47 protein-coding genes, 1 tRNA gene, 1 pseudogene and 2 CRISPR repeat arrays (2 of these 51 cut by a window edge) are annotated in these 56,756 nt (G+C 72.6%); of the genes and pseudogenes, 23 read left to right on the top strand and 26 right to left on the bottom strand.

The window, feature by feature from the left end; translation table 11 throughout:
* A protein-coding gene (locus tag ACWEQO_RS19275; protein ID WP_452984495.1) for an IS200/IS605 family accessory protein TnpB-related protein crosses the window boundary here: on the top strand, positions 1-1,133 show its 3' portion. 508 nt of this gene lie to the left of the window's left edge; 1,133 of the gene's 1,641 nt are visible here — the last part of the coding sequence; the start codon falls outside the window, past its left edge; it ends in the stop codon at positions 1,131-1,133.
* 88 nt (positions 1,134-1,221) lie between these two features.
* On the opposite strand, the gene ACWEQO_RS19280 is transcribed toward ACWEQO_RS19275, so the two are convergent.
* Positions 1,222-1,461, bottom strand: coding sequence for a heavy-metal-associated domain-containing protein (locus ACWEQO_RS19280; RefSeq protein WP_452984497.1), 240 nt, complete (start codon positions 1,459-1,461; stop codon positions 1,222-1,224).
* Between the two features lie 261 nt (positions 1,462-1,722).
* On the opposite strand from ACWEQO_RS19280, the gene ACWEQO_RS19285 reads away from it, so the two are divergent.
* Complete coding sequence (locus ACWEQO_RS19285) at positions 1,723-2,766, top strand: zinc-dependent alcohol dehydrogenase family protein (RefSeq protein ID WP_452984499.1); 1,044 nt, start codon at positions 1,723-1,725, stop codon at positions 2,764-2,766.
* A gap of 60 nt (positions 2,767-2,826) precedes the next feature.
* Here the strand turns inward: ACWEQO_RS19285 and ACWEQO_RS19290 are convergent, their stop codons facing one another.
* Positions 2,827-3,024, bottom strand: coding sequence for a helix-turn-helix transcriptional regulator (locus tag ACWEQO_RS19290; protein WP_202277257.1), 198 nt, complete (start codon positions 3,022-3,024; stop codon positions 2,827-2,829).
* Between the two features lie 453 nt (positions 3,025-3,477).
* Between ACWEQO_RS19290 and iolC the strand changes: the two genes are divergently transcribed.
* From iolC to mmsA, 3 genes and pseudogenes are all read left to right on the top strand, one after another.
* Positions 3,478-4,428: a 5-dehydro-2-deoxygluconokinase gene (gene iolC / locus ACWEQO_RS19295; protein WP_452984502.1), complete on the top strand. Its 951-nt coding sequence runs from the start codon at positions 3,478-3,480 to the stop codon at positions 4,426-4,428.
* A gap of 53 nt (positions 4,429-4,481) precedes the next feature.
* Positions 4,482-4,615: pseudogene (locus ACWEQO_RS19300) on the top strand (5-deoxy-glucuronate isomerase); the annotation flags it as partial.
* A 129-nt stretch (positions 4,616-4,744) separates the two neighbouring features.
* Complete coding sequence (mmsA, locus tag ACWEQO_RS19305; RefSeq protein ID WP_361449579.1) at positions 4,745-6,247, top strand: CoA-acylating methylmalonate-semialdehyde dehydrogenase; 1,503 nt, start codon at positions 4,745-4,747, stop codon at positions 6,245-6,247.
* Positions 6,248-6,537: 290 nt separating this feature from the next.
* Here mmsA and ACWEQO_RS19310 read toward each other — a convergent pair whose 3' ends face one another.
* Together ACWEQO_RS19310 and ACWEQO_RS19315 are read right to left on the bottom strand one after the other, a co-directional pair.
* Complete coding sequence (locus ACWEQO_RS19310) at positions 6,538-6,747, bottom strand: hypothetical protein (RefSeq protein WP_361449582.1); 210 nt, start codon at positions 6,745-6,747, stop codon at positions 6,538-6,540.
* Positions 6,744-6,977: a hypothetical protein gene (locus ACWEQO_RS19315; protein WP_361449585.1), complete on the bottom strand. Its 234-nt coding sequence runs from the start codon at positions 6,975-6,977 to the stop codon at positions 6,744-6,746. Before ACWEQO_RS19315 ends, ACWEQO_RS19310 begins: the two co-directional genes overlap by 4 nt.
* Before the next feature lie 129 nt (positions 6,978-7,106).
* Between ACWEQO_RS19315 and ACWEQO_RS19320 the strand changes: the two genes are divergently transcribed.
* Positions 7,107-7,937 (top strand): helix-turn-helix domain-containing protein, encoded by an 831-nt coding sequence (locus tag ACWEQO_RS19320; protein ID WP_452984505.1) that lies wholly within the window; start codon positions 7,107-7,109, stop codon positions 7,935-7,937.
* Positions 7,934-8,149: a DUF397 domain-containing protein gene (locus tag ACWEQO_RS19325; RefSeq protein ID WP_452984507.1), complete on the top strand. Its 216-nt coding sequence runs from the start codon at positions 7,934-7,936 to the stop codon at positions 8,147-8,149. The genes ACWEQO_RS19320 and ACWEQO_RS19325 overlap by 4 nt, the downstream gene beginning before the upstream one ends.
* Positions 8,150-8,193: 44 nt before the next feature.
* A CRISPR array of direct repeats spans positions 8,194-9,191; the repeat unit is 37 nt; unit sequence GTTGCGATCCTCGGCCACCCCGGAGGGTGACCGCCAC.
* A gap of 189 nt (positions 9,192-9,380) precedes the next feature.
* On the opposite strand, the gene cas2 is transcribed toward ACWEQO_RS19325, so the two are convergent.
* The 7 genes from cas2 to ACWEQO_RS19360 form a co-directional block, all read right to left on the bottom strand.
* Positions 9,381-9,671, bottom strand: a complete 291-nt coding sequence (gene cas2, locus ACWEQO_RS19330; protein ID WP_452984509.1) for a CRISPR-associated endonuclease Cas2 — start codon at positions 9,669-9,671, stop codon at positions 9,381-9,383.
* Positions 9,671-10,705 (bottom strand): type I-C CRISPR-associated endonuclease Cas1c, encoded by a 1,035-nt coding sequence (cas1c, locus tag ACWEQO_RS19335; RefSeq protein ID WP_452984511.1) that lies wholly within the window; start codon positions 10,703-10,705, stop codon positions 9,671-9,673. Before cas1c ends, cas2 begins: the two co-directional genes overlap by 1 nt.
* Positions 10,702-11,370, bottom strand: a complete 669-nt coding sequence (cas4, locus tag ACWEQO_RS19340; RefSeq protein ID WP_452984513.1) for a CRISPR-associated protein Cas4 — start codon at positions 11,368-11,370, stop codon at positions 10,702-10,704. Before cas4 ends, cas1c begins: the two co-directional genes overlap by 4 nt.
* Positions 11,367-12,236: a type I-C CRISPR-associated protein Cas7/Csd2 gene (gene cas7c, locus ACWEQO_RS19345; protein WP_452984515.1), complete on the bottom strand. Its 870-nt coding sequence runs from the start codon at positions 12,234-12,236 to the stop codon at positions 11,367-11,369. The genes cas4 and cas7c overlap by 4 nt, the downstream gene beginning before the upstream one ends.
* 116 nt (positions 12,237-12,352) lie before the next feature.
* Positions 12,353-14,140, bottom strand: coding sequence for a type I-C CRISPR-associated protein Cas8c/Csd1 (gene cas8c / locus ACWEQO_RS19350; protein WP_452984517.1), 1,788 nt, complete (start codon positions 14,138-14,140; stop codon positions 12,353-12,355).
* A gap of 7 nt (positions 14,141-14,147) precedes the next feature.
* Positions 14,148-14,900, bottom strand: coding sequence for a type I-C CRISPR-associated protein Cas5c (gene cas5c, locus ACWEQO_RS19355; RefSeq protein WP_452984519.1), 753 nt, complete (start codon positions 14,898-14,900; stop codon positions 14,148-14,150).
* A 687-nt stretch (positions 14,901-15,587) separates the two neighbouring features.
* On the bottom strand, positions 15,588-17,957 hold the full coding sequence (locus ACWEQO_RS19360) for a CRISPR-associated endonuclease Cas3'' (RefSeq protein ID WP_452984521.1): 2,370 nt from the start codon (positions 17,955-17,957) through the stop codon (positions 15,588-15,590).
* A gap of 198 nt (positions 17,958-18,155) precedes the next feature.
* Positions 18,156-18,866: direct repeats of the CRISPR family, unit length 37 nt; unit sequence GTGGCGGTCACCCTCCGGGGTGGCCGAGGATCGCAAC.
* 893 nt (positions 18,867-19,759) lie between these two features.
* Here ACWEQO_RS19360 and ACWEQO_RS19365 point away from each other — a divergent pair.
* From ACWEQO_RS19365 to ACWEQO_RS19375, 3 genes are all read left to right on the top strand, one after another.
* Positions 19,760-22,438 carry an alpha/beta fold hydrolase gene (locus tag ACWEQO_RS19365; protein ID WP_452984523.1) on the top strand — a complete coding sequence of 893 codons (2,679 nt, stop codon included), beginning with the start codon at positions 19,760-19,762 and terminating at the stop codon, positions 22,436-22,438.
* The gene (locus ACWEQO_RS19370; protein WP_452984525.1) at positions 22,435-23,343 is read left to right on the top strand and encodes an ABC transporter permease; all 909 of its coding nucleotides are present in this window, start codon (positions 22,435-22,437) and stop codon (positions 23,341-23,343) included. The genes ACWEQO_RS19365 and ACWEQO_RS19370 overlap by 4 nt, the downstream gene beginning before the upstream one ends.
* Before the next feature lie 286 nt (positions 23,344-23,629).
* Positions 23,630-24,553 carry a chaplin gene (locus ACWEQO_RS19375; RefSeq protein WP_452984527.1) on the top strand — a complete coding sequence of 308 codons (924 nt, stop codon included), beginning with the start codon at positions 23,630-23,632 and terminating at the stop codon, positions 24,551-24,553.
* A gap of 152 nt (positions 24,554-24,705) precedes the next feature.
* Here the strand turns inward: ACWEQO_RS19375 and ACWEQO_RS19380 are convergent, their stop codons facing one another.
* Positions 24,706-25,971: an NAD(P)-binding domain-containing protein gene (locus ACWEQO_RS19380; protein ID WP_452984605.1), complete on the bottom strand. Its 1,266-nt coding sequence runs from the start codon at positions 25,969-25,971 to the stop codon at positions 24,706-24,708.
* Between the two features lie 2 nt (positions 25,972-25,973).
* A complete protein-coding gene (locus ACWEQO_RS19385) occupies positions 25,974-27,230 on the bottom strand; it encodes a carboxylate--amine ligase (RefSeq protein WP_452984529.1) in 1,257 nt (418 codons plus the stop codon).
* Between the two features lie 200 nt (positions 27,231-27,430).
* On the opposite strand from ACWEQO_RS19385, the gene ACWEQO_RS19390 reads away from it, so the two are divergent.
* Positions 27,431-28,729 carry a glycoside hydrolase family 26 protein gene (locus ACWEQO_RS19390; protein ID WP_452984531.1) on the top strand — a complete coding sequence of 433 codons (1,299 nt, stop codon included), beginning with the start codon at positions 27,431-27,433 and terminating at the stop codon, positions 28,727-28,729.
* A gap of 32 nt (positions 28,730-28,761) precedes the next feature.
* On the opposite strand, the gene ACWEQO_RS19395 is transcribed toward ACWEQO_RS19390, so the two are convergent.
* The 8 genes from ACWEQO_RS19395 to ACWEQO_RS19430 are packed head-to-tail and all read right to left on the bottom strand — an operon-like array spanning position 28,762 to position 38,256.
* Positions 28,762-29,448: a lipopolysaccharide biosynthesis protein gene (locus ACWEQO_RS19395; protein WP_452984533.1), complete on the bottom strand. Its 687-nt coding sequence runs from the start codon at positions 29,446-29,448 to the stop codon at positions 28,762-28,764.
* Positions 29,445-30,608: a glycosyltransferase gene (locus ACWEQO_RS19400; protein ID WP_452984535.1), complete on the bottom strand. Its 1,164-nt coding sequence runs from the start codon at positions 30,606-30,608 to the stop codon at positions 29,445-29,447. The genes ACWEQO_RS19395 and ACWEQO_RS19400 overlap by 4 nt, the downstream gene beginning before the upstream one ends.
* A 1-nt stretch (position 30,609) precedes the next feature.
* Complete coding sequence (locus ACWEQO_RS19405; protein ID WP_452984537.1) at positions 30,610-31,374, bottom strand: polysaccharide deacetylase family protein; 765 nt, start codon at positions 31,372-31,374, stop codon at positions 30,610-30,612.
* On the bottom strand, positions 31,358-33,052 hold the full coding sequence (murJ, locus tag ACWEQO_RS19410) for a murein biosynthesis integral membrane protein MurJ (RefSeq protein WP_452984539.1): 1,695 nt from the start codon (positions 33,050-33,052) through the stop codon (positions 31,358-31,360). Before murJ ends, ACWEQO_RS19405 begins: the two co-directional genes overlap by 17 nt.
* Positions 33,049-34,392, bottom strand: coding sequence for an O-antigen ligase family protein (locus ACWEQO_RS19415; RefSeq protein ID WP_452984541.1), 1,344 nt, complete (start codon positions 34,390-34,392; stop codon positions 33,049-33,051). Before ACWEQO_RS19415 ends, murJ begins: the two co-directional genes overlap by 4 nt.
* 5 nt (positions 34,393-34,397) lie before the next feature.
* Positions 34,398-35,825, bottom strand: a complete 1,428-nt coding sequence (locus ACWEQO_RS19420; RefSeq protein ID WP_452984543.1) for an exopolysaccharide biosynthesis polyprenyl glycosylphosphotransferase — start codon at positions 35,823-35,825, stop codon at positions 34,398-34,400.
* Positions 35,822-37,120 carry a glycosyltransferase gene (locus ACWEQO_RS19425; protein ID WP_452984545.1) on the bottom strand — a complete coding sequence of 433 codons (1,299 nt, stop codon included), beginning with the start codon at positions 37,118-37,120 and terminating at the stop codon, positions 35,822-35,824. The genes ACWEQO_RS19420 and ACWEQO_RS19425 overlap by 4 nt, the downstream gene beginning before the upstream one ends.
* Before the next feature lie 44 nt (positions 37,121-37,164).
* Entirely contained in the window at positions 37,165-38,256 is a 1,092-nt protein-coding gene (locus tag ACWEQO_RS19430; protein ID WP_452984547.1) for a DUF3344 domain-containing protein, read from the bottom strand.
* A gap of 321 nt (positions 38,257-38,577) precedes the next feature.
* On the opposite strand from ACWEQO_RS19430, the gene ACWEQO_RS19435 reads away from it, so the two are divergent.
* Positions 38,578-38,850: a hypothetical protein gene (locus ACWEQO_RS19435; RefSeq protein ID WP_361462802.1), complete on the top strand. Its 273-nt coding sequence runs from the start codon at positions 38,578-38,580 to the stop codon at positions 38,848-38,850.
* A gap of 163 nt (positions 38,851-39,013) precedes the next feature.
* Here ACWEQO_RS19435 and ACWEQO_RS19440 read toward each other — a convergent pair whose 3' ends face one another.
* Positions 39,014-39,259, bottom strand: a complete 246-nt coding sequence (locus ACWEQO_RS19440) for a chaplin (protein WP_452984549.1) — start codon at positions 39,257-39,259, stop codon at positions 39,014-39,016.
* Positions 39,260-39,633: 374 nt separating this feature from the next.
* Here ACWEQO_RS19440 and ACWEQO_RS19445 point away from each other — a divergent pair, with 374 nt between their 5' ends.
* From ACWEQO_RS19445 to ACWEQO_RS19460, 4 genes are all read left to right on the top strand, one after another.
* A complete protein-coding gene (locus ACWEQO_RS19445; RefSeq protein WP_452984551.1) occupies positions 39,634-39,903 on the top strand; it encodes a hypothetical protein in 270 nt (89 codons plus the stop codon).
* Positions 39,904-40,046: 143 nt separating this feature from the next.
* Positions 40,047-40,325 (top strand): hypothetical protein, encoded by a 279-nt coding sequence (locus ACWEQO_RS19450; protein WP_452984553.1) that lies wholly within the window; start codon positions 40,047-40,049, stop codon positions 40,323-40,325.
* A 149-nt stretch (positions 40,326-40,474) separates the two neighbouring features.
* Positions 40,475-40,741: a hypothetical protein gene (locus ACWEQO_RS19455; protein WP_452984555.1), complete on the top strand. Its 267-nt coding sequence runs from the start codon at positions 40,475-40,477 to the stop codon at positions 40,739-40,741.
* 158 nt (positions 40,742-40,899) lie between these two features.
* Complete coding sequence (locus tag ACWEQO_RS19460) at positions 40,900-41,178, top strand: hypothetical protein (protein WP_452984557.1); 279 nt, start codon at positions 40,900-40,902, stop codon at positions 41,176-41,178.
* Between the two features lie 409 nt (positions 41,179-41,587).
* Here ACWEQO_RS19460 and ACWEQO_RS19465 read toward each other — a convergent pair.
* Positions 41,588-41,660, bottom strand: a tRNA-Arg gene (locus ACWEQO_RS19465).
* Between the two features lie 321 nt (positions 41,661-41,981).
* Here ACWEQO_RS19465 and ACWEQO_RS19470 point away from each other — a divergent pair.
* The 7 genes from ACWEQO_RS19470 (at position 41,982) to ACWEQO_RS19500 (ending at position 50,922) form a co-directional block, all read left to right on the top strand.
* Positions 41,982-43,586 carry a dynamin family protein gene (locus ACWEQO_RS19470; RefSeq protein WP_452984559.1) on the top strand — a complete coding sequence of 535 codons (1,605 nt, stop codon included), beginning with the start codon at positions 41,982-41,984 and terminating at the stop codon, positions 43,584-43,586.
* A gap of 3 nt (positions 43,587-43,589) precedes the next feature.
* Positions 43,590-45,506 carry a YfjP family GTPase gene (locus tag ACWEQO_RS19475; RefSeq protein WP_452984560.1) on the top strand — a complete coding sequence of 639 codons (1,917 nt, stop codon included), beginning with the start codon at positions 43,590-43,592 and terminating at the stop codon, positions 45,504-45,506.
* Positions 45,507-45,733: 227 nt separating this feature from the next.
* Positions 45,734-46,261, top strand: a complete 528-nt coding sequence (locus tag ACWEQO_RS19480) for a single-stranded DNA-binding protein (protein WP_452984562.1) — start codon at positions 45,734-45,736, stop codon at positions 46,259-46,261.
* Positions 46,262-46,577: 316 nt separating this feature from the next.
* Entirely contained in the window at positions 46,578-47,993 is a 1,416-nt protein-coding gene (locus tag ACWEQO_RS19485) for a TQXA domain-containing protein (RefSeq protein ID WP_452984564.1), read from the top strand.
* Between the two features lie 125 nt (positions 47,994-48,118).
* Positions 48,119-49,783 carry an energy-dependent translational throttle protein EttA gene (gene ettA / locus ACWEQO_RS19490; protein ID WP_361460933.1) on the top strand — a complete coding sequence of 555 codons (1,665 nt, stop codon included), beginning with the start codon at positions 48,119-48,121 and terminating at the stop codon, positions 49,781-49,783.
* A 6-nt stretch (positions 49,784-49,789) separates the two neighbouring features.
* Complete coding sequence (locus ACWEQO_RS19495) at positions 49,790-50,236, top strand: acyl-CoA thioesterase (protein WP_361460935.1); 447 nt, start codon at positions 49,790-49,792, stop codon at positions 50,234-50,236.
* On the top strand, positions 50,233-50,922 hold the full coding sequence (locus ACWEQO_RS19500) for a hypothetical protein (RefSeq protein WP_452984567.1): 690 nt from the start codon (positions 50,233-50,235) through the stop codon (positions 50,920-50,922). The genes ACWEQO_RS19495 and ACWEQO_RS19500 overlap by 4 nt, the downstream gene beginning before the upstream one ends.
* Before the next feature lie 38 nt (positions 50,923-50,960).
* Here the strand turns inward: ACWEQO_RS19500 and ACWEQO_RS19505 are convergent, their stop codons facing one another.
* From ACWEQO_RS19505 to ACWEQO_RS19515, 3 genes are all read right to left on the bottom strand, one after another.
* Positions 50,961-51,959 (bottom strand): ABC transporter ATP-binding protein, encoded by a 999-nt coding sequence (locus ACWEQO_RS19505; protein ID WP_452984569.1) that lies wholly within the window; start codon positions 51,957-51,959, stop codon positions 50,961-50,963.
* Between the two features lie 64 nt (positions 51,960-52,023).
* Positions 52,024-54,765 (bottom strand): FtsX-like permease family protein, encoded by a 2,742-nt coding sequence (locus tag ACWEQO_RS19510; protein WP_452984571.1) that lies wholly within the window; start codon positions 54,763-54,765, stop codon positions 52,024-52,026.
* A 1-nt stretch (position 54,766) separates the two neighbouring features.
* Positions 54,767-56,756: the 3' portion of an FtsX-like permease family protein gene (locus ACWEQO_RS19515; RefSeq protein WP_452984573.1), read on the bottom strand. The gene runs 1,331 nt beyond the window's last position; the window shows 1,990 of its 3,321 coding nt (coding positions 1,332-3,321); the start codon falls outside the window, past its right edge; its stop codon occupies positions 54,767-54,769.

Genomic DNA, 56,756 nt, shown 5'->3' on the forward strand with positions numbered 1-56,756 from the left:
TCGTGCACGTGGTGCGGGGCGGGAAGCAGCTGGCCCGCAACCGGCACCATCTGGAAGCCGCCCGGCTCACCGCCGGGCAGTGGCGGCAGCGCTGGGAGGCCGAACGCTGGTTCCTGCAGGCAGACGGGGAGTCGGGCAAGCCCTGCGGGAACGAGACCATCCGCGTCAGCCCCGACGGCGGGGCCGGCATCAAGCTGCCTGCCCCGCTGGCGCACCTGGCCAACGCCCCGCACGGCCGGTACGTCCTCACCGGCCGGATCGACTTCCGGCACCGGGGCCAGGAGTGGGCCGACCGCGTGTCCGCGAACCGGGCGGTGGCCTACCGCATCCACTACGACGTGGACCGTGACCGCTGGTACCTCACGGCCTCCTGGACGATCCCCCCGGTCCAGACCGTTCCCCTGGGGCAGGCCCGCTCGGGTGGTCTGATCGGCGTGGACACCAACGCCGACCACCTCGCCGCCTGGCGGCTGGACGAGCACGGCAACCCGATGGGTGAGCCCCGCCGCTTCCGCTACGACCTCGACGGCACTGCCCAGCACCGGGACGCCCAGGTGCGGCACGCCCTCACCCGACTGCTGCACTGGGCTCGACGCGAAGGCGTCGCCATCGCGGTCGAGGACCTGGACTTCGGCGCGGAGAAGACGCGGGAGAAGCACGGCCGCAAAAAGCGGTTCCGCAGGCTCATCAGCGGCATGCCCGTCGCCAGGCTGCGGGCACGGCTGGTGTCGATGGCGGCCGAACTCGGCATCGCCGTCGTCGTCGTCGACCCCGCCTACACCTCCCGCTGGGGAGCCGAGCACTGGCAGAAGCCCCTCACCTCGAAGAACCGCAGGACCACCCGTCACGACGCCGCCGGCGTCGCGATCGGAAGGCGCGCCCTCGGGCACCGTGTCCGGCGACGGACGGCACCGCCCCCACACGACCGGAGTGATCGTGTGGGGCATCGGACCGCCCAGGCCGGACACCGTGCCCGGGGGCGTGAGGGACCCCGCCCCCGCGTTCCCGGACCACGGACACGATCCGTGTCGCCGGACGCGGAGCGAACGCGGGCGACCAGGACACCCAACACCGTTCGGGAGGTCCGCAGTGAGCAGGAATGGGTCCAGGACTCACTCCTGCTCACTGACTAGGAACGGTTCATCAGGTCGAGATCTCAATGAAACGCCCTTCGGCGGCGGGTCGGCCGGTGCGGCGAAGGCCGGCCGGTCCACCGTGTCCTCAGGCCTTGCCGACCAGCTCGAAGCCGGCCTCGTCGACGGCGGCGCGGACGGCCTCCTCGTCGAGCGGGGCCGCGGAGACGACGGTGACCACGCCGGTGGCGGCGACGGCCTTCACCGAGGCGACCCCGGGAAGCCCGGAGATCTCGCCGGAGACGGCGCCCTCGCAGTGGCCGCAGCTCATGCCGCTCACCTTGTAGGTGGCGGTGACGGAGCCCTGGATGTCGGTCTGAGTGGTCATGTCGTTACTCCCTCGTCGAGACGTGCGGGGTGGAGGGGCCTGCGGGGGCCACGTTTTTCAGCTTATACCCCTAGGGGGTATGAATCCAGGACCGCCGGGGCTCCCGGATCAAGGAGCCACCCGCGACAAGGCGGAGGTTCGCGGATAGCGTTCCGCCGCAAACGGTGATCGCCGGGAAGGGGCGGGGGTGCGCCGGGGGGATGCGTACGGCACTCCGCACCGGCCCCCGCGCCGCCGGCGCGGACGGAAGGCGGGCCGGCCATGCGGGCGGTGGTGTTCGAGCGGTACGGGGAACCGGCCGAGGTGCGGGAGGTCGCGGACCCGGAGCCCGCGGAGCACGGGGTCGTGGTGCGGGTCGAGGCCACCGGCCTGTGCCGCAGCGACTGGCACGGCTGGCAGGGCCACGACCCGGACATCACGCTGCCGCACGTGCCGGGCCACGAACTCGCCGGTGTCGTCGAGGCGGTCGGCGCGCGGGTCACCGGCCGACGGGTCGGCGACCGGGTCACCGTCCCCTTCGTCTGCGCCTGCGGGAGCTGCCCGGCCTGCGCGGCCGGGGACCAGCAGGTGTGCGAGCGGCAGACCCAGCCCGGCTTCACCCACTGGGGCTCGTTCGCCCAGTACGTGGCCCTGGACCACGCCGACGTGAACCTGGTCGACGTCCCCGAGGGCATGTCCTTCGCGACGGCCGCCTCCCTGGGCTGCCGTTTCGCCACGGCCTACCGGGCGGTGGTGCAGCAGGGCCGGGTGGCGGCGGGGGAGTTCGTCGCGGTGCACGGCTGCGGCGGGGTGGGCCTGTCCGCCGTGATGATCGCGGCGGCCGCGGGCGCCCGGGTCGTCGCCGTCGACGTGTCCCCCCGGGCTCTGGACCTGGCCCGGAGGTTCGGCGCGGCCCAGTGCGTGGACGGGTCCGGGACACAGGACACCGCGGCCGCGGTCCGCGACCTCACCGGCGGGGGCGCCCACCTCTCCCTGGACGCCCTGGGCTCGCCCGCCACCTGCGCCGCCTCCGTGAACGGCCTGCGCCGTCGGGGCCGCCACGTCCAGGTCGGCCTGCTGCCCTCACCGACGGGCACGACCCCGGTGCCGATGGCCCGCGCCGTCGCCCTGGAGCTCGAACTCCTCGGCAGCCACGGCATGGCCGCACATGCCTACCCCTCGATGCTCGAGCTGGTCCGGGCAGGCGTCCTGCGCCCCGACCTGCTGGTGACACGCACCATCGGCCTGGACGCCGTTCCGTCGGCCCTGGCGGCGATGGGCACGGCACCGGGCGCGGGCGCGACGGTCATCGAGCCCTGGAGGTGAGAACCGCCCGCGTCCGGCCGGGGCCGGACGCGGGCGGTGCCGTACGGATCGGTCGGTCCGTCAGTCCCTGCGGCTCCGGTTGCCGGGCCGGGCCGCCACCCAGCGGCGCACCGTGTCCGCGTACCAGTACGGTTTGCCGCTCTCCACGTGGTCGGGCGGGGGCAGCAGACCGTGCTTGCGGTAGGAGCGTACGGTGTCCGGCTGCACCTTGATGTGCGCCGCGATGTCCTTGTACGACCACAGGCGTCGGTCGGTCATGCGTCGTTCCTCCCCGCGAGCACCACGGAGGCGGCCAGGGGGCGGCCGTCAGGGGGAGCCGGGTGCTGCGCTGGCGATCACCCAGCGTTCTGCCCGGTGAACGACGCGTTACGGAGAGGGTCGGCGGTTGTGCGCGGGACGTGACGGAAGAGTCGCCTGTGCGGGACATCTGTGACAGGGGCGGGGTGTTTGTGACACAAGTGACGCAAAGGCCCTCGCCGGCCCGTCGGCGGGGCGGGTCGATCCGTCCGGGGCGGTCCGACCGGGCCTGCCGGGCCGACCGGACCGTCCGGAACGGCCGGGCCCGAGGAGGTCCTGTCGAGATCTGGTCCGTATGTCTGGACAAAACATTGACAGGGCTTCGCCGCACGACTAGAAACCGGGGGAGAGCCGTACCAAGACGACCCGGGAGCACCGGACACCGCGACACGGCACGAAGGGAACGCGATCGCGATGGCGTACGACCTGATCACCATGGGCCGCATCGGAGTGGACCTCTATCCGCTCCAGACCGGTGTCCCGCTTCCGCAGGTCACCTCCTTCGGCAAGTTCCTCGGCGGCTCGGCGACGAACGTCGCGGTCGCCGCCGCCCGCCTCGGACGGCACACGGCGGTGATCAGCCGCACCGGTGACGACCCCTTCGGCACCTACCTCCACCAGGAGCTGCGCGGCTTCGGCGTGGACGACCGCTGGGTCACCGCGGTCCCCGGGCTGCCCACCCCGGTCACCTTCTGCGAGGTGTTCCCGCCGGACGACTTCCCGCTGTACTTCTACCGCCTGCCCAAGGCCCCCGACCTGGAGATCGACGCCCACGAACTCGACCTGGACGCCATCCGTGACGCGAGCGTCTTCTGGGTCACCGGCACCGGACTGAGCGAGGAGCCCAGCCGCACCGCGACCCTCGGCGCGCTCGCCCACCGGGCCAAGGCCGGCACCACCGTCTTCGACCTGGACTGGCGCCCGATGTTCTGGCCCGACCCCGACCGGGCCCGCCCCTTCTACCAGGAGGCCCTGCGCCACACCACCGTCGCCGTGGGCAACCTGGACGAGGTGGAGGTCGCCACCGGCGTCCGCGAACCCCACGCCGCCGCCCGCGCGCTGCTGGACGCCGGCGTCGAACTCGCCGTGGTCAAGCAGGGACCGAAGGGCGTCCTCGCGGTCAGCGCCACGGGCGAGAGCGCCGAGGTCCCGCCGCTCCCGGTGAACGTCCTCAACGGCCTCGGCGCCGGCGACGCCTTCGGCGGCTCCCTCTGCCACGGCCTGCTCGCCGGCTGGAGCCTGGAGCGGACCATGCGGTACGCCAACGCCGCCGGAGCCATCGTCGCCTCCCGGCTCGAGTGCTCCTCCGCGATGCCCACCGAGGACGAGATCGAGGCGGCGGTCACCGCGGGGGCCGTGCGATGACCGACCTGCACGTCGGCCGGGCGCGTTCCGGCCGCACCCCGGGGCACCGCTGACGGCCCGCCCCGGCACCGATCGCCTCCGGCGCGGGAGGCCGCTTTGCTTTGGCAGGAGCGAAGTGTGCGTGCGATGACTCCCCGCCCGCTACGGCCCCGCGCCGGAGGTCCCCGGCCCCAGTCGTCCACGGGGAGACCGGAACGCCCGACAGTGTGTCGGGCGCGCCACACGCCCGGCCCTGGTGTGATGAATCCAAGGCACGTGAGGTGCAGGAACGGTACGTCCGAACCCGGCGCCGCCCTCTGTGAAGGAGTTCTAGGCCATGACGAAGATCGTCAACCACTGGATCGGCGGCAAGACCGCCGAAGGCACGTCGGGCACGTACGGGCCGGTGACCGACCCGGCGACCGGCGAGGTCACCACGAAGGTCGCGTTCGCCTCCGTGGAGGAGGTGGACGCCGCGGTCGCCGCCGCCCAGGAGGCGTACCTGACCTGGGGGCGGTCCTCCCTGGCCAAGCGGACCTCCGTGCTCTTCGCGTTCCGGGCGCTGCTGGACGCGCACCGCGACGAGATCGCCGAACTGATCACCGCCGAGCACGGCAAGGTGCACTCCGACGCGCTCGGCGAGGTGGCGCGCGGACTGGAGATCGTCGACCTGGCCTGCGGGATCAACGTGCAGCTCAAGGGCGAGCTGTCCACGGAGGTCGCCAGCCGGGTCGATGTCGCCTCGATCCGCCAGCCGCTGGGCGTCGTGGCGGGCATCACCCCGTTCAACTTCCCGGCGATGGTGCCGCTGTGGATGTTCCCGCTGGCCATCGCCTGCGGCAACACCTTCGTGCTGAAGCCGTCCGAGAAGGACCCGTCGGCCGCCGTCCGCCTCGCCGAACTGCTCTCGGAGGCCGGGCTGCCGGACGGCGTCTTCAACGTCGTCCACGGCGACAAGCTCGCCGTCGACCGCCTCCTCGCCCACCCCGACGTCAAGGCCGTCTCCTTCGTCGGCTCCACGCCCATCGCCCGCTACATCCACACCACCGCCTCGGCGAACGGCAAGCGCGTCCAGGCCCTGGGCGGCGCCAAGAACCACATGCTGGTGCTGCCCGACGCCGACCTGGACGCGGCGGCCGACGCCGCCGTCTCCGCCGCCTACGGCTCGGCGGGGGAGCGTTGCATGGCGATCTCCGCGGTCGTCGCCGTCGGCGCGATCGGCGACACCCTGGTGGAGAAGATCCGCGAGCGCGCCGAGAAGATCAAGATCGGTCCCGGCAACGACCCGGCCTCCGAGATGGGCCCGCTGATCACCAAGGCCCACCGCGACAAGGTCGCCTCCTACGTGGCGAACGCGGCGGGCGAGGGCGCCGAGGTCGTCCTGGACGGCACCGGCCACACCGTCGAGGGCCACGAGGGCGGCCACTGGATCGGCATCTCCCTGCTGGACAAGGTGCCCACGTCCGCGAAGGCCTACCAGGACGAGATCTTCGGCCCGGTGCTGTGCGTGCTGCGCACCGAGACCTACGAGGAGGCCCTGGACCTCATCAACTCCTCGCCGTACGGCAACGGCACCGCGATCTTCACCCGGGACGGCGGCGCCGCCCGCCGCTTCCAGCTGGAGGTCGAGGCCGGCATGGTCGGCGTGAACGTCCCGATCCCGGTCCCCGTCGGCTACCACTCCTTCGGCGGCTGGAAGGATTCCCTCTTCGGCGACCACCACATCTACGGCAACGACGGCACGCACTTCTACACCCGCGGCAAGGTCGTCACCACCCGCTGGCCCGACCCCTCCGACGCCCCCTCCGGCATCGACCTGGGCTTCCCCCGCAACCACTGACGGCGCGGACCGTCATCCCGGCCGGCCGGGACCGTACTCACCCCCACGGTCCCGGCCGTCGGCCCGACGCAACCGCTCCGGGGGCGCGGTCCACTCCCGGCCCCCGCCGACGGGACGTACGAACGCGGTCGGGCGCGGACGCTGATCCCCTCGCCAGGGAGGCACGTACGCCGTGACGTCCTGGAGGATCCCCACGCGCCCGGATTCCGGGTCCTCCACCAGGCTGCCGCGCGGGAGGCTTTCCGTTCCCCGAGGCGGTGCGAGCCAGTCCACGTCCGACTGCCGTCCGGTCACCGCAGGCCGTCCCGGTGACTGCTCCAGTGGTTGAGTTCCCGAAGCCGCTCGCTCAGCGGTCGCCCGTCTTCCCGCGGCGCGGACTCCGGCGGCGACTCGTCCCGGCCTTCCTCGGCCTCGCACATCAGGCCGTTCCTCAGGCAGACCAGTAACCGCAGCATCAGGCGCCGCTCCTCAGCCGTGAGCGGCTCCGTCTCCCTGCTCACCGCGCCGTTCCGGCTGCCCGCAGAACGGCCGCGAGCCTGCGAGCGGTCTCCAGGTTGCAGCGCCCGAGGTCGATGAGCGGGACGGCATGGCATGCCGCGACCGTGGGAACGTCCAGCGCCAGCGAGGGCAGTGTGATCCCGACACCGGCCAGCGCCACCCCCAACTCCTCCCGCACGGCCTCCGCCTGCTGAATGCCGTCCATCACCGCTTCGAGTTCCTTGTCCGTCATTTACCTGCTCCGGTTGTCCGTCACGTGTTGCACTCGAAGCATCACGCTGAGCAGATGGCACGGCCAGGGCCGACGCGTTGCCGCTCCGCGAGGCAGCGGACGCGGTACGAGGGACAGGGGAGTTGGCCGATGAACGTACGGCCGGAGCAGCACGACGGCAACGAGGACTCCGCACGGGGCGCGCTCGGCAGCACCCTGCGCTACCTCCGCGAGAAGGCGGGCAAGTCGCTGAGCCAGCTCGCCGAGGACACCAACTACGACAAGAGCTACCTGTACCGGCTGGAGGCCGCCGAACGCATCTCCAAGCGACCGGTGATGGAGGACCTGGACACGTACTACGAGACCGGGGACCTGCTGATTCGGCTGTGGAAGCTGGCGCGGATGGAGGTGTTCAAGGACCAGTACAAGGCGTTCATGCGGCTGGAGGCCACGGCCAACGTGATGCACATGTACACCCCTGGCGTTCCTGGTCTGCTTCAGATGGAGGCGTACGCCAGGGTTGTGCTGTCGCTGTGGCAGGCGCAACCGGATGAAGAGGCATTGGAAGAACAGGTCGTCGCGCGTATCGGGCGTCAGGAGTTGCTTCACCGAAAGCCCAAACCTGTCATCCGAGTGATCATCGATGAAGCGGCACTTCGGCGCACTGTGGCCGACCCCAAGATTTGGGACGACCAGTTGCTCCACCTCGTCTACTCGGCAGCCCAGCCCACGATCACCATCCAGGTACTGCCGTTCAGCGCGGGGGTTCACCCGCTCAACAGGGGCTCACTCCACCTGTTGTGGCAACCTGACGGAACCTCTGTTGCCTACCTGGAAGGCAACACGTCCGGCGAACTGCTCGAAGAGCCTGACGATATCCATAAGTTCCGTTTGGCCTACGATCGGGTGCGAGACGTGGCGTTGACGCCACAGGACTCGGTGATGTTCATCGAGCGCGTCCTGGAGGAGCTCCGATCATGAGCCGTACAACCGATCTTGATGCCGTTGACTGGCGCAAGTCGAGCTACAGCGACGGAGGAGCAGACAACTGCGTCGAGGTTGCCCATGGCTTCCCCGCCGTTGTCCCCGTCCGAGACAGCAAGACCCCGCACGGCCCGGTCCTCCACTTCCCCGCCACCGCCTGGACCGCCTTCCTCAGCACCCTCAAGGGGCCCGGTTCCCCGACTGCCTGATGCATAGCCACTGACTTACGAAACCCCCCCGCGTCGGCAGAGAAGACGCGATCCTCGGCCACCCTGGAGGGTGACCGCCACCTCACCGCCGTCGCCTGGCGCAAGTCGAGCTACAGCGTTGCGATCCTCGGCCACCCCGGAGGGTGACCGCCACGCGGCGCCCAGGGCGACCACTGCGATGGCGACGGCTGGGCCAGGAACGAGTTGCGATCCTCGGCCACCCCGGAGGGTGACCGCCACCCCCGGTGACGTCCGGGCGCTCGCGCTGGCCGGGTAGTTGCGATCCTCAGCCACCCCGGAAGGTGACCGCCACGTACAAGGCCGGCATTCAGGCCGCGCAAGGCCTGGTGTTGCGATCCTCGGCCACCCCGGAAGGTGACCGCCACGGTGAGGCCACCCGTGATGGTGCCGCCGATCTTGTCGTTGCGATCCTCGGCCACCCCGGAAGGTGACCGCCACGCCGGACTCCACGTCGCTGGTGGACAGGTCACCGGAGTTGCGATCCTCGGCCACCCCGGAAGGTGACCGCCACTGGACGGCCTGCCTCAGCAGGTCCAGCAACTCACGGTTGCGATCCTCGGCCACCCCGGAAGGTGACCGCCACCCGGCCGCCTGGTCGGCTGGTCCATCCGGGTGGGCACGTTGCGATCCTCGGCCACCCCGGAAGGTGACCGCCACCGGGAGGCCGGCTCGCGCAGGTCGGGGTCGGTCAGGTGGTTGCGATCCTCGGCCACCCCGGAAGGTGACCGCCACTCTGGATCTCCCGGGCGAACTCCTCTTGGCTGAGGTTGCGATCCTCGGCCACCCCGGAAGGTGACCGCCACCAGCCGGCCGGTGATGACGGTGTTGGAGTTCGGCGGTTGCGATCCTCGGCCACCCCGGAAGGTGACCGCCACTCGACGAAGGCCAGGCCGTCCTCCGCTGGCACGGGATGTTGCGATCCTCGGCCACCCCGGAAGGTGACCGCCACGCGCGGATGTCGTGGGCGATGGCGTCGTCGTGGATGTTGCGATCCTCGGCCACCCCGGAAGGTGACCGCCACGCTGCCTGAGCAGCGGAAACAGCGTACTGCTCGCTGCGGTGTGGGTGAGCAGCGGGTGACGGAGCTGCCCAATGCGGACATTCGACTTCGGTGCGATCCGCGTGTCGTGTGCGTGCTTCCGGTTCCGAAGCGGGCGTGCGGGAGGAAATCGCATCCGTCCGTCGGCCGGGCAGCGGACATCATGGTTCGTCAGAGTATGAGGTCTTCACGGTGGGGCTGGATCTGTGCGATGCCCAGGGTCTGGACGTGGTTGAAACCGTCGGCGGGCAGCCGGTACAGCCGGATGTTGTCGGTGTCGGAGTCGATGATCTGGTCGAGGTCGTGGAGGAGCTTGAGGAGCGTCTTCTCATCGGTGACGATCTCGAAGACGGATTTTTGGACTCGCAGTCCGTGGCCTTCGCAGAGTTTCGCGACGCGGCGAAGGCGGCGTCGGCCGGCTGGGCTGGTGGTGTCGACGTCGTAGGTGAGCAGCAGGTCCATCAGGCAGCTGTCCAGGGGAGGTAGCCGGGGAGTTCGCCTCTCAGGTGGCGGGCGAGGATGCGAGCCTGGACGACTGGGAGGAGGCCGGCGGGTACCTCCCGGCCGGCGATGGGATGCTCCCAGGTCTGGGTCTTCCACTCCTGCCAGGCTCCGATCAGTTCTTTGCGGCCGTCCTCGGTGAGGCTCACGGCGCCGCCGCTGAGATGGTCGAAGTGGCTGGCCCGCAGTTGCCGACGGTTGAACTGGGTGAGGGCGAAGCGGTCGGCGAGGACGGGGCGGAATTCCTCCATCAGGTCCAGGGCGAGGGCCGGTTTGCCGGGGCGGAGGCCGTGGAGGAACCCGAGGTACGGGTCGAGGCCGACCTGTTCGAGGGCTCCGTGCACAAGGCTGCGGAGGAGACCGTAGGTGAAGGAGAGCGCCGCGTTGACGGGGTCGGTGGGCGGACGCCGGTTGCGGTGGGTGAAGGGCGGTAGGTCGGTGGCGGTACTCAGGATGTGAGGGAGGGCAGCGAAGTAGTTGCGGGCTGCCTGGCCTTCTATGCCCATGACGACATCGATGGACTCCGCAGCGCCGAGATTGTCGATAGCCGCGGCGAGATCTTCTGCGGCCTTGCGGACGTGTTCGCGGCGGGCGAGTGCGGCGTCACGGGCGGCTCGGAGCAGGATCCACCGACTGTTGCGGATCTTGCCGGCCACGAGGTTCCGGGCGATGCCGAGGCGTGCGTCGGTGTCGTCATGGCGCTGGTGCTGTGCGTGCCGGAGAAGGACGTTGCCGCGGACGGCGCCGTCGAGGCGGGCCAGGTAGCGGCCGCCTCTACTCATCCAGGTGACGGGCCGCTTGTCCTGCGCGCAGCGGGTGATGAGTTCTGTGGAGAGGTTGATGTGGCCGTAGACGACGATGCCGTCGAGCCGTCGCAGGGGCAGTGTGCGGCGCCCGGGGGTGTCGGGAAGGTGGATGCGGAGGGTGTCCTGTTCCAGCCGCAGGTCGGTGCCCTGGGTCTGGACGTAGAGGGTGTTGAGGAGTTCGGTGGTCACTCGTCGATGTCCTGGGTGTCGTCGAGGAGGTACAGGTCGTGCAGGGCCTGCTGGTAGCGGTGGGTGCCTGCGAGGAGTTTGGGCATGCAGTCGGTGGCCATGGAGCAGCGTCGGCAGCGGCTGTCGGCGACGGGGGGCGGGAGTGTGTGGTTGTGGCTCAGGAGGTTGCGGACGGCGTTCGTCGTATCGAGGACGCGGGTGCGGAGGGCCTCGTTGACGGTGACGGTGTGGCGTCGCCGTTCGGTGCCGGAGTAGATGGCCGCTGTGGTGACCGGTTGCTTGAACATGTACTCGAGGCACATGGCTTGGGCGGCGACCTGGACGTCGGCGGGGCCGCCGGGGTGGTAGCGGCCCGATTTGTGCTCGACGGGGAGGACGGTGCCGTCCGCATGCAGTTCGACGGTGTCGCAGATTCCGGTCAGTCCATGGCCGTCGTGCCAGACGGGCAGGGCATGGAGAGTACGCACGGTGCCGCGGCCGCGGTTGCCGGGGGTGTCGACGCGCTGGTGGAGGAGGGTGCCACGCACAGTGGCCGCGTCGTCGGCGAAAGAGTCCTCGAGGAGGATCAGACCGCACTGGCGCGGACAGTAGGTGTAGTGCTCCAGGGCGGAGAGGGGGACTTGGGCCTGCTCTGCCTCTCCGCCCTGGCGGGATGCGACGGTCATCCGATCAGAGTGGTGAGAGAAATGCCCTCGGGCAGGTCGGCCTCGTGGACGTCCACCTGGTAGTCGCTGAAGGCGCGGGCGGTGGCATCACCGGGTCCCTTGACAGTGACGCGGTCGAGGAGCTGGCGGGCGGGGGCCTTGCCGAACTTGTCGTCGTGGGTGAAGACGTACAGACCTCGAAGGTTCAACTCGCCGCGGGCCGCGGCACGGTCATGGTCGAACATGAGAGTGAAGGCGCGCCAGAACATGGCAAGGTCGTCGCTGGTGACGCCGGTGCGGCCGGCGAGGGGAGCGCTGAAGTGGCCTTCGCCGCGGTAGAGACCGTAGGGGACGATGTGCTTGGAGCCCATCTCGGTGGTCTTCTTCTCGAGGTCCTCGCTCTTGGTGGGGGTGACGCGAGTGATGCCGAACTCGAAGGGGGTGATCGGGTCCACCGAGCGGGAGAAGGTGAGCTGGATCGGGCCGCGAACGCGGCCGGCCTGGCGGTTCTTCTGCCCGGTCGTCATGACGGCGCCGAACATGCGTACGTCGAAGAAGGTCCGGCACATCCACTGCTGTGCGTCGAGCTGGCTGGCCTCGGAGCCGGCGGCGTCGGCCGCGTAGGCGCGTTCGTGCTGGCTGTTGAGGGCGACGCCGGCCTCGACGTAGATGTCGTAGCCGGGCTTGTTCTCCTCCTCGTTGAGGAGGGCGACGGTGTTGCGGATCTTCCTCTTGAGGGCGACGTCGGTGATCAGGCCCTGTCCGGAGACGGGGTCGGTGCGGGGCATTCCGCCGGCGTCCGGGTCACCGTTGGGGTTGCTGTCGCGGGCTTCGAGGAGGAAGACGAAGTCCATCTTGCGGTTCGGGTCGAGGTGCGGGCTGGTCATGGCGTTCTCCCGGGTACGAGCTGAGGTTTTCCGGACCGCGGCCGGTCGCTGGTGCGGTAGGGGCCAGGGCGGAGATGAGTGGGGGCGCGTGAGGCGCAGTGCCTTGGGCGGGGCTGCTACGCGGGCTCGGTAGCAGCCCCGTTGACGGCCTGGTCCTTGTTCTTCTTGTGCGCGGCCTTGGCTGCGAAGTCCGCGGCGCGCTGCTGCTCGTAGCCGAGGACGAACTTGGCCTGCTGCTCGGTGGTGAGGAGCAGGGGGATACCGTCGTGGGGGTCGAAGGCGGCGAACGCCTCGGCCAGCCTCCTGCTGAGCGCGGTGTAGGCGGCCTTGTTGTCGCGGCGCAGCCGCTTGAGGTGGGCGTTGGCAACCAGACGCAGGTTCTTGAACACGGCGGCCGGCGCGGTCATGGCGGTGCCGAAGAACTTGTCGCCGATGGTGGCCTTCACGTCCGGCAGCGCCGCGTACTGGATGGCTTCGAGGACGGCGAAGACGCGCCCGCACAGGTAGCCGGGGTCGAGCTGGGTGGAATCGAGGCGGTCGGCGGGGGCGGTCACCTGGTGGTCCTTCCGGTTCGGGTGGAGCGCGAGCCGTAGCAGGGCGATGCGTGGGGGGTCGACGCGCCGGTCCGCGCGGATGCGCTGCAGGAGGTGGGGCAGGAGGCGGGCGGGTACCGGCCCGCGGGTCAGGGCCGCGTGCAGGAGTTCTTGCTCCAGGCCCTTGGGGGCACTGCCGGAGACGTACTTGTTCGCCTTGGCGTCCCAGCGGCCCGCGGCGAGGGCGAGGCGCCACAGCGGGAAGTAGCGGTAGCTGTGGTTCCAGCCGTCGTAGACGCGGTGGTGGTCGAACCAGGCACCGAGGTGGTTGCGGAGCCGTCCGACCGGAATATCCAGCCAGTCGAGGACGACGGCCCGGGCGTTGTTGAGGCCCAGGGTCAGCGAGTAGTAGGCGTTGGGGTCGATCCGCTCGGCGGTGGCCGGGTCGGGGTGCTCGTGCAGCGAGATGAGGAGCCGGGCCACCGCGGCGTCGGTGGCGGTGTCCAGCGTGCCGAAGAGGTCGTCGACCGGTTCTCGCGTCCACCACACGGTGACCGAGTCGGTGGCGCGTCGGCGGTTCGTGTCGCTGGCGAGCAGCAGGTTCAAGGCGGCCATGGCCCGTCCGCCGCACCGCTCGCACACGGGCGTGTTGACCAGCTGCAGGGCGCCGCCCCGTCCCTGTGCGGAGGCGTTGATGCTGACGAGCTGGGCGTCGCGGCCCCGGCCGGCGGTGGGGATGGCACCCGACTTGATGCTCTCGGGGATGGTGCTGAGCAGTTCGCCGTTCTTGCCGCAGACCAGGCACAGGCCGGCGGCGTTCTTGCTGGACTTGCGGGACCGCACGCCGGCCGCCCACGCCTGACGCACGCTGGGCAGCAGGTGCAGCCAGGTGTTGTCGTGCGCCACCAGGGCGATGTTGTCGGCGGCCGTCATCTCCTGCGGTGCCTCGAGCCCGTGCAGGACACCCGTGGTGACGAACGTCCGCACCGCCTCGGCGTACGGGTCGTCCGGTGCCGCATTCGCCCAGGCCAGCAGGAAATCCGAGTACACGTCGCGGCGGCGCCGACCCTCCTCGACGGCACGCTCGGTCACCGGCTTGCCCGGGGCCTGCTTGGGCAGGGCGAGGACATACTGGGCCGTGTCCACCATCAGATACGGCGGCGGCATCGTCCCGGACCGGTAGGCGTACGGGGCGGTCGTCTCCAGCGGCTTCTCGCCCTTGGCCGGACGCCGGTCCACGAAGACGGCCGCGGTTCCGTCCGCGTTGAGCTGCAGGATCCACTGGATCCGCTTGGGCCGGTAGTACGGCGGCGGCAGCTCGTCGTCCGCCTCGGCTCGCGCCGCGTACTCGGTCAGACGGTGCAGGAGCATCCCGTATTCACCGCCCCGTACCGGAGCCGTCGGCACGCCACGCGGACGAGACCGGCATCGCAACCGCGTTCACGCCCAGCGGGGCGACCGGCACCGACATCACCCCCTGGTGCAGCTGCGCATGGAACCAGCGGTACTGCTCTCCGCCGGAGGCGGGATAGACGATGGAGTGCAGCATGACGCCGAGTTCTTCGTCGCGGTCGATCGGCCGGGCGTCTGTCTGCGGCCCGAAGGAGGCGCTGAACTCCCGGCAGCCGAGATAGGGCTCGGAGAAGCAGGCGCCCTTGTCGACGCGTCGACGGAGCTGATCGCGGTACTTCTGCTCGGGCACGTCCGCGGCGTGCGGAGCACGCAGGATCTGCGCGCGGATCCGGTAGTGCACATCGCGCAGCAGCATGCTGTTGCGCTGATCGCGGTCGTTCTCCACGTCGTAGCGGCGCCCGGGGTCCTTGCGCAGCGCGGCGACCTCCGTGGCGCTGACCACGGACTTCACCTCATTACGCCGGACCTGCGTCCACTCGATCGGCTTCAGCACCTCGATCGCCGTGATGACGTAGGCCATCTCCGGCTTCCAGAAGATCGCCTCCAGCACCCCCACCGCGGCCGACGGCGTCATCACCGGGTACGAGACCCGCTCCACCTTAAGCTCGGGCCGGGTGAAGCAGGCCAGTGGCCCGGACACCTCCACCACCAGATCGGGAAACGTCCATCCCCCATTGCCCCGGCGGTCGACCGAGGCAGGGGCCGCGCGTACGGCCATGCAGAAACCCCCCAAGTTGCTCACTCGACCCCCGAGTCGGTGGAGGAGTCGTAGTGACGGCGAAGAATAAGGACTCACACTGACAACGGCCCCTCACCAGCGGCTTTATCAGCGTCTTTCAACGGAACGCTGCTACCGGCCGGCGCACTGAAGGCAGAGGAGCGCGAGGACCTCCCCGGGCGGGAGGCCTTCCCGCCGGCGCCGCATGCGCCTTCTGGGAGGGCCTCCTGCAGAGGCTGCGTCAGTCGATCACGAGCCAGAGCCTGAGCCTGGGCCTCGTAATCAAAACCAAAACGACGACGAGAATGAAAATCCCAACGGTCAAAGGAGCCGCATCTGTTACTGAATCAATCTGCACTGTTCTAACTCCTCGCCCCTTCATTGACTTCATGTGGTCTAGCTAAGACCTGTTGAAGTGTGACCGTAGGGGACACGGGTGGAGCAGGTGGGCGGTTTCACCGCAGATACCGCCGGGATACGACGAGAGATGTACCTGAAGTAGACGTGGCCCAGAGGCTGATGCCTCTGGGCCACGTGCTCGCTGCTCGGTCAGACCAGCTACACCACCATGAACTCAATGTTGCGATCCTCAGCCCCACCACCGGTCAGGGGACGGGGAGGCTGCCACAGGCTCGTATCGGGCTGCCCGCCTATCGTGGCACTCCGGCAGCCGTCTTCAGGAGAGAGTCACACCATGCCGTACGCGTCGAGGTCCTCTGGCTCGTCGGGGTCGAGACCGCGCCGCTCGTGGTAGGCGCCGTGCCAGAGCAGCAGGTCGCCTGCCACCGGGACTGCCAGCCCGGAGCGCAGCGAGGCGTCGGCTTCCCTCTTCGGCAGGGAGGCCGTGTGCTGTTGGAGACTGCGCAGCACCTCCGGGCCGCATGGCCGGAACGGATCCGTCAGCTGTGCGACGGCCCCCTCGATCTGCTCCCGGTCACTCTCGTTGCGGATGACGATCACCGGGACACTGTGGTGGTCTTCGATCATTTGGAACTCCCGGTCCACCTGCGGGAAGTCAAGGGCGCTCCGCAGCTTCTGGATCTCTGCTCCCAGGCCGGACTCCGGATGCCCGCCCTGCTGGTAGGCGTAGCGTCGCTGGTAGTAGCTGTGTAGCGCGTCCAGATCGTCTGGCTCGGCAAGCGGCTGCGGTCCGAAGAACTGCTCCCCGGCCTGCACCGCGGCCTGGTACTCGGCACTGCGCGGCCGGCCGCCGTCTGCGGGGTCGAAGACGATCACGGTGCCGAAGGCCAGGCGTCCGTCACGGTTGCAGCGGCCGGCCGCCTGCTGCAGGGACTCCGCAGGCGCCCACGCCCGGTACACCCGCGGGAAGTCGACATCGACACCCGCCTCGATCAGACTGGTCGACACCACTTGAACCGGCTCGCCCCGGCGGAGCAGTGCGCGGATCTCTGCGATCACCTCCCTGCGGTGGGCACCGGTCATCCGCGTCGACAGATGCAGCACCAGACCCTCGGCGGATGCGACTTCCAGGTGGCGGTGAAAACGTGCCGCATCCCTGGTGGTCCCGACCACCGTCAGCACCTGCGGGTGTTCTGCCGCCTCCCGCGCGACGCTCTCCAGCGTCACGTCCTGCCCCGTGCGCCACTCGTACTGCACCCGCCGCAAAGACTCGAACAGCGCCGCCGGATCGTCGACGACCGCCTTCCGCTCCAGCCCCTTCCACGCCGACAGCTCCCAGAACGACGGCTGGGTCGCCGAGACCAGCAACACCGTGACCCCGAAGTGATCCACCAGCCCCCGCAAGCCGCTCAGGATCGGCGCGAGAAGACGATCCGGCAGGGCCTGCACCTCATCCAGGACGATCACTGAGCCGGCCAGGTTGTGCAGGCGCCGCATCTGCGACGGCCAGTGGGAGAACAAGGACTCGAACAGCCTGACCGTGGTGGTCACCACGAACGGCGCGTCCCAGTTCTCCGCGGCCAGTTTCGCCGTCCGGGCACGCTGCCGCAGAACGTCACGCTGCTCCTCGGTCAGCTCACCGAGCGCAGTCCCCTCCGGGTCGAGGTCCACCGCACTGTGATGCTCCAGCACCACCGCCGGCTCGCCGCTCACGTCCTCGGGGTCGAGCAGGTCCCGGTACACGGCTGCGTTCTGTTCCGTGATCGAAATGAACGGCACCGCCAGGACGACCCGCCGCATGCCGTGCTCCGCCGCATGCCGCAGCGCGAAGCCGCCCGCGGCCATGGTCTTCGCCCCACCGGTCGGGACCTGGAGCACATACATCCCTGGCTCATCCGTCGCCGCCGCACACGCCTGCTCGTACACGGAATGCCTCAGGGCATCCACCGGGGAAGACTCCCGCCCCGCCAGGTACCGCTTCCTCCGAGCCTCGTAGCGCTCCACCAGAGCCGCCATGTCCACCGGCTCTCCCACCCGCGCCGGCGTACCGCCGAAGTGGGCGGACGTGTCGAGGTAATCCGCGTCCACGACGCAGGAGAACAGCATCCTCACCAGAAGGTCGAGCCCCAGCCGCTGATCCCGCTTCGGCAGGCCGAGCAACCAGCCGGGCGGGGCAATCCGCGACGGGCGGTGGATCTCCGGCACGATCCGCTCGACAGCGCGGATCGCCTCCTCCACCCGCGCGGCCTCCGAGCCACCGGGGCGGCCTTTGTGTAACTCGTCCCGGAGCCGCTCCATGTCCGGAAGCCCGCCATGATGCCCGAACACCACTGCCGCACATGCCAACTGCGTGTACCGCTCCGCCAGCACTGTGCCGGCATGCTTGTGCGGGATCCCCACCTTCCCTTTACCCCCGCGCGCCTCGACAGCCTTGAGCTTGTCCTGCCAAGCGCATGCCCCCTTGCCCACGTCGTGCACCAAGGCCAGATACTCCGCCAACTCACCGGCCCCGAACACCTCCCCGAAGCGCCGCGCCAGCGCAGCCGAGCCACGCAAGTGGTCCTCCAGCGTGTGTCGCACCCCTGAGACAGCACTCAGACTGTGCGCATACAACGCACCCCCTACAGCCACCACTACTCCCTCTCCGCTCCGGACAGCGCCTCCACGCCCCACCGAGGCCAAGACCGTAGCCGCCATGTCTGACGCTGGCCGGACAGAGCACCAAATCGGTAACCTCCAAGTCCTGCCCCCGTCGGCAGCCCCTGCTTCGGAACCGGAAGCACACCCACGACACGCGGATCGCACCGAAGTCGAATGTCTGTATTGGGTAGCTCTGTCATCCGCTGCTCGCCCACACCGCAGCGGGCAGTACGCTGTTTCCGCTGCTCAGGCAGCGTGGCGGTCACCCTCCGGGGTGGCCGAGGATCGCAACCTCGTCCCGGCCCCCGACGCCGACCCGGCCGCCCTTGTGGCGGTCACCCTCCGGGGTGGCCGAGGATCGCAACACCAACCACCTCGCGACCAACCGGGAGGAACAGGCCCGGTGGCGGTCACCCTCCGGGGTGGCCGAGGATCGCAACCAGAGGCGGTCGGAGGCGATGCTGTGTGCCTCGGCGAGGTGGCGGTCACCCTCCGGGGTGGCCGAGGATCGCAACTTCGTGGTCGACGTGACCCGCACGTACTCGATGGTGTGTGGCGGTCACCCTCCGGGGTGGCCGAGGATCGCAACGTCTGGACCTGGACGGTCCAGCGGACGGCTGTCCCCCCGGTGTTCCAGCGTGGCGGTCACCCTCCGGGGTGGCCGAGGATCGCAACCTCATCATCTGCGCCACCGAGGGCACCAGCCTCGGTGTGGCGGTCACCCTTCGGGGTGGCCGAGGAGCGCAACACCCGGGCCTCCGGCCAGGGCGGCAACATGCGCGCAGTGGCGGTCACCCTCCGGGATGGCCGAGGATCGCAACGAAGATCCATGCGTCAACCGTACGGGGTCTCCCCCTGTGGCGGTCACCCTCCGGGGTGGCCGAGGATCGCAACGTCGTCGGCCACATCGGCATGACCCGGGCCCTGCTGTGGCGGTCACCCTCTGGGGTGGCCGAAGATCGCAACGCCAGTGTGCAGCACTCCGGCCGCCCGTCCATCGACTTCGAGGTCGGTCATGTCGTCGCGGTGGTAGTTCGCGACGACGCGGCCTCCAGGAGGGACTCGTCAGTGGCGACGCGAGCGTTGTCGATACGGACCGGGGTGGTGGCGAGCCCGACGAGGAGGGAGGCTTCAAGGCGGCGGCGCCCGTCGACGACGACGTACTGGGCGCCGTCATCGAGGTCGTTGGCACGGTCGTGCCGGTCGCGGAGGTAGGCATCCGTGATGGCGAATGGGGATGGGGATAGGCAGGATGATGCCGACCTCGCGAACCGAATCGGTGGTCTCGTCGAGGTTACGGAGGTGATTACGCGGGTTGTCGGGATTGCCGCTGAGCAGGGTCGCCGCGAGTTCGGTGATGGCGGCGGTTGTGTTCTGGCCCCCATCTTGCTGATCGCGTTCCGCTGGGCGCTGCAGACCGCGCTGAAGGTGGGTGCCGGCCCAGGGTTTCTGCCTTGCTCACCTGCTGGTCCCCCTCGCTACCTGCCTCATGGTCTCCGCCTGGTCGCTGTGAGGGGCGTACGAGAGCAAGGGCGTCTTCTTGCCGACGCCGTCCTTCTGGTTGCCAACGAGCTTTCGCTCGGGCTCGGTTGCCTGGGTGCCGGTCTGCAGGGACGAGGTCCTCCCTGCTGGCGCGGGGGTGTGCGGGGAGTGTTCTGCAACGAGGTCGTCCCGCGCCTGGTCGTCGCCTGCCCCCCCACCGACGCGGGGATGTTCCGCACCCCGATAGCTCCGGCACGCAGCCCAGGTCGGTGTACCGCGTCCGGTGTATGTGGGGGACTCGCGTACGACCGGGGGAGGGGATCGGTATCCACCTGGGGGCAGCCGGAGGGTGCGGCGACCCCCTTTAGGGTTCAGGCATGGACTTCCGAATGACCCAGCTGCGGGCCCGTTTGCGAGGGGGCGGGCGTGGCGGTGGACGGCGGCCGCAGCGGGCGATGGCCGCCGTGGGGGCCGTCGTCGTGCTCGCCGGGGCCGGTACGTGGACCGCCGTCGCCGCCGAGGACGCGGTGCCCGCGGTCAGCCGGACCGACCGGATCGCGAGTACGGCCGACGGGGTGCGCATCGACACCTCGTACTTCACCGCCGGCCCGGCCGGCCGCCGCCCCGCCGTGCTGCTCGGGCACGGCTTCGGCGGCAGCAAGGACGACGTACGGCAGCAGGCCGAGGAGCTCGCGCGCGAGGGGTACGCGGTGCTCACCTGGTCCGCGCGCAGCTTCGGCGAGTCCACCGGGAAGATCGGGCTGAACGACCCGAAGGGCGAGGTCGCCGACGTCTCCCGGCTCATCGACTGGCTCGCGGAGCAGCCCGAGGTGCAGCTGGATGAGGAGGGGGACCCGCGCCTCGGCATGGCCGGCGCCTCCTACGGCGGGGCCATCGCGCTGCTCACCGCCGGGCACGACGACCGGGTGGACGCCCTCGCCCCCGCGATCACCTACTTCGACCTCGCCGAGGCGCTGTTCCCGAACGGCGTGTTCAAGAAGCTGTGGGCGGGCATCTTCGTCAACACCGGCGGCGGCTGCGAGAAGTTCGAACCCGCGCTGTGCCGGATGTACGAGCGGGTCGCCGAGTCCGGCACCCCGGACGCCGAGGCCGTCGCGCTCCTGAAGGAGCGGTCCCCGTCCGCCGTCGCCGACCGCATCGACGTACCGACGCTGCTGATGCAGGGCCAGAACGACTCCCTGTTCCCGCTCGGCCACGCCGACGCCGCCGCGAAGGCGATCCGCGCGAACGGCGCCCCGGTCGACGTCGACTGGATCGCCGGCGGGCACGACGGTGGTGAACCGGAGGCGGACCGCGTCCGCACCCGCACCCGGGCCTGGTTCGACCGGTACCTGAAGGAGGACAAGGGAGCCGACACCGGCCCCGCCTTCCGCGTCACCCGCACCGGCGGCGTCGACTCCACCAACGGGCGGGCCGTGCTGAGCGGCGCGAGCGCGGACCGCTACCCGGGCCTGACCGGCGACGGCAAGGACGTCCCGCTCACCGGAGGCGAGCAGAGCTTCGCCAACCCGGCCGGCGCCAGCCCGCCCGCCGTCTCCGCCCTGCCCGGCCTCGGCGGCGCCGGCGGCCTCTCCCAGCTCTCCTCGCTCGGCGTCGGCGTCTCCCTGGACTTCCCCGGCCAGCACGCCCGCTTCGAGTCGGCCCCGGTCACCGGCGACCTGCGGATCACCGGATCCCCGACGGCCACCGTGCACGTGAAGTCGACCAGCGACGACGCCGTCCTCTTCGGGAAGGTGTACGACGTCGGCCCGGACGGACGGCAGCAGGTGCTGCCCTCCCAGCTGGTCACCCCGGTCCGCGTCGAGGACGCCAAGGCCGGAAAGGACGTGACCGTCACCTTCCCGGCCGTCGACCACGAGATCCGGCAGGGCCACCGCCTGCGCCTGGTCCTCGCCTCCACCGACCTCGGCTTCGCCTCACCCGCCGCCCCGGCGACGTACACCGTCTCCCTCAAGGGCGACCTCACCGTGCCCACCGCGCCCGGGGTGACCACCGCGGCGGCCCCGCTGCCCGCGTGGGTGTGGTGGCTGCCGCTCGCCGGAGCCGTGACCGCCCTCGCCCTGGTGCTCACCGGCCGCCGCCGCACGGCCGCCGCACCCCCCGACCCCGCACTCGCGGACGTACCCCTGCAGATCACGGACCTGAGCAAGCGCTACACCCGCTCCGCCGACCGGTACGCCGTACGGAACCTGTCCTTCCGGGTGGAGAAGGGGCAGGTCCTCGGCCTGCTCGGGCCGAACGGCGCGGGCAAGACCACCACCCTGCGCATGCTGATGGGCCTGATCACCCCCGACGGCGGCGAGATCCGTGTCTTCGGGCACGCCATCCGCCCCGGCGCCCCGGTGCTCTCCCGGGTCGGCGCCTTCGTCGAGGGCGCGGGCTTCCTGCCGCACCTGTCCGGCCGGGAGAACCTGGAGCTGTACTGGCAGGCCACCGGACGCCCGCCCGAGGACGCCCACCTGGACGAGGCCCTGGAGATCGCGGGCCTCGGCGACGCCCTCGCCCGCGCGGTGCGCACCTACTCCCAGGGCATGCGCCAGCGCCTGGCCATCGCCCAGGCCATGCTCGGCCTGCCCGACCTGCTCATCCTGGACGAGCCGACCAACGGGCTGGACCCGCCGCAGATCCGCGAGATGCGCGAGGTGATGATCCGGTACGCGGCCGCCGGCCGCACGGTGATCGTCTCCAGCCATCTGCTGTCGGAGGTGGAGCAGTCCTGCACCCACCTCGTCGTCATGGACCGCGGCAGGCTGGTCCAGGCCGGGCCGGTGCGGGAGATCGTCGGCTCCGGCGACACCCTGCTCGTGGGCACCGGGTCCCCCGTGGACGAGCCGCTCGCCGAGAAGGTGGCCGCCCTGCCGGGCGTCGCCTCGGCGGTCCGCGCCGAGGACGGGCTGCTGGTCCGCCTCGACGCCGACGGCACCGCCGCCCGCCTGGTCGCCGAACTGGTCCGGCTGGACGTGCCGGTGGAGTCGGTGGGCCCGCACCGCCGCCTCGAAGACGCCTTCCTCACGTTGATCGGAGGTTCCGCATGAGCACGCTCACCGAGCGGAACGGGCCCACGGAGCCGGCCGCCTCCACGGAGCCGGCCAGGCCCGTGGAGGTGGCCGACGGCTACCGCGCGGGCCGCACCCTGCCACTGCGGGTCGAGCTGGTCCGGCAGCTGAAGCGCCGCCGCACGCTCGTCATGGGCGCGATCCTCGCCGCCCTGCCGTTCGTCCTGGTCGTCGCCTTCGCGATCGGCGGTGAGCCGGAGGGCCGGGAGGGCCGGATCACCCTGATGGACACGGCCACCGCCTCCGGCGCCAACTTCGCCGCCGTGAACCTGTTCGTCTCGGCGGGCTTCCTGCTGGTCATCCCGGTCGCCCTGTTCTGCGGGGACACGGTCGCCTCGGAGGCCGGCTGGTCCTCGCTGCGCTACCTGCTCGCCGCGCCGGTGCCGCGCATGCGGCTGCTGTGGTCCAAGCTCGTCGTCGGACTGGGGCTCAGCCTCGCCGCGATGGTGCTGCTGCCGGTCGTCGCGCTCGCCGTCGGCACCGCCGCCTACGGCTGGGGCCCGCTGCAGATCCCCACCGGCGGCTCGCTGGACCCCGCGACGGCGGCGCAGCGGCTCGTGGTGGTCGTGGCGTACATCTTCGTGTCCCAGCTGGTCACCGCCGGACTCGCGTTCTGGCTGTCGACGCGCACCGACGCCCCGCTGGGCGCGGTCGGCGGCGCCGTCGGACTGACCATCGTCGGCAACGTCCTCGACGCGGTGACCGCCCTCGGCGACTGGCGGGACTTCCTGCCCGCGCACTGGCAGTTCGCCTGGGCGGACGCCGTCCAGCCGGACCCGGAGTGGTCCGGCATGATCCAGGGCACCGCGGTCTCGGTGACGTACGCGCTGGTGCTGTTCGCGCTGGCCTTCCGCGGTTTCGCCCGCAAGGACGTGGTGTCCTAGCCGAGCGTGCTCCGAGTGGGACGAGTGGGCCAAGCGGGTGAATTCGCGCAACCGATTCCCGTGCGTCGGGTTGATGAGGCAGAAGGGCTTGCGACGCCACGAGAAAGGAAAGCGCTGTGCTGCTCAGTCCGCGGTACACCGGAATCCTCCGCAGGCATCCCCGAGGGTGAGCATGCCGTGGTGTCCAGGTACCAGCCCCCGGCTCCGCCGTGGCCGGTCTCGCGCGGTGATCTCCGTGCCGAGGCCGCCGGCTTTCCCACTTCTTCGAGCAGGAAGACGAACGACATTGCGACAGACCCTGAGCAAGGGAGTGTTCGCGGCGGCCGCCGCCACGGGCATTCTCTCTCTGTACGGCGCCCCCGCCTTCGCCGACGCGCACGCGGAGGGAGCCGCCACGGACTCTCCCGGTGTGCTGTCCGGGAACAGCGTCCAGGCGCCGGTGGAGGTGCCGGTGAACGTGTGCGGCAACACCGTCGGTGTGGTCTCCGTGCTGAACGAGGCCTCCGGCAACATGTGCGCCAACACGTCGCACACGTCCGAGCCCACGTCCGCGACCAAGGCTGAGGACAAGTCCGGGAACCTGTCCTCCGCCGAGCGCTCGTCCGACGGCCACGGCGGTGGCGCGCACGCGGCGGGGGTCGCCAAGGACTCCCCCGGCGTGGCCTCCGGAAACCTCGTCCAGGCGCCGGTGCACGCGCCGGTGAACGTGTGCGGCAACAACGTCGACGTGATCGGCGCGTTCAACGAGGCGTCCGACAACGACTGCCGCAACACCTCGCACGGCGGCCCCGGCAGCGGTGGCGCGCACGCGGACGGGGTCGCCACGGACTCTCCCGGTGTGCTGTCCGGGAACCTCATCCAGGTGCCCCTCGGCCTCCCGCTGAACGTGTGCGGCAACAACGTCAACCTGGTCGGGCTGTTCAACGGGACGTCCGACAACGACTGCCGCAACGAGCAGGGCGGGTCGACCGAGACCGAGACCGAGATCGAGACGGAGACCGAGACGCCTTCGACGCCGCCCACGCGTACGGACACCCGGCCCCCCGCGCAGGCCGTCGACACGCCGCAGGACGTGGCGGAGCCCGGTGCGCCGCCGCACCTGGCCGAGACCGGCAGTGAGGGCATGCTGGCGGCCTCGGCCGCCGGAGCCACCCTGCTGCTGGGCGGGGCGCTGCTGTACCGCCGCGGTCGCGCCGCCCAGCGCGGATAGCGGTTCCCTTCCCCGGTGCCGGGCCCCGTCCGCCCGGCACCCGGGGCCTTCCGGAGTTCCGGGCCGGACACGCCCCCGGACCGGCGCGGGCCACCGTACGAGGTGGCCCGCTCCGGTCCGGGGGTTCAGTGCTGTAGGGGGAGGGTCTCCCGTCAGAGGCTGACCGGTGTCGGCGAGTCGGTCCGGCCGACGGCCGAGGGGACCGGGACCCGTCCCCGTGCGGGGGTGGACCTGAGCCGGCGGCGCACGCCCTGGACGAGTGCCGACGCGGTGTACGTCGCGCCCTGGACGAAGCGCATGGACGGGCCGAAGCCGGACGCCGTCGTCAGCCCCGCGAAGAACAGGCCGGGATGGGAGGACTCGAAGCCCCGGCCGATCGCCGGGGACCCGTCGGGCAGGGCCGCCAGCGTGCCGCGCAGCTCGGCGGAGAGCACGCCGAGCCGGTCGCGGTGCACCCGGAACCCCGTGGCGGCGATGACGTGCTCGGTGCCGAGGGAGCGGGCCTCACCCGTGTGGTTCACCAGGTCCAGCCGCACGCCGCCCGGTACCGCGCAGGCCGCCGTGACCTCGTGGCCCGGCAGCAGCTCCACCGCGCGCTCCACCCGGTCCCGCACCCACCAGGCGCCCGCCGGACCCAGCGCCGTGGCCGCGATCTGCGACCGGGTCTGCTGCGGCAGACGCCGGAAGAGGCCGGGGCGCTCGGAGTAGAACCAGTTCCGCCAGCCGGGGCCGAGACCGCTGTGCGGGGAACGGACCGACTGCCACCAGGGGCGTTCCCAGGCCGGCGGCACGTCGTTCCACCGAACCCGGTCCGCCCGCGCCAGCACCCGTACGCGGGTGCCCTGCTCGGCGAGCAGGGCCGCGGTCTCCAGGGCCGCCTGACCGCCGCCGAGCACCGTGACGTCCTTGTCGCGGAAGGGGTCGAGGTCGCTGTGGTGGCTGCTGTGCGTCACCAGGGAGGGGTGCAGTCCGCGCAGGGCCTGCGGCACCTCGATGAACGGCATCACACCGACCGCCAGCGCCACCGTCCGCGCGTGCAGCGCCTCCCCGTCCTCGGTGACCACCGTGAAGCCGGCGGGGCCGGACGCCACCCGGGCCACCATGCGCTCGTCGACCGCCGGAACGGCATGGCGGGCGAACCACAGGCCGTACTCCGCGAACGCCGTCACCGGGATCGGCTCCGCGTGGCGTGCCGTCAGCCCCTGCTCCGCGCAGTAGGCGGCCAGGGTCCACTCCCCGTCCGGGTCCGAGAGGTTGGACGCCCACGGCTCCGACTTCAGGAACATGCCGCCGGGCATGTTGTCCCGCCAGGACGCCATGGGCCGGCCGAACACGCGCAGGTTCAGCCCGGCGGCCGCGGCGTGGGACGCGATCGACAGACCGTACGGTCCGGCGCCCACCACCAGAAGGTCGTACATCATCAGCTGCTCGCTTTCTCGTTGTCGGTCGGGGAGGGCGAGGCCGCCCGGGGGATCAGGGGTGCTGCCGGCGCCGCCGCAGCGGCGGGGACCAGCCGCTCGCGCAGCCGGCCGGACACATGACGGGCCCACAGGGCCCACATCGCCCGACCGGGCCCGCGGTCGTCCCGGGCGTGCCAGGCGAGTTCGCGTCCGCCCGGCGCCGGGCGCAGCGCGGCGAGCGGCGCGTAGTTCTCCACCACGAACCTCCGCCCGGCCACCGGATCGCCGGCCGGTGGGCGACGTCCCGTCAGGTCCAGGTGGAGGGCGCGTACGACGTCCACTCCGGCGCTGTCCTCGAAGAGCCGGAACTGGGCGCCGGGACGCGGGTTGAAGTCGAGCAGGTGGTAGCGGCCCGTCGCATGGCAGCGGCGGAAGTCGAGGTCGAAGACACCGCGGTAGCCCAGTTCGCCGGTGAGCCGCTCGGCCAGGGCCTGCACCTGGGCGTTGGGCGTCCAGCAGCCCACCGCCGTCAGTCCCGCGCCGCGTGGCCAGGACAGTTGCTTCCGGCCCGGCCCGCCCGCGCGCAGGGCGCCCGAGCGGTCGGCGTAGCCGTGGAAGAACCAGTCCCGGTCCGGCCCCGGCGGCAGATAGGCCTGCAACAGGAGCGGGCTGCCCGCCTCGTCGGTGCGCCGGTACAGCTCCCGGGCCTGCTCCGCGGAGCGCACCAGCCGGGTGCTGCGCAGCCCGCTGCCGGCCGGCAGCAGCCAGGGCCGGCTCCACTTCGCCACCAGGGGCAGCCCGAGCCGCCAGGCGTCCTCACCGGCCCGCCGGGGGCTGTCCGGGACGAGCGTGACCGGGTGCGGGACGTCCGCGGACGCGCACACGGCGGCCAGTTCCGCCTTGTCGGCGACGCGTTCGGGCAGCGTGCCGGGCATCTCGGGCAGCAGGTAGGAGGGGGCCAGGGCGTCCCGCAGACGCCCGGCGGCGATGGCGCTCGCGTCGTCCATCGGGACCAGGACGGCGGGCCGTGCGATCCGGTCGGCCACGCGGCGCAGCACGGCGAGGACGTCCTCCGTGGACGCGCCGGGCGCCGGCGGCGGGTGCAGCCGCCGGACATGACGTGAGCGGCGGACGGGACTTCCGGACTCGTCGGCGACGACATGCACCTCCACTCCCGCCCTGCCGAGCGAACGCACGGCTCCGAGCGTTCCGTGGTGGAAGGGATTCCGGTCGATCCGCAGAATGACGGCGGGGACGCGGGTGTCGAGCAGCGGCACGAACTCTCTCCCTCTTTTCGGGGTCATGTGGGGTCTTTCGGGTTTCTTTTCGAGTGGCTCACCCGCACGGGGGAGCGCGGCACTCGAAAGCCGCGTGGTGGTGGCGTCATGGGTTTTCCTGTGACTGACTTTCGTATGACTGTTCGTCAATAAAGCGTTTGGAAAATGAAGGTCGGACGTGAGTGGAGAAAGGAGCCGGTATGGCCCCACAGCACGAGCGTGTCCGGGTTCGCGGGCTGGTCGTGGGTGCGGTGGCGGTCGCGATGTCGGCCGTTCTGGCGTCCGGTCTCATGGCGGGTGCGGGGGTGGAGGTGGCGGGCGACGACTCCCGCCCCCCGGCACCGGACCCGGCGGCGTCCGCCGCGGTGCCCCCGGTCGCGGTGCCCCCGGTCGAGGTGCCCCCGGTCGAGGTGCCGCCCCGTCCGGTGCCGCGAAAGGAGTTTCCGCCCTTCGGCGTCTTCCTCGCCTCCGACGCCCGGGGTGTGGCCCGTATGGAGCAGTTCAGCCGCTGGCTGGGCGGTGCCGAGCTCCGCGTCGGACACACCTATCTGCCCGGCAACCACTGGAGTGACATCGAGGGCGACGTCGGCTTCCTCGAGGCGTGGGCGCGGTGGCGCAACGAGAAGGACGACCGGATGCTCGTCCTCAACGTGCCCCTGCAGGAGCGCAACGAGGCAGGCGTCTCCGACGAAGAGGTCCGGCAGCTGCTGCGGCGGGGCGCGGCCGGAGAGTTCGACCACCACTTCCGTGCCCTGGCCGAGCGGCTGGTCCGGCTGAAGGTGCCGGACACGGTCCTCGTGCTCGGCTGGGAGATGAACGGCGTCACGTACACCCACCGGTGCGGGCCGGACCCGGAGGCCTGGAAGAAGTACTGGAACAGGATCGTCACCACCGTGCGGGCGGTGCCGGGCCAGAAGTTCCGGTTCGACTTCACACCGAGCCGCGGCCGGGACTCCGTTCCCTGGACGCAGTGCTACCCCGGGGACGCCACGGTCGACATCATCGGCATGGACTCCTACGATCAGCCGGCCGGAATGCCGTTCGGCGAACAGGTGAGAGAGCCGTACGGGCTCCAGGCGCACGTGGATTTCGCGAAAGCCCACGGAAAGCCCGTCTCCTATCCCGAATGGGGGCTTTTCCGCAACGGCGACAATCCCGAGTACATGCGCGGCATGCTCGCCTGGATGGACGAGCACCGGCCGCTGTACAACACGGTGACCGACTACTGCCCGCACGGTGTGTGGCAGTGCGCCGACAACCCGGAATCGTCCCGCGTCTACCGGACGACGCTGTTCGGCCGCACCAGCACGACGACCCCGGTGCCCGTGCCCACACCCGTGCTCCCGTCCATCCCCGCACTTCCGCCCGCACCCGCGCTCCCGCCCATCGCGCCGGAGCCGCCGAAGAGCTGCACGCCGCTGGGCCTGGGTGACCGGGTGGAGCAGTGGCTCGGCGGGAAGCTCTGCCTCCGCCTCGACTGGTGGTCGCGCCTGGGTTAGCGCCACCGCCGACCCGGCCGGGTACACCGTGGTCACCGCTGTTCGCGCGCGTCGGCGGCGGTGGCCGGGCCGGGCACCGAGGCGGCCGGGGTGTCCTCGGCCGTCTCGGAGGTCTCGGCGGTCTCGGCGGTCAGGCCGTTGCGCCGGGGCCGGGCCAGCAGGGCCAGCGAGCCCAGCAGCCCGCCCGCGCTCGCCCCCACCAGTGCGGTCACCGCGGGCGACGCGGACGTCGGCTCGTCCGGCCTCACCGCACGCGAGAACTGCACGAGCCGGACCTGGGTGCTGTCCTTGGTGTGCTCCGCGTGCTGGGTCAGCGCGCGGGAGACCGCGTTGGCCATGTCGACGGCGAGGCCGGGGTGCTCCGAGGTGGCCGAGACGGCGACCATCGGCGCGTCCGGCGAGGTCGCCGTGCGCACGCTCTCCCGCAGGGTCCGCACCGGGACGCCCGCCCACACCTGGGCGTCCCCGAGCACCGCGAGCTGCGTGGTCACCCGCCCGTACGCCTGAGCGAAGCCGCGGGCGGACTCCGGGGTGGACCCCACGGTCGGTACGGCGACGACGTAACTGGTGGCCGTGTAGGTCGTGGGGGTGAGCGCGCCGTACACGCCGCCGGTCAGGCCGCCGACGAGAGTGCCGCCGACCACGAGCACGGACCAGGTCGGCAGCCTCCTGAGACGGTCCGGGAACAGGCGGTGCCGACGGGCCGGAGTGTCGGTCATGACGTGCTGGCTCCGAGAGGTGAGAGGGATGAAGGGGAACGGGAGACGGCTGCCGCGTACACGTCCATGAGGAGGGCCGTGCTGCGGGTGATGCCGTAGCACCGGGCGGCCTCGGGAACCGTGCGCGGCCCGGGGCCCGCCGCGTGGACCTCGGCGATCGCACGCGCGTACTCCCCGGGGCCGCCGAGCACCCGCCGGGCACCGGCGGCGGCCGACGGTGCCGCGTCCTCGATCGCCGGGCAGGAGGCGTAGAGCACGGGCAGACCCGACGCCAGCGCCTCCACGACGGCCAGGCCGAACGACTCCTCCGCGGACGGGGAGGCGAGCAGGTCCATCGCCGACAGGAGCGAGGGCAGGTCGGGGCCCGGCGAGCCGTCCGGGCCGTCCGGGCCGTAGGGGCGTTCGCCGGTGAACAGGACGCGGCCGGCCACACCGGCCTCGCCGGCCGTGCGGCGCAGGAGGTGCTCCTCGGAGCCGCCGCCCACCAGCAGCAGCCAGTGGTCGTCCGGGAGCCGGGCGAGGGCGTGGACGAGGACGTCGAACCGCTTCCCCGGGGCGAGCCGGCCGACGCCGCCGACGACGAACGCGCCCTCCGGCAGACCGAGGCGCCGGCGGGTGTGCGCGCGCCGCTCCGGGTCGAAGCGGAAACGGTCCAGGTCGATGCCGTTCGGGACGACCTCGATACGGGGAGCGGGCACGCCCCACCGCCGCAGCCGGTCGGCCACCGCCGGGGAGACGGCGACCGTCGTCGACCCGAGCCGCTCGCTGCCGAGGTACAGCGCGCGCACCCCCGCCGTCAGCCTGCGGCCCTCCATCTGGGTGTCACCCAGGGAGTGCTCGGTGGCGACGACCGCGCGGACCCCGGCCAGCCGCGCGGCGAGCCGGCCGTAGACGCAGGCCCGGTACAGATGGGTGTGGACCAGGTCGTAGCCGCCGGCGCGGATCAGCCGGACCAGCCGGGGGAGCGCGGTCAGGTCACGGTTGCCGCCCATGCCCAGGTGCACGACGCGGACCCCGTCGGCGGTGAGCCCCTCGGCGACGGCACCCGGGTTGGTGAGCGTCACCACGTCGCAGTCGACGGGCAGGTGACGCAGCAGCAGACGCAGCTGCTGCTCGGCCCCGCCGACCCCGAGACCGGTGATGATGTGCAGGGCCCTCATCTCACAGACCCCCCGCCGGACGCCGGCGCCACCGGTGCAGACGGTGCTTCAGGTACAGGCGCCAGGCCGTGTCGTTCTGGCCGATGTGCACGCGCGGCAGGGCGTGCGGGCCGGTCAGCGCGCCGGGGTCGATGGCGCAGGCGTAGGCGTAACCCGCCTTCCGCACCGCCCGGACGGCGCGGGCGTCGACCGTGCCGTACGGGTAGCAGAAGCCGGCGGGCCGGGTGCCCGTCAGTTCCGCCAGCCGCGTGCGGCTCTCGGTGACCTCGGCCTCGAGGGTGGACTGGTCCGCCCGGGTGAGGTCGACGTGGGTCAGCCCGTGCGAGCCGATCTCCACCCCCTCGGCCGCCGCGTGCCGGATGCCGTCCGCGGTCAGCAGCGGCTTGCGCGGGCCGAGCGGGTCCCAGGCGTTGTCGCCGCCGAGCCGTCCGGGCAGCACGAACAGGGTGGCGCCGCAGTCCCAGCGGCGCAGCAGCGGAAGGGCCTCGGTGACGAAGTCGGTGTACCCGTCGTCGAAGGTGAGCCCGACCAGGCGCCGGCCCTCGCCCCGGGCGCGGGCGGCGAGCAGGTCGGTCACCGACACCCCGCGCAGCCCGCGCCGGCGCAGCCAGGCCAGCTGCTCCTCGAGCCGTTCGGGCGTGACCGTGATGCGGTACGGATCGTCCGAGCAGTCACCCACCGAGTGGTACATCGCCACCCACGGGACGGGGCCCGGGGGCGCGGCGGGAAGCCTGCCGGCGCGGACGGAGTCAACGGAAACGGTCATGAGTGAGCTTTCGGGTGATGGTGCGCACGGAGCGCACCGCGGATGCGGAGCCCTGGACGCCCAGGACCAGGGAGAGCGCGACGAAGGCGACGGTCACGGTGAGCGAGCCCGCCGCGAGGCCCGCCAGGGGGGAGTCGGCCCGGCTCGCGGCGAACGCCCCGGCGACGGTGGCGCCGACCGAGGCGAGCACCGGCCGGCCGAGCGCGGCCAGCACCTGGCGGACCCGGAGGCGGACACCGTCGGCGCCGCCGCGCCGGGACGTGCGCAGACCGGCCAGCATCAGGGCGGCCGTGACGGTGATGCCGACGGCGTTGGCGGCGGCGATCCCCGCCACCCCCCAGGGACGCACGGCGACGGCGCCGATCGACGACGTCGCGACGATGCCCACGCCCATCGCCGCGAGGGGGTACCAGCTGGGCCGGCCCGCCGAGAAGTACGAGCGGATCAGCGTGCCCACCAGGGTCTGCCCCAGCAGACCGAGGGCGTACACCCGCATGACGTCGGAGGTCGCCGCGGTGTCGCTCGCGGTGAACGCGCCGCGCTGGAAGAGCAGCTCGACCATCTGCGGGGCGCAGGCGATCACCGCGCACATGCCCAGCAGCACCACGCAGGAGGACAGCACCAGATCCCGCTCCACGCGGTCGCGGGCCCGTTCGGTGTCACCGTCGGCGAGCGCCCGCGCCACCACGGGGAAGGTGACCGTGCACACCATCAGCGACAGGGTCATCGGGATCTGGGCGACCTTCTGCGCGTAGTTCAGGTGCGAGATGGCCCCGGCCGGCAGGGAGGAGGCGAGGAAGCGTTCGACCAGGACCTGCGACTGGCGGCACAGGGCGAACAGGAGGACGGCGGCGATCAGGGCGAGCCGCACCGGCCGTTCCTCGCCACCGCCCTGCGCCCCGCCCACCGTCGGCGCGCGCGACGCCAGCTGCCGCCACAGCGACGGCAGTTGCACCGCCACCATCAGGCAGCCGCCCACCGCGACCCCGACCGCCGCGGCCCGCACGCCCCACACGCCGCCGAGCAGGAACATCGCGGCGACGATGCCCGTGTTGTAGGCGATGTAGATCGCCCCGGGCGCGAAGAACCGGCGGTGGGCCCGCAGCGCGGCGCTGCAGTACCCGGCGAGCCCGAAGGCCAGCAGGCTGATCGCGGTGAGCCGGGTGCAGTCGACGGCGAGCCGGGGGTCGGGCAGGCCGGGCGCCAGCACCTCGACCAGGAAGGGGGCGGCCCAGGCGACCAGCGCGGCGACCGCGGCGAAGGCGAGGCTCAGACGCGGCAGGGTGGCGGCGACCAGCTCGCGGACCGGATCGCCCGCCACGCCCCGGGCGCGACGGGCCAACGCCATGCTGAACGCCGGGATCAGCGCGATCGCCAGCCCGTCCTCGATCAGCAGGGTGGCGGAGATCTCCGGCACGGTCCACGCCACCAGGAAGGCGTCCGTGTCGCTCCCGGCGCCGAACAGCCGCGCCAGCGACTGGTCGCGCACCAGGCCGAGCAGGGAGCCGCCGATGGACAGCGCCGCCGTGACGAGCGTGGCCCTGGCCAGGAACTTCCGGGAGGCCGAGGGCGACGACGGGTCGGCGCCGTCCCCGCCCGGGGGCGCGGCACGCGCCGCGGGGACGGCCGCGGCCCGGCCGGTCCCGCGTCCGGGGGACTGCGAAGGCACCACCGTCATCGCGCCGCGGCCTCCTCGATGCCCCCCAGCGGGCCGCCCCCCGGCACGAGGCGCCCCCGCTCACCGCCGCCCAGCGCCCACCACGCGGCGAGCCCCAGGGCCAGGGCGGTCAGCACCGTCGAGGGGCCGCCGATGTCTCCGTACACGTAGTCGGTCAGCAGCCAGACCAGCAGCCCGCAGGCGACGAGCCCGCAGTCCGCTCCCGGTCCGCGGCGGCGGACGCGCAGCAGCCCGCGCAGCCCGAGCACGAGCAGCGCCAGCCAGCTCCCGGCGAGGGCGAGCAGCCCGATCAGGCCCTGCTCGCTCAGCACCAGCAGGTACATGCTGTGCGGTGAGAGCAGCGCCTGCTTGTGGTACTCCGATCCCGCGCCCGCGATGTCGCTGCCCGAGGACAGCGCCAGGGTGGCGTGCCCGTCGCGATGCTCGGGAAAACCCTTCAGACCGACACCGGTCAGCGGCTGCTCGCGCCACATGTCGGCGGCGGACGCCCACAGGGCGTACCGGTCCACCACGGACTGGTCGGGGTCGGCGGCGACCTGCGTGATGCTGTCGATCCGTTCGGTCAGCTGCGTCGTGCCGACGCCGAACCCGCCCATCAGGACCACCCCCGCGGCGGCCACGGCCGCGGCCGCCTTCAGCGCGCGCCGCAGCCCGGCCAGGGCCAGCTGCACGGCGCACGCCAGGACGGTCGCGATCCAGGCGCCCCGGCTGAAGGAGAGCGCGAGCGGCAGCAGCAGCGCGAGCGCGCAGCCGGTGGCCGCCGCCCGCTGCCGTACCGGCGCCCGGCCCAGCGCGATCCCCACCGCGCACACCAGACCGAGGGCGACCGCGGCCGCCATGCCCATCACGTCCTGCGCCCCGAAGGTGCCGACCGCGCGGATCGGCTCGCCCTGGTAGGAGGCGCCGGTCCCGGTGACGTACTGGTGCACGCCGACGGCCCCCTGCCACAGCGCGAGCCCCACGAACGACCAGGCCAGCACCCGGAAGTCGGCGCGGCCGCGGAGCAGCGTCAGTACGGCCGCCGGGACGAGCACGAAGACCTGCAGATAGCGCCCGAGGCCGGTGAGCGCCGCCTCGGGCGAGGACGCCCCCATGGCGGCCAGCGCGAGCCCCACGACCGGCAGGCCCAGCACCACCGCCGCGGCGGGCGACAGCGGGCGCCGCCGCTCGCGCAGCAGACGGATCACGCAGTACACCACCAGCAGCCCCGAGACCACGTCGGCGGGCCCCGCCCCCTCGTACGTCAGGGGCAGGGCCAGCAGGGCGAGCACCGCCACCAGGGGCAGGACCGGCGCGAACGCGGTGGCCCGGCGCGGCAGGGGTGCGAGAGCAAGGCTCACGTCGGTCAGCTCCCCGTCGGGCGTACCAGCGACGCCGCGGTGCGCAGCAGGATGCAGACGTCCTGCCACAGCGACCAGTCGTCGATGTAGGCGTTGTCGAACCGGGAGCGGTCCTCGATCGAGGTGTCGCCGCGCAGCCCGTGGACCTGGGCGAGGCCGGTGATCCCGGTCCGCATGCGGTGGCGGGCCGCGTAGCCCTGGTAGGTGTGCGAGAACTGCGCGACGAAGTAGGGGCGTTCGGGACGCGGTCCGACCAGGCTCATGTCGCCCCGGAGCACGTTCCACAGCTGGAGCAGTTCGTCGAGCGAGGTGCGCCGCAGCATCCGGCAGAACCGGCGCATCTCGTGCTCGTCGGCCACGCTCCACCGGGTCGCCGACTCGTGCTCGTCGGCGGGGCGGTAGGTGCGGAACTTCAGCAGGGTGAACGGCTTTCCGTTCCGGCCGATGCGCTCCTGTCGGAACACCACGCCCGGCCCGTCGCTGATCCGCAGCATCGCCGCACAGGCCAGCAGCAGTGGACCGACCAGCATCAGCAGCGTCCCCGACACGAGGATGTCGAGCAGCCGTTTGCCCACGCTGTCGCGGCGCACCGGGGACAGGCCCAGCCGCCGGCAGGCGAACCCGGCCAGCCGCTGCCGCGCCGTGTACGCGGGGGAGTCGGCGTCGAGCTCCCAGATCACACAGCCCGCCTCGGCCAGGGTGCGCAGCAGCGGCCCCTGTTCGGCGCGGACCGAGGGGTGGACGGTCAGCACGGCCCGCACCCCGTTCTGGATGACGGCACGCTCGACCTCCTCACCGGTCCGCAGCACCGGGACGCCCCCGGTGTCGTCCTGCTGCTCGGCGACCACCCCCACCGGCCGTACGCCGCACCGCGGATGGCGCAGCACGGCGGCGGCCACGCGCTGCGCGGTCGCCGCCGGGCCGATGACGAGTGCGGCGCGCGGGTGGCGCAGCAGCGCTGCGCGGCGCCGTCCGTGCACGGCGGCGCGCAGCGCACAGGCCGCCGTCGTCTGCACGGCGAGGCCGGTCAGCACGGTGCCGAGGGACAGCGCGTGCTCCGGCCGGTACGCCGCCCACAGCGCGGCGGGCGCCAGCCAGGCCACGGTGATACGGCCGCACACGGCCGGCAGTTCGTCCAGCAGCCCCGGCACCGGCGGCCGGCCGTCACGCGGGCGCAGCAGCAGCGACGCGGCGACCAGCAGGAGGACGAGCGGGGGGTGACGCTGGGCGCCGGTGAGGAGCAGCGTGCCCAACAGGGCGGCGGCACCGTCCGCGAGCAGCAGCGGGACCGGTGAGGCGGGCCGCGCCGGGGGCCGCCCGGCGGGGAGCCGCACACCGGTGGCGGGACCACGCGGCGGCACGACGGAGACGGTGGAGGACCCGTGTTCCCGCGGTGGTACGTCGGGGGAGGACACGGTACGTTCGGCACTCACGAGCGGATGGGCTCCCTGCTGTGCTTGATGGGCTCGACGCGCTGTGCCGTCCGGTTCGCCCCGGCGCCGCAGCCCGCATCGAGCGGTTCTCCGGGCTCGGGGCCATGGGGATCGCCACGCTCGGCGATCCCGGACCGACGCGTTCTTCTTCTGGCGGGCCATGCGCCGAGCAGGTCGCGGTAGACGTCCGCGACCTGCTCGGCGGTGTGTCGTACGTCGTGGCGGGCCAGTACGTGTTGACGGCCCCGGTCGCCGAGGGACTCGCGCAGCGGCGGGTCGAGCAGCAGCCCGGACAGGGCCTCGGCCAGCGCCACCGGGTCCTCCGGCGGGACCAGGCACCGGGCGGCGAAGGAGGGCGGCAGGCTCTCGCGGGCGCCGTCGACGTCGGTCACCACCACGGGACGCCCGCAGGCCATCGCCTCCAGCGGGGCCAGGGCCATGCCCTCCCAGCGGGACGGCAGGACGACGAGGTCGGCGGCCTGGTACCAGGGCGAGGCGTCGGGCACGGCTCCCGCGAACAGCACGGACCGCGGGGCGGCCGCGCGCAGCCGGTCGCGGTCCGGGCCGTCGCCGACCAGGACCAGCCGGGCGCCCGGCACCCTGCGCACGACGGCGTCCCAGGCCCGCAGCAGGACGTCCTGCCCCTTCTGCCGGCACAGCCGCCCCACGCAGACCGCGAGCGGCGCCGCCGGGTGCAGTCCGGCGAGCGGTGCGAGCCCGGCCCGCACGGTGTCGGCGCCGGCCGGGTGGAAGTGCTCGGGGTCGATGCCGTTGGGGACGACGGTCCACCGGCCGGCGATCCCGGCGTGCACCCCGGTCGCCCGTTCCGCCTCGCTCACACACACCACCCGCGCGGCCCAACGCGCCCCCCAGCGCTCCCAGCCGAGGGCGAGGTCGCCGGTCCGTCCGCCCACCGCCTCGAACGACCAGGCGTGCGGCTGGAAGACCGTCGGAATCCGCCCGCGCACCGCGAGCCGCCCGGCGAGCCCGGCCTTCGCGCTGTGCGCGTGCACCAGGTCGGGGCGCACCTCGTCGATGAGCCGCGCGAGGTGCCGCACCTCCCGCACGAGCGACGGACCCGGCGAGCGCGTCGCCCGCCAGTCCCACACCTGCGCGCCGAGCAGCCGCAGCCGGGTGGTGAGGGCGCTGTCGGGGCAGGCCGCGGTGACGTCCAGACCGGCCGCCAGCTGGGTGTGGACCAGGTCCGTCACGACACGCGCGACCCCGCCCTCCACCGGCTGGGTCAGGTGCAGCACCCGCGGCCGACGGCCGGGGGGCGGTGGTTCCGGGTGCACGGTTTCCTCCCCGGCGAAGGCGCCGGGGACCGTGGACGGCGCGTTCACGGGCGTGCGTCGGCGGCGAGGAAGAACACGCCGGCCCACGCCGCGTTCCGCTCGGAGGCGAGCCGGAGGGTCGCCCGGTCACCTGCGTGCAGCAGGCCCCTGCCGAGAGTGAACACGTCGGAGTCGTAGCCGAGGGTGTTGGCGTGCGCCGGCACCCGTGCCGGGACAGCCCGCGCGGGCCCGCTGACGGTGGAGTTCAGGACGTCGTCGGCGGGGTTGGCGGCGTCGGAGAGAACGGCGGTGGAAGCGGGCGAACCGCTGGTCAGGGTGAGCGAGTCGCCGGTGGTGCCGCGGTCGCCGTTGTACGCCACCATCCCCACCTCGCCCTCCGCGCCCGCGGGAAGGTCCAGGCCGCTCAGCCCGATCTCCACCCCGGTGGAGGCGAGCGAGGTGAAGCCGTCCCAGAGCGAGAGGTGCCGCAGCGGCTCCGCCGGATTCTCGTACGCCACCACCAGCGTCCAGCCGCCCCACCCGCCGGCCGTCGACCGGCCGGAGGCGACGTTGACGTCCGCCACGGTGTACAGGCCCGCCCCGCTGTCCCGCACCAGCTGTGTCACGTCCGCCGAGGCCTGGAAGGCGTCCGCGCCGTGCGCCACCCGGTGTCCGACGACCGTGTCGGCGAGGAGCTCCTTGTACTCCCCGCCGGGTTCGGCGATCAGTACCCGTCCGTTCTCCTCCGGCGGCTTCTGTTCGCCCACGAGCAGGTTGCCGCCCCAGTAGAGGCGTGCGTACGTCACCCGGGAGCCCGAGGGCAGCCGGACCTCCGCGCGGGAGGAGTTGTAGGTGTTCGGGTCGCTGTCGACGTCGACGTAGAACATGTCGAAGTCGCCGTTCGTCCCGTGCGCGCCCGCCTGCACGTCCGCGCACGCCGAGTGGCTCGCGCGGCAGGTGGCAGAGGAGTTGGCGGCACGCACGATGCCGCCGTGCTGGAGTGCGCTGTACCGCTGCTCGAACGCGAGGCTGCTCGCCTCCGGCGCGGGTGGCGCGGTCGGCGCGGCGACTGAGGGTCCGTAGGGGACCCACGCCGTGACCAGGGTGAGGACGCCCACCGTTGCATGACGGAGCAACTGGCCCAGGGAATGACGCATGACCGGCGAAGCCTTTCGGGGAGGGTGGCGGCGACAGGCAGCGCGAAGAGTGCGGTGCGTCCGCCCAGGTGAATACGTCCGGAGGTTCGCAACTCTAGCCAGCTGACGGACAAAATCCCTGAAACTCGTGTATGCCGGACAAGTGTGTTGGAAACGTGAAGCCCCTGCCCGGCGGGCGGCGCTCCTGTGCGGCCGGCGGCCGATTGATCTCATATGAGGAATCGTCAATCCGTGGTTCCCCGGTTTCCGGTTCGGCCGGGGATCGTTAGGCACGGCGACAGAAACCCTCCGGCGACCCGCGTTGCCGAAGAAAGGAACACGATGAAGTCCCTGAAGGCTGCCGCCGTTCTTGCCGGGTCCTTGATCGCCGCCGCTGTGGCAGCGCCTGCGTCCGCCCAGGAGATCGACCTGGCGTCCACCGGTCTCGACACCGGCCTGAACACGCGCACCGCGGTCCCCTTCGAGCTGATGCCGCTGCACCAGGAGTCGGCGAGCGCGGAGCGGGACACCTCGGTGTTCGGCACGGCGCACGAGGCCGCGGCCGTGGTGAACGAGGCCAAGCCGGTCCACGGCGATCTGGGGCTCCACGCCTGAGACGTGCCATACGAGAGTCGGCCCCCGGTGAAGACCGGGGGCCGACTCTCGTACGGCCGCTTTCTCTTCGGCCTCGTTCCGCGCCGAGAGCCCCGGCGCTCGGGGACGCCGGGGCTCTCAGGTCGCGAGGGGAATGTCGGCGGCCGTGTCCGACATGCGGCTTCTAGAGGCTGTCGTTCACGCAGGTGTTGCCGGCGGCCGGGTTGAGGAAGCCGGCCACGTTGACGGTGTTGCCGCACACGTTGACCGGTACGTGGACCGGGGCCTGGACCGCATTGCCGGACAGGACGCCGGGCGAGCCGACCGCCGAGCCCTGGGCGCCGGCGTTCGCCGCGGCGATACCGGCCCCGCCGAGCATCACGGCGGACGTGCTGAGGGCGACGGTGGCAGCCTTCGCGATACGAGACATCACGTTCTCCTTAATCGATCTGTAAACGCGGCAGCGGGACACGCGGCCGCACGTCCCGCTCAACGCGGCGATCCCCTCCTGGTCACGGCGATCGTCCGGGGATCACCCGTTAGAAAAGGGACTTCGCCGGACGAGTGGGGTGCCCGCCCCCGGAGGCCCCTGGTCGGGCGCGCCGGGCGGGCCCGCGCGGAGGGCGGCCTGCCCCCTGGATCCGGCCGTCGGGACGGGGTGGACGGCGGTTGCGGCAGGGACTTTCACAAGAAACTTACGCATTTGGGCGTTTCGGCTACCCAAAGCCGTGAACCTCGCCTACCTTAACCACTGTCAGTGACCGACCCGACACGGGTTGTGTCCACTCAAGAAACGGAGAGGTAATGCGCAAGTACCAGAAGGCCGCCGTCGTCATGGCCATGCTCGGCAGTGTCAGCTTCCTCGGTGCCGGCGTCAGCCAGGCCGGTGACAAGCCCGACTTCGAGGTCAACAACAAGCAGACCACGACCTGTGTCCAGGACAACTCGGTCCAGGGCCTCGTGAACATCGACGACGTCAACGCCGGCGTCGGTGCCCTCCTGGGCCTCGGCAACGCGGAGAACACCGAGACCAACGCGGTGGCCTGCGCCTCCAGCTTCACCCTCGGCGGCTGATCACCCTCGGGTGATGTCGGGTGGGCCCCGGGGCTCGGACCCAGGTGTTCGAGCCCCGGGCCTGCCCGGCTCGTGAGCCGGACCAGGTAATCGGAGCGGCTCCGCGGTGCCATCGCGGGGTCGGCCGTCAAGGAAAAAGGCAGATGTTCAAGTCGAAGAAGATCGCAGCGGTGGCGGGAGTCCTGGGTGGCTTCGCCCTGATCGGCGCCGGTGCCGTCCAGGCCTTCGGGGCCGAGGGTTCCGGCGCCTGCCTCAAGGACGACAGTGGCAACGTCCGCTGCGAGCAGGTGAGGGAGTACCGGCTCCCGGCCGACACGCAGGGGAAGGTCCGCGTCGCCAACGAGTCGGAGCAGAACTGCTCCGGCGCGGGTGTCGGCGTCTCCTGCGAGAACCGCGTCATCGTCGACGGCAAGAAGTCCTGACCCTCGTCGGTCGGGCGCGATGGCGCCTCTTTTTCAGAAAAAGGCGCGTTGCGGGCGTTTCATCTATCAACTGCCGCAAACGTCGCATAGATTGGCGACTGTCCGTGACAGGCCCGACACGGTTCGTGTCGAAAGAGAATGGAGAAATAATGCGCAAGTACCAGAAGGCCGCGGTCGTGATGGCCATGCTCGGCAGCGTCGGCTTCCTCGGTGCCGGCGTCAGCCACGCCGGTGGCGAGCCGGAGGTCGAGCTGAACAACTCGCAGACCACGACCTGTGTCCAGGACAACTCCGTCCAGGGTCTCATCAACATCGACGACATCAACCTGGCGGTCGGCCTGCTGGGTGTCGGCAACGCGGAGAACACCGAGACCAACGCGGTCTCCTGCGCCTCCAGCTTCACCGTCGGCGGCTGATCGCAGCCGGCTGATCTGGGCAGGTCCCGGGGTTCGAACTCACGTGTTCGAGCCCCGGGCCTGCCCGGCTTGCTGCCCGGTCCAGTCGACCGGTCCAGGTGTGTGGAACGACCCCGCCGTTCAGTCGCGGCGGGGTCGACCGTCAAGGAAGAAGGCAGATGTTCAAGTCGAAGAAGATCGCGGCGGTGGCGGGAGTCCTGGGGGGCTTCGCCCTGATCGGCGCCGGTGCCGTCCAGGCATTCGGTGCCGAAGACCCGGGCAACTGCACCAAGGACAGCGCCGGCGCCGTCCGCTGCGTGCAGGTGAACGAGCAGAAGGTCACGACCGACGACTCCGGGAAGGTCCACTTCGTCAACGAGTCGAAGCAGGCCTGCTCCAGTGAGGGCGCCGAGGTCTCCTGCACCAGCAGCGCCTCCTTCCCGAACAAGAAGTCCTGACGCCTTCGTCGGCCGCAGGGCCGTTGTCCGCGTCGGCGTCCCGCGCGTCGGATCACCCGCACGGCGGAGAGTGGTCGGAACCCGATACCGGGTACCGGCCACTTTTCGCATGTCCGCCCTCGGTGCGGCGGGGGGTCGAGGAGCGGCGGCGCTGTGCGTTCGGCGAGCTCCGGGGGTGGTGAGGGCGGCGCGCATGGGCGGCTCCGGGGCAGGGCGGCGGAGAACCCGTCCATGATTGCCGATAATCATGCTTTTTGTCCGGAATTACCGACCTGTGGGCGATTCCACCCGTGAGGCGTGCGTGGCCGAACGGAGTCGGCGGTCTTCGGCGCCTCTCGTCGGCCCCGGCGCGGCGCGCGGCGCGCGGGAACGGGGAAAGTCGGCGTTCTCGCCGGACGGAAGGTGTGTGCGCCCCCGGCAGGACTCGAACCTGCGGCCAAGCGCTTAGAAGGCGCCTGCTCTATCCACTGAGCTACGGGGGCCCGGGTGTGGTGGCCACTGTCGTGGTGCCCGGGTGTGGCCGGTTCCTGACGTTGCCGGGGACAAGGATAGGGCTCCCGCGCCCCTGTCCCTGACGCCTCGCCTCCGTGGCTCGATGTGGAGGTCCGGTGAAGCGGTCCCGATAATCGCAGGCGGGTACGAATCGTGCACCGCTTTCGGCCCCTCGCGCATCGGGTGTTGTGCACTCGTTATGCCTCGACCGTACCCGCGCCCCAGTCGCCCCTTCCACCCCTTGTGTCCGGTCGGCGCGCAGACATGCTCATATGCTTCAGAATTCCCCTGAAATTGGGCATTCTTCGCATGTGGTGACCTTGGACGTACGGCCTCAGCTGCTCGACGCACTCTCCGCCCTGCGCGACCGTGTCGCCGCCGCACGCTTTCCGCTGCCCCTGGCGGGGGCCCCACGCGCGCGTGCCGACCGCGACGAACTGCTCGCACAGCTCGACGACTACCTGGTGCCCCGTCTGAGAGAGCCCCAAGCGCCGTTGCTGGCCGTCGTCGGGGGATCCACCGGGGCCGGCAAGTCCACCCTGGTGAACTCCCTCGTGGGGCGGCGGGTCAGTGAGGCGGGGGTGCTGCGGCCGACGACACGCACACCGGTGCTCGTCTGCCATCCGGAGGACCACCACTGGTTCAGCGGGATGCGGGTGCTGCCCGACCTCACCCGCGTGTGGGTGCCCCAGCAGGAGACCGAGGACCACCTGCTCCCCGGCGAGAACCCCGCACGCGTGCTGCGCGTCGAGACCGCCGACAGCCTTCCGCCCGGCCTCGCCCTGCTCGACGCCCCCGACATCGACTCCCTCGTCTCCGACAACCGCGTCCTCGCCGCCGAACTCATCTGCGCGGCGGACATCTGGGTCATGGTCACCACCGCCGCCCGCTACGCCGACGCCGTCCCCTGGCACATGCTGCGCGCCGCCAAGGAGTACGACGTCAGCCTCGTGACCGTCCTGGACCGGGTGCCCCACCAGGTGGTGTCCGAGGTGTCGCGGCAGTACGGTGCGCTGCTCACCAAGGCCGGACTGGGCCACGTACCGCGCTTCACCGTGCCGGAGCTGCCCGAGTCGGCCTGGGGCGGCGGGCTGCTGCCGGCCTCCGCCGTGGCGGCGCTGCGGACCTGGCTCGTCCACCAGACGCAGGACCCCGCCGCCCGCGAGCACGTCATGGCACGGACCGCCCAGGGCATCCTCGACTCCCTGAACTCCCGCATGCCGGCACTCGCCGGTGCCGCCGCCGCGCAGCACGCCGCCGCGCTGCGACTCACCTCCGCCGTCGACGGGGCGTACGACAGCGAGCACGCGCGGCTGCGCGGCCGTCTGCAGGCCGGGGCCGTGCTCGCCGGCGACGCGCTCAAGCGGTGGCGCGCCTTCCCGCTCGACTGCACCCCCGTCGAACTCCTCGACACCCTCATGGAGAGCCTGGGCGCCCTGCTGCTGTGCGCCGTCACCGCCGCCGACGAACGGGTCGACACCGCCTGGCGGCGCGAACCGGCCGCGAACGCCCTCGATTTCACCGGCAGTGACGGGGTGGCGGAGGGCGCCGAGCACCGGATCGGGCTGGCCGTACGACGCTGGCGGCGCGAACTGGAGGAGTACGCCGAGGAAGAGGTGCGCGAACTCGACCGTGCCGCGGCCCCGGACCCCGAGACGGTCGCCGCCCTGGCCGCCACCGCGCTGCTGAGCGGGCGCCGGGAGTGGACCGCGGGGGAGAAGCTCGCCGAACGGATCGGCGCGCACGGGGCGTTGCGGCTGCGCGACCGGGGCGGGCGGCTGCTGCTCCAGCACGTGAACCGGATCATGCACACCGAACGCGAGCGCCGGCTCGCGCCGCTCGACGCGCTCGAGGTGCATCCCGAGCCCCAGGCCGAACTCATCGCCGCGTTGTCCGTACTGCAGAAGGAGAGGTGAGCGGTGACCGCCGTCACTGACCAGGACCACACCGAGCACCCTGAGCGTTCCGACCGCCCGGACGCGGGGGACGGGTCCCCCGCGGCCCGGGACACGAAGGACGAGCACGCAGGCGAGGACGGGGAGGGCGGCGGGGGCGGCGGGGAGCCCTCGGAGGGGCTGGTCCCGCAGGCTTCCTGGGACGACGGGCTGATCGCGCGGCGGGGGGTCGGGAGGGCCGGGGCCGGGACGGTCGGGATCGGGACGGTCGGGATCGGGACGGCCGGGACCGGGCGGCCCACCGTGCTGGAGGCCCGGAAGCCCGCATCGCAGGCGGTGACCCCCCTGGTGTACGACCCGCCGCTGCTCTCGCGGCTGGACGCTCTGCACCAGCTGGTGGGGCTGTCCCGGGCCCGGCTCGACAACCGGACACTGGCCGGGGCGAGCCGGGTCCTCGACGAGGCCGCCGCGCGGCGCCGGCTCTCCGGGCAGCACACCGTGGTCGCCATCGCGGGCGCGACGGGCAGTGGCAAGTCGCAGCTGTTCAACACGCTGGCCGGGGTCGCCATCTCGGAGACCGGCGTGCGGCGGCCGACCACCGCCGCGCCCATCGCGTGCAGTTGGAGCGACGGTGCCGCGAGCCTCATCGAACGGCTCGGCATCCCGCCCCGGTTGCGCCGCCGCCCGCTGCAGGCGGTGGCGGACGCGGACGACCGGCTGCGCGGACTCGTCCTCGTCGATCTGCCGGACCACGACTCGGCGGCCGTGCAGCACCGCGAACAGGTCGACCGGGTCCTGGCCGTGGTCGACGCGGTCATCTGGGTCGTCGACCCCGAGAAGTACGCCGACGCGATGCTGCACGAGCGCTACCTGCGGCCCATGGCCGCCCACGCGGAGGTCATGTTCGTCGTCCTCAACCAGATCGACCGGCTCCCCGGGGAGGCCGCCGAGCAGGTCCTGGACGATCTGCGGCGGCTGCTCGACGAGGACGGCATCGCCCTGGGTGAGTACGGAGAACCCGGCACGACGGTGCTCGCGCTGTCCGCGCTCACCGGCGAGGGGGTCGACGAGCTGCGGGAGGCGCTCGGCCGGTTCGTGGCCGAACGCGGCGCCGCGGGACGCCGGATCGGCGCGGACGTCGACGTCGCCGCCGCCCGGCTGTGGCCCGTCTACGCCCACCACCGGTGGGCCGGGCTGAGCGAGGAGGTGCGGGAGGAGTTCTCGGACCGGCTCGCGGACGCCGTGGGCGCCGGCGCGGCGGGCGAGGCGGCCGAACGCGCGTGGCTGCGCAACGCCAACCGCGCGTGCGGCACCCCGTGGCTGCGGCTGTGGCGCTGGTGCCAGGACCGGGGTGGGCCGCCCACCGGGAAGTTCCCGCAGCGGACGCAGCCCGACCAGGAGGTCACGGCCCGGCAGCGGGTGGAGCAGGCGGTGCGCACGGTGTCCGACCGCGCCTCGGAGGGCCTGCCCGCCCCCTGGGCGCAGGCGGTGCGCGAGGCCGCCGTGCGGGGCTCCCAGGGGCTGCCCGAGACGCTGGACGCCCTCGCCGTGCGCGCGAGCCCCCCGCCGGGGCGGCCGCCGCGGCCCGGGTGGTGGCCGGTGGCCGTGCTCGCCCAGGCGTCCATGACGATCCTGCAGTTCGTCGGCGGGCTGTGGCTGCTGGGCCAGATCATCGGGTTCATGGCGCCGAACCTGGGGGTGCCGGTGCTGCTGATGCTGATCGGCATCATCGGCGGGCCGCTCATCGAGTGGAGCTGCCGGATGGCCGCCCGCGGTCCGGCCCGGCGGCACGGGCAGGAGGCGGAGAGACGGTTGCGGGAGGCGGCCGCCGGGTGCGGACGAGCCCGCGTCCTGGACCCGGTGGCGGCGGAGCTGCTGCGGTACCGAGAGGTACGGGAGGAGTACGGGCGGGTGGTGGGGGCGGGGGCCGGGATGAGTTGAGGTGCCGGTGCCGCGCCGGTGGCGGTGCCGCGCCGGTGGCGGTGCCGCGCCGGTACGGGCGCCGTGACTCGTTCGGGTGGCGGAGTTCTCCACAGCGCGGTGGTGGTCCACAGGCCTCAGCGGGCCCGGCCCGGAGGGTGCAGTCTGACTCGCATCCGTACGGGACGGGCCCGTACGCGTATCCGCCCGGCGCCGGTGCCGGCGTCCGGACGGGGGAGGCAGGCACGATGAACGAGACGACGATCTGCGCGGTGGGCAATGTGGCGACGCGGCCGGTGTACCGGGAGACGGCGTCCGGACCGGTGGCGAGGTTCCGGCTGGCGGTCACCTCGCGGTACTGGAACCGGGAGAAGGAGAGTTGGGTGGACGGGCACACCAACTTCTTCACGGTGTGGGCGGGCCGGCAGCTCGCCGGCAACACCATGGCCTCGCTGTCGGTGGGCGAACCCGTGCTGGTGCGGGGGCGGCTGAAGGTGCGTACGGAGACCCGGGAAGGGCAGCAGGGCCGGACCTCGGCGGACATCGAGGCAGTGGCGATCGGCCACGACCTGGCCCGGGGCACGTCGGCGTTCCGGCGCTCGGGCCGGCCGGAGCAGCAGGCCTCCCCGGACCGGCCGGAGCCCGCCTGGGAGACGGGAACGGGTGGCACGGGCGCCCCCGGCGAGAGCGCCGAGTCGGCCGAGGCGGCGGGTGCGGCCGACGGGTCCGGGACCGTCGTCACCCAACGTGCACCGGAACCGGCCATGGTGACGTGATGTCACCGGTCGGGCCCCGGCAAAGCCCGACGAAGGGAGTGACCGAAGTGCGGCTTATCGGCGATTGGACGGGAACGGCCCCGGGGGTGATGTGTCGACAAGTCCTGTTGGTGACCGCCTCGGCGATAACGATTGCGAGTCGGATCATGCCTCCGAGCTGATCATCGACAGGCGCGCTCCGAGGCGTACTTAGGATGCCGGGCATGGCTCCCGGGGCGCTCGGGGCCGGTGATTCTGCTGGTGGGGCCCGCCCCCCACGTCTGACGGGTCCCGCTCGGAGGGGAAATCGGTGTTTGCTGCATTGTCCGCGTGCTCTGTGTTCTCTGCGTGCTCCGCGCCCCGGCGTGCGACGGTGACCCGTCTCGCCGCCGGGACGCTGGTGTCCGGACTCGTCGCCGCCGGCGTGCTGGCCGGCGCCGGGACGGCCACCGCCGCCTCCGGTACGTCCGGCACGGCGCGCGGTGAGGGCGGGGCGGCCGCGACGGTGGAGGGCCTGAAGACGTACGGCGAGGCCGTGATCCGGGGCGCCGGCGGGGACCAGCGGGTGTCGGCGGGACTGTTCGAGATGTCCGTCGAGGGCGGCGGCATGCTGCAGACGTACGGCGTCGACATCCACACCCCCACGCAGACGGACGCCAAGTACTACGAAGCCCCGTGGAACGGGACCTCGCTGGGGGCCGACGAGGACGCGGGCCGGATCCACTGGATCCTGCGCAACTCCTACCCCCAGGTGAACGACCTCGCGGCGCTCGCCGAACGGGCGGGCGTCCGGGGCCAGCTCACCGAGCAGGACGCGGCGGCCGGTACGCAGGTGGCGATCTGGCGCCACTCCGACGACGTGGACGTGGAGGCCGTGGACCCCCAGGCGGAGCAGCTCGCCGACTACCTGGAGAAGAGCGCCCGGAGCCGGCGGGAGCCGAGGGCGTCGCTGACCCTGGAGCCGCCGGCCGTCTCCGGCCGTCCGGGTGAACTGCTCGGCCCGGTGACGGTGCGCACGGACGCGGACGGCGTCACGGTGTCACCGCCGGCGGACGCCGCCACGAGCGGGGTGCGGATCGTCGACCGGGCGGGCGAGCCCGTCACCACGGCGACGGACGGCGGCGAGGTGTTCTTCGAGATACCCGAGGACGCGCCGGCGGACACGGTCGAGCTGACCGTGCAGGCCTCGACCACCGTGCCGGTCGGCCGGGCCTTCGCCTCCGACAGCCGCAGCCAGACCCAGATCCTGGCCGGCTCCAGCACCTCGACGGTCTCCGCGACGGCGAGCGCGACCTGGGCGGAGCGGGGCGCGATACCGGCCGTCTCCGCCCGGACGAACTGCGCCGAGGGCGGCGTCGACGTCACCGCCGTCAACCAGGACGACGAGCCCTTCGCCTTCGAGCTCGCGGAGCGCGAGTACACCGTCGAGCCGGGAGGGTCCCGCACGGTGACGGTCCCGCTGGCCGAGGACCGGGCGTACGACGTCACGGTGCTCGGCTCGGACGGCTTCCAGCAGCGGTTCACCGGCCTGCTCGACTGCCGGACCCGGGCCGCCGAGACCGGCGTGGACGTCCACACCCTCAGCGGGCCCACCCCCACCCCCCTCGGCGGCACGGCCACCGACGTCAACCTCGCCGCGACCGGCGCCTCCGGCCTCGCCCCCTGGATCGTCGGCACCGCCATCACCCTGGTCGTCCTCGGCGGCACGGCCCTGGTCGTCACCCGCCAGCGCGAGACGGCCCGGGAGGGCTGATCACAGCCTCGTGAAACCCCGAATCGAAGAGGGCGGAGCGAACGGGTTTCCCCCTGGGGGTGGCGGTCGGGCAAGATGGGGTGTATCTGCCCACTGCCTGATTTCAAGCTGCCGGACGGTTTCTCTTGGCTGAGTTCATTTACACCATGCGCAAGGCGCGCAAGGCGCACGGCGACAAGGTGATCCTCGACGACGTCACCCTGAGCTTCTACCCCGGGGCGAAGATCGGTGTCGTCGGTCCGAACGGTGCCGGTAAGTCGACCGTTCTGAAGATCATGGCGGGGCTGGAGCAGCCGTCCAACGGCGACGCCTTCCTCACCCCCGGCTACACCGTGGGCATCCTGCTGCAGGAGCCCCCGCTGAACGAGGAGAAGACCGTCCTGGAGAACGTCCAGGAGGGTGTCGCCGAGACCAAGGGCAAGCTCGACCGGTTCAACGAGATCGCCGAGCAGATGGCGACCGAGTACACCGACGAGCTCATGGACGAGATGGGCAAGCTGCAGGAGCAGCTCGACCACGCCAACGCCTGGGACCTCGACGCCCAGCTGGAGCAGGCCATGGACGCCCTGGGCTGCCCGCCCGGCGACTGGCCCGTCGCCAACCTCTCCGGTGGTGAGAAGCGCCGCGTCGCGCTCTGCAAGCTGCTGCTCGAGGCGCCCGACCTGCTGCTCCTCGACGAGCCCACCAACCACCTCGACGCCGAGTCCGTGAACTGGCTGGAGCAGCACCTCGCCAAGTACGAGGGCACCGTCGTCGCCGTCACCCACGACCGGTACTTCCTGGACAACGTCGCCGGGTGGATCTGCGAGGTCGACCGCGGCCGGCTGCACGGCTACGAGGGCAACTACTCCAAGTACCTCGAGACCAAGGCCGCCCGCCTCAAGGTCGAGGGCGCCAAGGACGCCAAGCGGCAGAAGCGCCTCAAGGACGAGCTCGAGTGGGTGCGGTCCAACGCCAAGGGGCGCCAGGCCAAGTCCAAGGCGCGTCTGGCGCGCTACGAGGAGATGGCCGCCGAGGCCGACAAGATGCGGAAGCTGGACTTCGAGGAGATCCAGATCCCGCCGGGCCCGCGGCTGGGCAACGTCGTCGTCGAGGTGAACAACCTCACCAAGGGCTTCGGCGACAAGCTGCTGATCGACGATCTCAGCTTCACACTGCCGCGCAACGGCATCGTCGGCATCATCGGCCCGAACGGCGCCGGCAAGACCACGCTGTTCAAGATGCTCCAGGGCCTCGAGGAGCCCGACTCCGGGACGGTCAAGGTCGGCGACACCGTCAAGATCTCCTACGTGGACCAGACCCGCGCCAACATCGACCCCAAGAAGACGCTGTGGGCGGTCGTGTCGGACGAGCTGGACTACATCAACGTGGGCCAGGTCGAGATGCCCTCGCGGGCGTACGTGTCCGCCTTCGGGTTCAAGGGGCCGGACCAGCAGAAGCCCGCCGGTGTCCTCTCCGGCGGTGAGCGCAACCGGCTGAACCTGGCGCTCACCCTCAAGCAGGGCGGCAACCTGCTGCTCCTCGACGAGCCGACCAACGACCTCGACGTCGAGACCCTCAGCAGCCTGGAGAACGCGCTCCTGGAGTTCCCCGGGTGCGCCGTGGTCATCTCCCACGACCGGTGGTTCCTGGACCGGGTCGCCACGCACATCCTCGCCTACGAGGGCGAGTCCAAGTGGTTCTGGTTCGAGGGCAACTTCGAGTCGTACGAGAAGAACAAGGTCGAGCGGCTCGGCCCGGACGCCACGCGTCCGCACCGCGCCACCTACAAGAAGCTGACCCGGGGCTGATCGATCTTGCGGCACATCTACCGCTGCCCGCTGCGCTGGGCGGACATGGACGCGTACGGCCACGTCAACAACGTGGTCTTCCTCCGCTACCTGGAGGAAGCCCGTATCGACTTCCTGTTCCGCCCGGAGAAGGACTTCCAGCAGGGGTCCGTGGTGGCGCGCCACGAGATCGACTACAAGCGGCAGCTCGTCCACCGGCACCACCCGGTCGACATCGAGCTGTGGGTCACGGAGATCAGGGCGGCGTCCTTCACCCTCACCTACGAGGTGAAGGACGACGACCTCGTCTACGTCCGCGCGTCGACGGTGATCGTGCCGTTCGACTTCGAGGCCCAGCGTCCGCGCCGTCTCACCGCGGAGGAGAAGGAGTTCCTCCTGGAGTACACGGACGGCTCGGACGGCGAGGGCGACGGGACCGCCGACGCCGAGCAGGAGGAGGCCGTCGCGGCATGACGGCGCTCCACCTCGCCGACGAGAGGGAGGCGGCGGATCTCGCGGCCTTCCTCTCCCGGTTGCTCCACTACGACCGTGCGGCCGCCGTGCGCCTGAAGGCGTCGGGCACCGCGCTGGCCGTGTTCGGCCGTCCTCCCTCCTTCGAGGTGCTGGCGATCCGCTCCGTGCGGCTGGCCAAGCCGTACGAGGACGGTCTCGACGTCACCCTGGACGTCACGGTGTCCGCCGGTGAGCTGCTGGAATCGGTGGACGAGACGGCCGGCACCGCCGTGGTGCCGGCCGCGGTGACCGGGCCGCCGTGGGCCGGCGTGCTGCCCCCGCGCGGGGGCTGGCAGGCCGCAGCACCGGGGCTGCCCGCGCCGGACGCCCTGCGCGCGCTGGTCGCCGCCGCGGTCACCGAGTTCCGGACGCGTACCGAGGCGTTGACCGCCGAGTCGCGCACCCGGGCCGAACTCGACCGGATCGGGCGGGAGATCTGGTCCCGCACGGTGGGCCGGACCGACCTCCCGGTGCGGGCCGTGCACGCGGCCCAGTCCCTGGGCTTCCTCCGGCCCCCCGGGCCCGCGGGCGCGGACGGCGTGCCGGTGCTGCTGGTCTCCGGCGCCTGGCTCCGGCTGCGGACGCCGTACGGGTCCGTCGCCCTGCGGCGCGCGGGGCTCGGGGCGCTCGGCCTCAGCGTGCGCTGAGGCCGCCGTCCCCACCGGCGCCCCGCCCTCCTCCCTCCTCAGTCCTCGGTGCGCTCGCTGTCGTCCGGGCGGACGGCTATGTGGTCCGGTTCCAGTTCCAGGGCGACGCGGTCGCGCATGCCCAGGGTCCGGGTGTAGTCGGCGGGGAGCTGGAGGCGGCCGGCCCGGTCGAGCATGGCGTACTCGCGGGCGACGACGGTCTCGTGGCCGGTGGCGGCGTCGACCTCGCTGCGGCGCAGGACCTCGGTGGAGGTGCGGCCGTCGCGGATGGCGACCGTGCGGCGGACCTCGCTCGCCACCGCCTGGTCGTGGGTGACGATCACGATGGTCGTGCCGAGCCGCTCGTTCGCGGTGCGGAACGCGGCGAAGATCTGTTCCGCGGTGTGCGAGTCCAGCTCGCCGGTCGGCTCGTCGGCGAGCAGCACCGACGGGTCGTTGGCGAGGGCCACGGCGATGGCGGCGCGCTGCTGCTGGCCGCCGGACATCTGGTGCGGGAGCCGGTCGCGGCAGTCGGCGACCTCCAGCAACTCCAGCAGTTCCCCGACGCGTTCGGCGCGGGCCCGGCGGGCGGAGCGCCCCCGGGCGGCGGCGCGCAGACGCATCGGCAGGGCGACGTTCTGCGCCGAGGTCAGATACGGCAGCAGGTTGCGGGAGGTCTGCTGCCAGACGAAGCCGACGACCTCGCGGCGGTAGGCGAGGCGGTCCTTCGCGGTCATCGCGAGCAGGTCGCGGCCCGCGACCCGGGCCGCCCCGGCGGTGGGGGTGTCCAGACCGGCCAGGATGTTCATCAGGGTCGACTTGCCGCTGCCGGACGCGCCCACCAGGGCCATCAGCTCGCCCTCGCGCACCAGGAGGTCGAGGCCCTGCAGGGCCTGCACCTCCACGCCGTCCGCGGTGAAGACCCGCACCAGACGGTCGCAGGTGATGAGCGCGTCATGGCCGAAGGCGGGACGCTCGCGGTCGGCGGCGACCCGGTGGGCCAGCTCGGCCAGCGTGGGGTTCGGGGTCGTCCGGGGCGTCGGGGTCGTCGGGGGCATCGTGCGGCGCCTCCTGGCGGGGGATCGGTAGGGGGCAGGGTCCGGCGGGAGCGGGTCCGTACGGTCAGCGGGCGTCACCCGCCCGCAGTTCGCGCACCGCGTCCCGGCGGCCCGTCCACCAGGCCTGTGCCGCCGCGATCCCGACGGTGAGCACGAGCACCGCCAGGGCGGGCACCAGCAGCGACACCGGGTCGGTGAGCAGGGTGGCCCGGCCCGCCGGGGACCCGGTCGCCGGGAGGGCGACGGCCGTCAGGTCGATGCCGGGGGCGAGCAGCCGGATCGTCGCCCACGCCGTGAGGGCGCCGCCGGCCGCCGCGAGCAGGGCCTGCGGCAGGGACTCCAGGACGAGCAGGCGGCGGCCCTGGGCGCGGGTGAGGCCCATGGTGCGCAGACGGGCCAGGAGCGCCGCCCGTTCGGGGGCGGCCCGCACCAGGGTCAGCAGCAGGGCGAGCACGGCGTACCCGGCGCCCGCCGCCACCGCCGTGGTGTAGACCCGTTCGGCGCCGGACTGGAGGGGCGAGTCGACGTATCCGGCGCGTTCCTCGGCGCGCACCTGGACCGACGTCCCGCCGCCGTCCGCCGCCCGGCGCAGCGCGGCCCCGTCCACCCGGTCGCCGGTCACCAGCAGCGCGGTCGGGCGGGCGGCGCGGTCCGAGAGCGCGGACCGGTCCACGACCAGGAACTCCTCGCCGACGACGGCCGGGGTCCGCTCCCGCACCAGCACGATCCGCACGGTGATCGAGCTGCCGTCCTCCATGCGCACCGCGAAGGGCCGGGCGCCGTGGCGGTCGGCGACCCCGGGGGAGGCCACGGCGGGCAGGGTGTCCGACCCGCCCGGCGCCAGGACGTCCCCGTCGAAGGCGCCGACGCCGGTGTGCCGGGTGAGGGCCGCGTAGCCGGCCGGGTCGACCCCGGCCACCGGGACCGTGCCCTGCGAGGGCTGGGCGTGGTGGGCGACGCTGACGGCGGTGACCTCCCGGACGCCGGGCGCCCGGCGGACCCGGTCGGCCAGGCCGGCGGGCAGCACGTGGAGCGCGTTCACGCGGGCGTCGGCGCCGACCGTGAGCAGGGCCGCCCGGTCCCGGGCGTCGGTCACGCCGCTGAGCACGGAACCACCGAAGGCGGCCGTGGTCAGCGCGGTGAGCAGGGCCAGCAGGGGCAGCACCGCGGAGCCGGAGGCACGGCCCGCGCGGGCCAGGGCCAGCGGGCCGACCACGCCCCGCAGCCGTGCCGCCGGGCGGGCCAGCCCGCGCAGGGGCAGCGGGTACAGCCGTACCAGCACCAGCGCGGCGATCACGCCCACCAGCACCGGGGCCAGGGACACCAGATGGTCCCCGGAGGCGTCCGGCCCGCCCGACGTGCCGCGGGTGCGCAGCGCCACGACCGCGCCCACCGCCAGGGCGAGCAGGGTGAGTTCGACGACCGTGCGGCGCCGCGCGGGACGGGCCGCGATGACGTCCCGGCGCCCGGTGTGCACGCGGACGGCGCGGTGCGCGACGAGGGCCCGCAGGGGCAGGGCCAGGCAGGCGAGGAGCGCGACGGCGCCGGCGGCGGCCACGGAGTACGCCGGCCGGGCCTCGCGGACCGTGAGCCAGGCCGCGGCCAGTCCGAGGGCGGCCGCCGGCACGGCGACCACCGAGGTCTCGGCCAGCAGCCGGCCGGCGGTGCCGCGCAGGGAGCCGCCGCGGGCGCGCAGCAGGGTGAGTTCGCCGTGGCGCCGGTCGGCGGCGAGACCGCCCGCCATGAGCAGGACGACGACGGCGACCGTGCCGGTGCCGAAGGCGGCGACGGAGACCAGTGGACCGATGGCGGTGCGCAGCCCGGTGTGGCCGATGAGCACGTCGTCCAGCTCGGTGCTCGCCCTGAGGTCGAGCGCGGTGGCCTCCCGCATCCGCTGGAGCACCGGACCGGACTCCACGGCCGCGACGGCCGACGTCAGCCGGGGCACGTCATGGCCGTGCAGGTCGGGGACGGACGGGGCGAGCCCCCAGTACCGCCAGGGCCTCCCGGCCGTGCTCAGCAGGGCCGGGGCCGCGTCCGGCGGCAGCAGCAGCGAGCCCGTCCAGTACCGCCGGACGTCGGGGTCGCCGGGGAGGGCCATCAGGCCCGGGGTGCGCATCAGGGGGTCGGTCGACCAGTACGCGCCCTCGGGGTCGCGCGGTTCGACGATGCCGGTGATCCGCACCTGGAGGGGAGCGCGCGCCACGCCGGGGAACGTCAGGACGGAGCCCACCTCGATGTCCAGGTCCCCGGCCGTGTCGGTGGTGACGGCGCCCTCGACCCGGGTCGTCGCGGCGGTGACCGTGTCCGGGGCCTTCGGCAGCCGGCCCTCGCGCAGCCGGGAGTGGCCGGCGAGCCCGTCCTGCGCGAGGAGGTAGAGGTGTGCGGGCAGCCCGTCCGGCCGGGGCAGCCAGGACTCGGACATCTCCTGGGGCTCGGAGGTGCGCACACCGGAGGAGGACTGGTGCGGGTCGAGGGGCAGGGACCGTCCGGCCAGGACGAGGAGCTCGGACCGGTGGGCGCCGAGCGCGTCCCCGCGCACGGCCGCCTCCCGCTCCTCCCGGGGCAGGGTGATGTCGGGCGACGGCGCGGCCAGGTGCACGCCGGTGCTGTCCGGTCCGGCCGACTCCAGGGCCCGGTGCAGGCCCGCGTCGCCGTACCGGTCGACCGCGCGCGGCAGCACGGCGGCCAGGAACGCGGTCACGGCCACCAGCAGCGCCAGCGCGAGCGCGGCCCCGGGCGCGGCCCGCAGCCGGGTGCGCACCCAGGGGGCGGCCACGCGCGGCCTCGGGGAGCGGACGGTCACCTCATTCACCTCCCCGTTCCCGCAGCGAGGTCACCGGGTCGACCCTGCGCACCGCCAGGACGGCGGTGACCAGCAGCGGAGTGGCGGCCACCGCGGCCAGCAGCACGGCCACCCGTCCCACGGGCAGCTCCACCAGCACCTGAGGCACCGGGCGGGCGGCGTCCGGGGTCAGCATGATCAGCGGGATCACGGCCCGCGCCAGCACCGCGCCCCACAGCACGCCCACCGCCGACCCCAGGGCGACCAGCACCCCGTGCTCGAGGACCACCACCCGGGCCAGCCGCCGCCGCGAGGCGCCCAGGGCGCGCAGCACCGCGAACTCGGCGGACCGCTCCCGCAGCGCCCCGGCCGCGCTCACCGCGAACCCCACCGCCGTCAGCGCCGCCGCCGCGAAGGCCGCCGCGGTGAACGCCGCCTCGGGCCCCGCGCCGAACGGGTCGTCGCGCAGCTCCGCGGCGATCTCGTCCCGCGCCACCACCCGGGACGGCTCCACGTCGGGCCGGTCCCGCAGCGCCGCGGCCACCCGCGCCGACGCGCCCGGCGCGGTCCGCAGCCACCACTCGGTGGGCAGCACGCTCCCGCCCTCGCTGCTCTGGAGCGCCCGGTTGACGGCCCGCAGGTCCAGCAGCAGGGCCCCGCCGTCGCCGCTGCCCCCGGTCGGCGCGGACGGCAGCCCCCGCACCGCGTGGGTGATCCGCACCGGCAGGGTGGAGCCGTCGATCGTCACGTCCACGCGTTCCCCGGGGCGGGCACCCGTCGAGGCCAGGTAGCGGTCGGTGGCGATCGCGGTGACCTCGGCCGCCCCCGGCTGCGGGATCTGCAGCCGGACGCTGAGCAGCGGGGAGTTCCAGAAGCCGTCCTCCGGGATGTGGCCGGTGCCGTAGGCGAAGGTCGGCGGGTCGGTGGTGGTGAGCCGGGGGCCGGTCGGTCCGGGGCCCGTCTCGGGGGCGGTCCCCGTGACCGTGAGGCGCGAGGACGTCGCCCAGTCGGTGGGCAGGGCGAGGGGCCGGGCCCGGCCGTCGGTGTCCGTGGCGGTCAGCCCGGTCAGGGTGAAGCGGTGGTTCTCGGTCTTCCCGACCGGCTGGGCCAGGTCGAGCCGGAGCCCGGTCAGGGTCAGGTCCCCCGGTCGCCCCGGTCGCCCCGGTCGCCCCGGTTCCCCGGGGGTCGCCTCGGCGACCGAGGTGAGGTCGAGGGTCAGCGGGTGGGGGCGGCCGTCGGCGCGGAGCCGGCCCAGGCCGAGCCTGTACGGGATTCCGTAGGGGTCGGTCAGGGTGGCCCCGACATCGGCCGTGGTCCCGGGGCCCGCGCCCCGGATCCGGGCCGTCAGGGTCAGGCGCGCGGTGCCCTCGGGTATCCGCACCCCCGCCGTCCCGCCCTTCGGCGCCAGGCCTTCCAGGAGCGGGCCGGCCGGCTCGGGGGCGAGGTCGGAACGCATCAGCACGGTGTCCGCCGCACGCCCGGTGTCCAGCGCGAGCACGGTCGCCGTCCGGTCGCCGGACAGCGGCACCGACGCACGGTACGCGGGCGCGACCGCCTCCACGCCGGGGACGGCCGCGTACGCCCCGGTGCTGCCCGGCTCGCTCTTCCCGGCGCCCAGGACCCGCACCTGCGCGCCGGCCCGGAAGTCCGCCCGGTCGTCCTGCGAACGCTGCCACGAGGAGCCCTGGCCGATCGCCAGCATGCCCAGCGCCACCGCGAGCACCAGCAGCAGGACCGGGCCCGCGCCCCGCATCGGCCGGCGGCTGAACTGCCAGCCCGCCAGCGCCCCCGGCAGCCCCCGGCCGCGGGCCGCCCGGCGCTCCGCCAGCCGCGCCAGCGGCGGCAGCAGCCGCAGCGTGAGCACGGTGCCGGCCAGCAGGGCCAGCGCCGGGGCCGTGACGAGCAGCGGGTCGACGCCGAGGTGGGCGCCGAGCGCCCCGGAGGGCTGACGGCTCAGCCGCCAGTACGCCACGGCGGCCACCGCCAGCAGCCCGACGTCCGCGCCCGCGCGG

It is taken from the genome of Streptomyces sp. NPDC004051 (assembly GCF_053604275.1).

Excerpts from the sequence above, each read along its gene's own strand:
- iolC (WP_452984502.1), top strand. The coding sequence starts at position 3,478 with ATGGCGTACGACCTGATCACCATGGGCCGCATCGGAGTGGACCTCTAT.
- ACWEQO_RS19405 (WP_452984537.1), bottom strand. The coding sequence starts at position 31,374 with ATGACCGTTTCCGTTGACTCCGTCCGCGCCGGCAGGCTTCCCGCCGCG.
- ACWEQO_RS19460 (WP_452984557.1), top strand. The coding sequence starts at position 40,900 with ATGTTCAAGTCGAAGAAGATCGCGGCGGTGGCGGGAGTCCTGGGGGGC.
- ACWEQO_RS19370 (WP_452984525.1), top strand. The coding sequence starts at position 22,435 with ATGAGCACGCTCACCGAGCGGAACGGGCCCACGGAGCCGGCCGCCTCC.
- ACWEQO_RS19500 (WP_452984567.1), top strand. The coding sequence starts at position 50,233 with ATGACGGCGCTCCACCTCGCCGACGAGAGGGAGGCGGCGGATCTCGCG.
- cas7c (WP_452984515.1), bottom strand. The coding sequence starts at position 12,236 with ATGACCAGCCCGCACCTCGACCCGAACCGCAAGATGGACTTCGTCTTC.
- ACWEQO_RS19480 (WP_452984562.1), top strand. The coding sequence starts at position 45,734 with ATGAACGAGACGACGATCTGCGCGGTGGGCAATGTGGCGACGCGGCCG.
- ACWEQO_RS19395 (WP_452984533.1), bottom strand. The coding sequence starts at position 29,448 with ATGACCGACACTCCGGCCCGTCGGCACCGCCTGTTCCCGGACCGTCTC.
- ACWEQO_RS19435 (WP_361462802.1), top strand. The coding sequence starts at position 38,578 with ATGAAGTCCCTGAAGGCTGCCGCCGTTCTTGCCGGGTCCTTGATCGCC.
- cas5c (WP_452984519.1), bottom strand. The coding sequence starts at position 14,900 with ATGGCCGTACGCGCGGCCCCTGCCTCGGTCGACCGCCGGGGCAATGGG.
- murJ (WP_452984539.1), bottom strand. The coding sequence starts at position 33,052 with ATGACGGTGGTGCCTTCGCAGTCCCCCGGACGCGGGACCGGCCGGGCC.
- ACWEQO_RS19290 (WP_202277257.1), bottom strand. The coding sequence starts at position 3,024 with ATGACCGACCGACGCCTGTGGTCGTACAAGGACATCGCGGCGCACATC.
- ACWEQO_RS19440 (WP_452984549.1), bottom strand. The coding sequence starts at position 39,259 with ATGTCTCGTATCGCGAAGGCTGCCACCGTCGCCCTCAGCACGTCCGCC.
- cas8c (WP_452984517.1), bottom strand. The coding sequence starts at position 14,140 with ATGCTCCTGCACCGTCTGACCGAGTACGCGGCGCGAGCCGAGGCGGAC.
- ACWEQO_RS19400 (WP_452984535.1), bottom strand. The coding sequence starts at position 30,608 with ATGAGGGCCCTGCACATCATCACCGGTCTCGGGGTCGGCGGGGCCGAG.
- ACWEQO_RS19455 (WP_452984555.1), top strand. The coding sequence starts at position 40,475 with ATGCGCAAGTACCAGAAGGCCGCGGTCGTGATGGCCATGCTCGGCAGC.
- ACWEQO_RS19360 (WP_452984521.1), bottom strand. The coding sequence starts at position 17,957 with ATGGCGGCTACGGTCTTGGCCTCGGTGGGGCGTGGAGGCGCTGTCCGG.
- ACWEQO_RS19315 (WP_361449585.1), bottom strand. The coding sequence starts at position 6,977 with ATGACGGACAAGGAACTCGAAGCGGTGATGGACGGCATTCAGCAGGCG.
- ACWEQO_RS19430 (WP_452984547.1), bottom strand. The coding sequence starts at position 38,256 with ATGCGTCATTCCCTGGGCCAGTTGCTCCGTCATGCAACGGTGGGCGTC.
- ACWEQO_RS19505 (WP_452984569.1), bottom strand. The coding sequence starts at position 51,959 with ATGCCCCCGACGACCCCGACGCCCCGGACGACCCCGAACCCCACGCTG.
- ACWEQO_RS19445 (WP_452984551.1), top strand. The coding sequence starts at position 39,634 with ATGCGCAAGTACCAGAAGGCCGCCGTCGTCATGGCCATGCTCGGCAGT.
- ACWEQO_RS19380 (WP_452984605.1), bottom strand. The coding sequence starts at position 25,971 with ATGTACGACCTTCTGGTGGTGGGCGCCGGACCGTACGGTCTGTCGATC.
- ACWEQO_RS19285 (WP_452984499.1), top strand. The coding sequence starts at position 1,723 with ATGCGGGCGGTGGTGTTCGAGCGGTACGGGGAACCGGCCGAGGTGCGG.
- ACWEQO_RS19365 (WP_452984523.1), top strand. The coding sequence starts at position 19,760 with ATGGACTTCCGAATGACCCAGCTGCGGGCCCGTTTGCGAGGGGGCGGG.
- ACWEQO_RS19390 (WP_452984531.1), top strand. The coding sequence starts at position 27,431 with ATGGCCCCACAGCACGAGCGTGTCCGGGTTCGCGGGCTGGTCGTGGGT.
- ACWEQO_RS19280 (WP_452984497.1), bottom strand. The coding sequence starts at position 1,461 with ATGACCACTCAGACCGACATCCAGGGCTCCGTCACCGCCACCTACAAG.
- ACWEQO_RS19450 (WP_452984553.1), top strand. The coding sequence starts at position 40,047 with ATGTTCAAGTCGAAGAAGATCGCAGCGGTGGCGGGAGTCCTGGGTGGC.
- mmsA (WP_361449579.1), top strand. The coding sequence starts at position 4,745 with ATGACGAAGATCGTCAACCACTGGATCGGCGGCAAGACCGCCGAAGGC.
- cas4 (WP_452984513.1), bottom strand. The coding sequence starts at position 11,370 with ATGACCGTCGCATCCCGCCAGGGCGGAGAGGCAGAGCAGGCCCAAGTC.
- cas2 (WP_452984509.1), bottom strand. The coding sequence starts at position 9,671 with ATGGACCTGCTGCTCACCTACGACGTCGACACCACCAGCCCAGCCGGC.
- ACWEQO_RS19325 (WP_452984507.1), top strand. The coding sequence starts at position 7,934 with ATGAGCCGTACAACCGATCTTGATGCCGTTGACTGGCGCAAGTCGAGC.
- ACWEQO_RS19320 (WP_452984505.1), top strand. The coding sequence starts at position 7,107 with ATGAACGTACGGCCGGAGCAGCACGACGGCAACGAGGACTCCGCACGG.